The organism is Limosilactobacillus difficilis (assembly GCF_947387495.1).
GTDB lineage: Bacteria > Bacillota > Bacilli > Lactobacillales > Lactobacillaceae > Limosilactobacillus > Limosilactobacillus difficilis.
The window spans coordinates 1-41,928 of the sequence record NZ_CANDNU010000014.1 but is presented as its reverse complement, the minus strand read 5'-3'; the positions used below and the strand labels follow the sequence as shown (position 1 = coordinate 41,928).

Here is a 41,928-nt window from a genome sequence, read left to right as displayed (position 1 = left end):
CAGCTCCATCAACCAATAATCAATTGGTCAGTATTATTTATTTGAGTCCAGTGGCTAACTTATTCTTGAAATTTAGGATAATATTTTATTAGTGGTCAGACAGGAAGACAATTAAGAAAGATTGCGTTAGTAGTAACATTAGGCGGATTGCTTTTCGGGGTAGATACGGGAGTGATCAATGGTGCCATTCCATATATGGCCTCGCCATAACAAATAAATCTCACTCCTTCTGAAGAGGGGCTTGTGACATCGGGCATTACCCTGGGAGCTGCTCTTGGGGCGTTAATGGCTGGTAAATTAGCCGACCGTTATGGGCGGAAACGTTTACTGATTGCTTTATCGGTCATCTTTTTTAGTGGAACCCTTTTCTGCTTGTTAGCACCCAATGCCATTTTGATGATTATTTTTCGCTTCTTACTCGGCTTGGTAGTTGGTTGGGCTTCCGTCATTGTACCGGCCTACTTAGCAGAAATTGCGACCGCTTCAACACGGGGCAGGTTAGTCGCTCAGAATCAATTGATGATTACTGGTGGACAACTTCTGGCGTTTACCGTCAATGCTCTCTTGGGATCATTGTTTCCTCATGTCGGTAATATTTGGCGTTACATGATTGCTTTTGGGATGATCCCGTCTGTAATGCTATTTCTAGGAATGTGGCATGTTCCTGAGTCACCGCGTTGGCTAGCAATGAAGGGGCAACGCACGGCAGCGTTGAGGGTGTTAGCCCCACTCCGTTCAAGCCGGCGGGAAAGTCTTCAAGAAATTGACAGTGTTAAAACTGCATTGCGGCAAAACCAGGGCCAGCGGCAGGCAGATTGGGACGACCTGACTCAACCGTGGATCCGGCAGTGATGATTGGCTTTGGTTTAGGAATTGTTCAACAGTTTGTTGGTATCAATATTATGATGTACTATGGGACCAGTATTTTGATGAAGGTTGGCTTTGGCCACCAGGCGCCGCTAATTGCTAATATTGGTAACGGGTTGACATCTTTTATTACCACAATTGCCTGGATGAAAATGATGTACACGGTTGAGCGACGCAAAATGTTACTCGTCGGAATTATTGGAACCGGCAGTTCAATGTTTTTACTCACGTTAGCAATTACCTTTTTGAATCAGAACGTGATCTTACCATATGTCGTCATTCTGCTAACCATGAGTTTTCTAGCATTCTTTCAGTCATGTATTTCGCCGACAACTTGGGTTCTGATGTCCGAGATCTTTCCCCAAAGTCTGCGGGGATTGGGGATGGGCATTTCCACCTTTTGTCTCTGGCTGGCGAACTTCACGGTTGGCTTTGTCTTTCCAATCATGGTCAATCACTGGAGTGGAGTCGGGACATTTGCCTTCTTCATTACCTGTAATGTATTGTCCTGGGTCTTTGCTTTTGAGGTGGTTCCAGAAACGCAGGGGAATACGTTGGAACAGATCTAGGTGGAATTACGTCAGGGTACTAATCACCGCAACCATCATCACTACCCAATGAATAGTTACAACACTAATTGTCAGAATAATTAATCCATAATGATTGTTGAAAAGTGAATAGTATACAACAATGACCTCTAACGTTCTGGTAATGCTGAATGCTAGAGGCCACTGTTGTTTCTTAGATATTTAGAATATTAGTAATACTGATCCACCATTTCGTGAAGGGTGTCATCACTTAAGCCAGTGTTTAATTTTTGAATGAAGCAATAAGTCTCTTGCTCGTCATTTCCAGCAGCTTTGAGCTGTTCAATAGTGCTGTTGACCGTCTCAGTTATACCTTGCTTTTTTCCCAACTGTTGACGTTCCAGTAATTTGATTTCGTAATTCATGATCTGCGCCCTCCTTTGCGGGTTATCATTGATCTCTTTAATTTTCTGCTGTGCATAGTCAAAGTGCTTGCTACCGCTAATGGGTTCGCCGAATTAGCTGGCAACATTAGTGACCTGTCCTGGTCTTCGTACTCGTGAAAAACGTAACGCAGGCGGCTTTGCCCAGGATAATCAAAATTACACAGAAAGATGATGTAAGTTTCTTTTGAGTCATTGTAGGACTCGTTTTTTTCTAATGTGTAGTGCGCGTCAACCTTAGATAAGTAGTAACGCATTCTCCTACCAAGATTATCCTGGTCAGCGACCTGCATTTCGATGTTATAGATACGATTGTCTTTGTCGCGAACGAGGATATCCAGACGGACGTCCTTAGTCTGCCGATCTGTATTTGGCAGATTGTAAAATTTAAGTTGAACATTTAAGTGGACAGAAAAACCCATCAAGGTCTTTAATGGTGTTACCACACAATCCATTAGAAAGAAGGACCTTGATGAGCACCACTATTTTATCATTCCAGAACCGTGTTGTCATTGAAACGCTTCATAATGAAGGACGTTCCTTGCGATACATCGCTAACTACTTAGGTTTAGTAAGACCACCATCTTTAACGAACTTCACCGGCTAAATAGTGAGTACCAGGCTGAGCTAGCGCAAACTGACTTTGAACGCAAGGTCAGTCAACGGGGGCGGAAGTCTTTGCTCACTAAAAACCTTAAACACTTGGTCGAGGAAAAGATTCAAGTCCAGAAGTGGTCCCCTGAACAAGTTGCTCATGTGGTTGGGATTGCCTACAAGACGGTCTATAACTGGATTGATCAAGGATGGCTTGATGTACAGCTACCCGATTTGCCTGATCACGGAATTCGTCGTCATCGTGCTAAAGAAAATCGGGGTACGTTCAGTCACGGCCGCTCAATTGAGGAGCGTCCTCATAAAGTCGAAACTCGCCAGGAATTCGGCCACTTTGAAGCTGATACCGTACTTTCTGGCAAACGTAAAGGTCAAGCTGTGGCTACTTTTGTGGAGCGTAAGAGTCGCCTGACAATTGTTAAACGGCTCCATGGCCGCGACAGTCAGTCCATGACTCAAGCCGTACTTGAACTAGCTAGTCAACTTCAAGACAAGCTCAAGACGCTTACCGTGGATCATGGTAAAAAGTTCGCTAACTACCAGGCAATTGAGCAGCGAACTGGTACTCTGGTTTATTTTGCTCATGCTTATTCACCACATGAACGCGGCCGTAATGAGAACCGTAACCGAGTTTTACGACGCTTTATTCCCAAAGGCCAAGCCATTGAAGAACTAAGTGATCACTAATTAGTTTAAATTAATTGGTATTTGAATTCCCGGCCACTTAAATGTCTTAATTGGCATACACCAATCGAGATCTTCCTGCTTAATTTACGTCATTAAATTCGTTCAAGTTATTTCTTGCAATCTGCCCTATGTAAAAAGAGCAAAATTGGTCCAACAGGTAACCACTAAAGTCCTTTATGCATAAACGACTTGCAGAATGTCAAAAATTAGAGCCTATTGGAGCAGATTTGGAGCACTTATAATATACGCCTTACGGCTGTAAGGCTTAGATCATTCGTAACGTTCTCGTGCCGAAGGTGCTGAACCGTCATCGCAGTGGCAAATTCAGCGGTTTTAGCGGCGGAAAAAGCAGCTGGCGCGGTTTCAACCACTCCCTGGTAGTAACCGAGCATGAATGTCCGATTCATCAAAATCACCTCACTTGTTATCTCTATTATAGGACGGTCTCACGGATACTGACACGAAAAAAGCAGCGGTACTCGCCGCTGCCTTTATTTTAGAATTGTTTTTGACCGCCGAGATAAACCTGTTTGTCAGTTTGCTGAACTGCCTTGATGTTGACCAGGGGGTTATCGTCCAGGACCAAGAAATCAGCAATCTTGCCAATTTCAAGGGTGCCATAGTCTTTTTCAATGCCCATTAGACTAGCGGTGCCGATACCTGCGGCTTGCAAGGACTGGAAGTTAGTCAGTCCGTGTTTTGCCATCAATTCCAACTCCACCGGTGCTTCTTTAAACTGGTTGAACGGTGTTCCGGCATCGGTCCCCATGGCAATTTTGACACTGTGGCGCATCGCGTAACCGACGTTGGCGATGAAGTCATCTAGAATCTGGTCTTCCTTGTCCAACATGTATTGGGGTAATTTGCCCTGGCCGTATTTCGGGATTACGATGCCAGAGACGAGGGTCGGAACGAGATAGGTTCCGTGTTCTTTCATCAGTTCGACATCATCATGCGACAGGTAGTGACCGTGCTCAATCGAATCCACGCCGGCAAGCAGGGCGTTGTGGATGCCTTTGCTACCTTCAGCATGGGCTGCCACCGTCATGTGCTTAGCGTGGGCCTCTTCAACAGCCATCTTCATTTCTTCAACGCTGAGTTCTGTATCATCAATCTGGTCTGTCGCGGACATGACACCGCCAGTGGCCATCACTTTGATGTTTTTGGCCCCTTCTTTGAAGTTTTCCCGGACGGCATGACGCATTTGGTCGGGGGAGTCAACGAGGCGGCCCCAGATGGCTTCCCCGTGTTCGCCTTCGGTAAAATCAGCATGGCCGCCTGTCATACACATCGGCTGTCCCGACGGCATGATTCGTGAACCGACGAAGGGGTGACTTTGATGCAGCTTGGTTAATTTAATATCGACATTAAAGGCACAGCCACAATCACGAACGTAGGTAATTCCCGCCTTGAGACTCTCTTTGAGATTGGCCAGTGCTTGGAGGGTGACCTCGGTTTCACTGAGGTAGTAAAGCTTGTTGGTCAAGGCATTCATCATCATGTGGGTGTGAGCATTAATCATCCCTGGCATCACGTACTTGCCGGCTAGGTTAACGGTTTGCTCGGCCGCTGGCTGCTGACCAGTACCGAGGTCCATGATTTTGCCGTCCTCCTGATTGACAAGGAACCATGCCTGGTCAAGAAGCTTTTCGCTGTTGCCGGTAAAAAGATGACAATTATTGAAGAGAACTTCTGTCATTGAGCCGGACCTCCTTACTTGGCATTTTTAATCTGAATATCTTGGGCTTTGTTGTAGAGCTGGTTGAGCTTGCCGTTCTTCTGGTCCTTGCTGATCGTTGCGTTGACCTTCTTTAAGAGAGCTTTGTCACCCTTCCGAACAGCGACCCGGGTGCCGGCTTGCATCTTGTCCTGCTTGAAGGTGAAGTGCGGGTCCACGGCGTATTCATTCGGGTGTTCCTTGGCAAAGGCTTCGGCGGTGTCACTCGTCGCAATCAGACCGTCGAGAGAGCCGTTCTTGACTTCACTGGCCAGGGTTTGCAGAGACGTTTCGTTGACGACCTTGGCACCCTTGACTTTCTTGGCGATCTTGTCCTGATAGGATGACTGCTGGGCACCGATCTTTTGTCCCTTCAGACTAGCGATGGACTTGTACTTGTCCTTGTTGACTTTGGAAACCAGGAGAACTTGGTGGACTGTCCGGTATGACTTGGAGAAGTTGACGACCTTGGCCCGCTTAGGGGTATAAGACATCCCTGCCATGATCAGGTCGAACTTCTTGTTTTGTAGTTCAGAAATCAATGAAGGGAATGCAATATTGACGATTTTAACCTTTTTGACGCCCATTGATTTAGCAATTTCCTTGGCTAATATCATATCGTAACCGACGATTTTTTGTTTGCCATTTTTAACGATCGTGAACTCGTAAGGGGCGTAGTCAGCATAGGTGCCGACAACCAGCTCTTTTTTATTTTGAATATTTTTGACACTGTTGTCTTTCTTGGCTCCACAACCACCCAAGAAAAGGCTGAGTGAGGCAACGACTGCGGTAGCAGCGATGGCTGCTTTCTTAAATGACTTCCATTTCATAATTACTTCCTCCGTTCTCTCGTAACTATATGCATAAATTGTGAATAAAACAGCTGCAATTAGCATTTATATTCTTAATGGTGCATATCATACGCCGACTTTGGGGGATGGTCAAGATGATATATGCAAATATTTTGCATTTTATTTCTCTTGAACAAAATGATGAATTTAATTAACCTATGAATACAATATGCAAATGATAGGTTTATTTTGAATGATTTATAAATAATATTGCATTTCAAGCCAACACAGTGTATATTTATCACCATCAACAACAAAAACACGAATGAAATGAATGGAGGAATTATTCATGGCAAATGAAAAAATCGTATTAGCATATTCCGGTGGTCTCGATACCTCAGTTTCCATTCCTTGGCTGATTAACAAGGGTTACGACGTAATTGCTTGCTGCATTGACGTCGGTGAAGGCAAGGACATGGATGCAATCCAGAAGAAGGGGGCTGCGGTTGGCGCTTGGAAATCGGTTGTGATCGACGCCAAGCACGACTTTGCAATGAATTATGTGCTGCCGGCCTTAAAAGCGGACGCTGTTTATGAAGGCGATTACCCGTTGGTTTCAGCACTGTCCCGGCCGCTGATCGTGAAGATCCTGGTTGATGTTGCCAAAAAGTATGGCGCAACCGCAATCGCTCACGGCTGTACCGGCAAAGGTAACGATCAAGTGAGGTTTGAAGCCGGGATTCACGCCCTCGCTCCCGAAATGAAGATTGAGGACCCGATCAGAGACTGGCACTGGTCTCGGGAAGAAGAAATTAAGTATGCCAAAGACCACGGGATTCCGGTGCCGATCACGAAGGCCAGCCCCTACTCAATTGATGAAAACCTGTGGGGCCGGGCAAACGAATGTGGGATCCTGGAAGATCCGTGGGCGGGCGCTCCGGCCGATGCGTACGACCGGACCGTTGCCATCGAAGATGCGCCAGACAAGCCTGACGTTATCGAATTGACCTTCCAGCATGGTCAACCGACGGCCTTGAATGGTGAAGAATTGCCATTAGAAGAACTGATCATGAAACTCGACAAATTGGCCGGTAGTCACGGCATTGGCCGGATCGACCACATTGAAAATCGTTTGGTAGGGATCAAGTCCCGGGAAGTCTACGAATGTCCAGCAGCGACCGTTCTGCTGGCAGCTCATCAGGATCTTGAAAACCTTACCCAAGAAGAAGAAGTGGCCCATTTCAAACCGACCGTCAGCCTGAAGATGGCTTCGCTGATTTACAACGGGCTCTGGTACTCACCATTGATGAAGGCACTGCAGTCCTTTATGGACGAAAGCCAGCAAGATGTCAACGGGACCGTCAGAGTCAAGCTCTTCAAAGGCAATGTCATCTGTGAAAGGCGGAAGTCACCAAACTCCCTCTACGACAAGAACCTGGCTACCTACACCTCGGCCGACGAATTTGACCAGGAAGCCGCGAACGGGTTCATCACCCTCTTTGAACTGCCAGACAAGGTTTACGCTCAGGTACACCAGAAGCAAGCAAAGGAGCAAGAGAAGAATGCCGATTAAGAGAATGTGGGGTGGCCGTTTCCAAGCCACTGGTTCTGACCTCGCTAACAGTTTTGGCGCTTCGATTTTCTTTGACCAGGAGATGGCCCACGAGGATATTTTTGGCTCATTGGCCCACGTTAAGATGCTCAAGGCCACGAAGATCTTGCCAGCTGCGGATGCCGATAAGATCATCCAGGGACTTCATGAAATTGACGAGCAATTGAGCAAGGATGGGACGCTGCCTTTCAGCGTTGCCGACGAAGATATTCATATGAATATTGAGGACTTGCTGACCAAGAAAATCGGTCCGGTTGCCGGCAAGCTGCATACCGGACGGAGCCGGAATGATCAGGTTGCGACGGATCTCCACCTTTACGTCAAGGAACGTCTGCCCAAGGTTGTCGAAGCCCTGCACCAGCTGCAAGAGGCCCTCGTGGATAAAGCGGCGGAAAACGTCAAGACCGTGATGCCTGGTTACACCCACATGCAGCATGCGCAACCAATTTCTTACGGTCATTACCTGCTGGCTTATTTCCAAATGTTTCAGCGGGACGCTGAACGTTTCCAATTCAACATGAAGCACACCGATCTTTCTCCTCTCGGTGCGGCTGCTTTGGCAGGGACGACGTTTCCAATTGATCGAAAATTGAGCGCCCAGTATCTGGTGATGGCGGATGTTTACGACAATTCGCTTGATGCTGTTTCTGACCGGGACTTTGTGCTGGAATTTCTCAGCAATGCCAGCATTCTGATGATGCACCTTTCGCGGCTATGTGAGGAATTAGTTTACTGGTGCAGTCACGAATTTGGTTACATCGAGTTATCCGATGCTTATTCGACAGGCAGCTCGATCATGCCGCAAAAGAAAAATCCGGACTTTGCTGAATTGATCCGGGGCAAGACCGGGCGGGTCTACGGTCATCTGATGGGCTTGCTGACGACAATGAAGGGGATCCCCCTAGCCTACAATAAGGATATGCAAGAAGATAAGGAAGGGATCTTCGATGCTGTTAAGACGATCTTGCCGAGCCTAAAGATCATGGCAGGCATGATCGAAACCCTCCACGTCAACAAGGACAAAATGGATGCGGCAACCCACCATGACTTTTCCAACGCGACGGAGCTGGCAGATTACTTGGCAGGCAAGGGCATCCCGTTCCGGCAGGCTCACGAAATTGTCGGCGAACTGGTCCTGAAGGGAATCAAGAGTGGGCACGATTTAGCTGACATTTCGCTGGAAGAATTCCACAAGATCAGTCCGAAAATTGATAAAGACGTTTATCATTGTTTGAAGCCGGAGGTTGCGGTTGCCCGGCGAAACTCATACGGCGGGACCGGCTTTGAGCAGGTTGAAGAACAATTGGCAAAAGCCAAAAAAATTTTAATCGACAACCACTAGAATAATAAAACGGCAAGCTACTAGCGAAGGCGGCTTGTCGTTTTGTGCTGTTTGGCGGCGCTTTCTATGCTAAGATTGATGTGAACAATTTGCTATCACGAGTAATGGAGGTTTGATCAATGGAGAAAAAAATTACATAAGGATTATTTGGGGGATTTAATGATGGAACAAGAAAAGAAAGAGATGTACCTGAAAGCACTTCACAATGGTGTTTCGGTAGCCACCGGCTGCACGGAGCCCGTCGCGGTGGCCTTTGCGGTTGCCACCTGTGCTGACCAGTTAGACCATCAAGAACCGGCTTCAATTAACGTCAAGGTTTCGGCCAACATCATGAAAAATGCTATTGCTGTTGTCGTCCCGGGGACGGGAAAGGCTGGTCTGACGGTCGCCGAGGCTGTTGGCTACTTGTTCGGGGACGCATCCAAAGGGATGAAGGTCATCCCGGACTTGAATGATGAGCAAAATCAGCAAATTGATGACCTGCTTGCCTCAGAAAAGCTGCACGTGGCGCTGGCTCATGTCAAAGACAAGTTCTTCGTCGAAGCTACGGTGAAGACGGTGACGGGCCACAGTGCCCAGGTGAAGATTGCGGCGGACCATACCAACATCTACTTGATCAAAAAGGATGACAAGGTCGTCTTTGAAAAGAAACGGCCGGCGGTTGATTCTTTGGCTGATTGGGAGCGCTTCATGCAAAAGGGCCGGTTGCAGGAAATTTGGGATCTTTGCCTTACTCTGCCCTTAGAAGAACTGGCCTTTATTCAGCGGGCCCAAAAGGATAACATGGCCTTGGCCCAAGAGGGGTTGACCCATCACTATGGGATGCAGGTGGGCCGAGCACTTACCCATCCTTCGGAAATCGGTGTTGACGATTCTCTTTTGAATAAGATCATCGCGGCCACGGCGGCGGCATCTGATGCTCGAATGGGCGGAGCCCCTTTGCCGGCGGTAACGAATTCGGGTTCTGGCAACCAGGGGATCACCGCGACCGTCCCAGTTTGCGTACTCGCTCAGGAAAAGGGAGTAACGGATGAACAATTGATCAGGGCTTTGGCTCTGTCACATCTGACGGCGATCTATATCCATTCCTTCCTGCCGATCTTATCTGCATACTGCGCCACGCACTCTGCAGCAATGGGGGCGGCCACGGGGCTGTCTTACTTGTTGGGCGGTGACGTTAGCACTGCTGGTCGAGCAATCAAGAACATGATTGGTGACGCGTTAGGAATGATCTGCGATGGAGCTGGTTGTTCCTGCGCGATGAAGGTAGCGACGTCGGTACAAACGATGCTGAAGGCCGTTCGCCTGGCCACGCAGGGGATTACGATTCCGGGAACGAACGGGGTCGTTTGCGATTCTGTTGACAATACTATTCGCAACCTCGGCGAACTGACAATGGATGGTTTGACAGCTTCAGACCCGGTTATTTTGAAGATTATGATGGCCAAGGACCGGATCGAATGACGAATACGTCTAGCTAGGTTCCCGCTTGGCAGCAGATAAAATGAAAAACGCCTTATGATAGCTGGCAGTTGTGTCAGTGTCATAAAGCGTTTGTTTGTTATGATTGAATTTTATTTGGCGATTGCTTGGATCAAGTCATCACCGTGCTTAACATCCTGGTCAACAGCCACAGCGCTGACCTTAGCGTAGGCATTGGTGTTCGTCAGGATTTCCATAACGGTGGTGTCATAACCAGCGTCCTTGACCGCTGCCAGGTCGACAGTTCCCAGCAAGTCACCCTTGTTGACCTGTTGGCCCTTTTCAACCTTAGTCGTGAAGTGCTGGCCCTTTAATTCGACAGTGTCGATCCCGACGTGAATCAGGACTTCTGCTCCGTCATTAGATTTGATACCGTAAGCGTGCATCGACGGGTAGGTCACCGTGATGGTTCCGCTAACGGGGGCATAGATGGAGCCGTCACTTGGTTCGATGGCACCGCCTTCGCCCATCATCTTCTTGGAGAAGACATCGTCGTTAACCTTGCTGAGATCGACTGCGTGACCGGTTACGGGGGCGGCAATCGTTTCATTCTTCAGCTCAGCTTGCTGAGTGCTGGAAGGAGCAGCAGTGCTGTCTTCGCTAGTGGTTGCAGCAGTTGCTTGGTCGTTTGAATCAGCGCTGATTACTGCTTCTGCTTTGGCGTCAGCGGCTTCGGCCTTGAAGACGTCACGAGCTCGTGAACGGCCATAGATAATGGTCAGAAGAAAGGCGATCGCAACTGAGATTAATTCACACAGTACATATGCTGGAATTGACCGTGGGAAAATTGATAAGAAGCCGATGAAACCGGCAGAACCCATCGAAGGAATGATGATGTGCATGAAACCGGCAATGAAGGAAGCAATCCCTGAGCCAATCAGAGCACAGAAGAATGGGAAGCGGTACTTCAGGTTAACCCCGAAGAGGGCAGGTTCGGTAATCCCTAAGAAGGCAGAAACACAGGCAGAACTTGACAGCCCCTTCATTTTTTCGTTCTTGGTCAAGAACCAGATGGCAAGGGTGGCAGCACCCTGCGCCACGTTGGCCATTGAGGCAACCAGAAAGATGAAGTCACCGACACCGCGACCGTGGGCGTAAGCGGCAACCAGCTGGGTTTCGACGGCTGGGAAGCTTTGGTGTAGCCCGGTTGTGACGATGGCAGAGTAGCAAAGACCGAAGATCCCAAGACCGAAGGCACTAGTTGTGTTGTACAACCAGACGATCGCAGTGGTGATCCCGTCAGAAACGGCTTTGAAGACTGGACCGATGATGACGAAGGTCAAAAAACCAGTGATTAAGATTGATAGCAGGGGGGTAAAGGTAAAGTCAACCGCAGATGGCAGCCATTTATGAAAGTGCTTTTCCACAATTGACAATACCCAGACGGCAACTAAGACCGGGATAACCTGGTAGGTATATGAGGTCTGACTAACGTGCAGACCAAAGATGTTCCAGAACTTGGTGTAAGCCCCAATCGTCGTAACCTTGGCGAGACTCGTCGCCCCGATGATGTTGGCCGTCCCAGGAGCAACCATGATCATCCCAATGGCCGCGGACAGGAAGATGTTCGCACCGAAACGCTTCCCGGCTGAGATTGCGACCAGGATCGGCAGGAACCAGAACGGTGCCGCCGACATCAGCTGAATCATATTGCTGAGACCCGCGATGGCAGGGTACATCTGAATAACCGACTTGGAACCGAACAAACCGGGCTGAGTCAGGAAGTTGTTGAGGGCCATCAGCAAACCACCGGCAACCAACGCCGGAATAATTGGAACGAAAATATCTGATAATAGCTTGATGAAGGCCATTACTGGGTTGGTATGCTGATTGTTGTTGGCAACCTTCTTCAGATCGTCGGTTGACAATTCTTTCAACCCGGTGATCTTAATGAATTCGTCATAAACGTCATTAACGTCGCCGGGGCCGATGATAATTTGGTACTGTCCGTTGGTCTTGAACGTCCCTTTAACGTCGGGATCGTTGTCTAAACCTTGTTGGTCAATTTTAGTGTCGTCTTTTAACACCAGACGAAGACGGGTGGCACAGTGGGCAGCCGCAATGACATTATCACGGCCAACGTATTTGATCACCCGTTGAGCAACTGCTTTGTGATCCATGATAAATCCCTTTCCTTTACTAAGCTGAAAGCGCTTTACAATTTTGCACGCCATTATCGTACTATGACCTTTAGCATATGTCAATCGTTTACATATTTTTTCTTTTAAAAAATTTCAAGCCTATTAGAACAACACTTTTTTCTCTGTAAACGATTGACATGTTTCGGTGCAATGGGTAAAATTTTTAATGTAGAAAACGCTTTCTGAGATAAGGAGATGGAGAGGATGGAATGGACAAGAGCAACACGCTACCGGCCATATGCAAAATGGTCGGCTCGGCAGCTGTTAAGTTTGCAAGCGCAAGCGGCTAATTCACCTTACCAAATGCGTTATCACATTCGGCCTCAGTCAGGTTTGTTGAACGACCCGAATGGTTTTTCCTATTTTAATGGATGCTACCACGTCTTTTATCAGGCCTTTCCCTTTGGGCCTGTTCACGGGATGAAATCGTGGTTTCATTTGGAATCGCCTGATCTGGTCCACTGGGATAACCGTGGCCTTGCCATCGAGCCAGGACCAGATCCGGATAGTTACGACAATGCCGGCGCTTATTCTGGATCGGCGATGGCCATCGGAAACCAACTTTTTCTGATGTATACCGGTAACCATCGGACGGACGACTGGGTCCGGATTCCGTACCAGTGTGGCGCTTGGATGGATGCCGACGGGCGGGTGACTAAATGGGATCACTATCTCTTCAAAAATCCTGCCCAGTTTAGCGAACACTTCCGGGATCCCCAGATCCTGAAGCATGATGGTCTTTACTATTGCCTTCTCGGGGCCCAGAAAGCAGACGATAAAACCGGTCACCTCGATCTATGGAAATCCGCGGATCTCAAGGAATGGGAAGAAGTTGGCATCGTTGATTTCGGGGTGGCAAATGCGGGCTACATGATCGAGTGCCCTAACCTGGTCTTTGTAGATGGCAAGGCGGTCCTGGTTTTCTGCCCGCAAGGTCTCGACAAGCAGGTAGCCGCTTACGATAACATCTACCCGAATATGTACGTTGTCGGTGACGACTTTGACTTCGTACACGCCAAGCTGGTCAACCCTTCACCGATGAAGAACCTCGACGATGGTTTTGACGTTTACGCTAGTCAGTGTTTTAACGCCCCAGATGGTACAGCTTACGCGATCTCATGGGTGGGTCTACCTGATTCGACTTACCCGACGGACACCGAAAACTGGGCCAATTGTCTGAGCCAGGTGAAGGAATTGCACCTGGTCAACGGTCATTTATTGCAGCAGCCAGTGAAAGCGATGACGAGCTTGCGGCGGTCTGCCGGAGAAGCTCAGGTCGCTAACCAGACCACGATTGTGCCGGCTAGCAACAATCAGTACGAGCTGGCAGTGAAAATCGCAGCTAATCAGCAGGGAAGCTTGCAACTAGCCGCAGGTGAGGGGTATCATCTGGACCTCAACTTTGATACGGCGGCCGGGCAACTGACGATCGACCGGGGGCCTAGCGGGGCCAGTGTCAACGCTGACTATGGAACGACCCGGCAAACAATGCTACCGGCGGGGCATGAGCTTTTTCTGCGAGTCTTTGTTGACCACTCGCTTTGTGAAATCTTCGTCAACGACGGTGCCCACGTCTTCACGCTGCGTTTCTTTGCCCCAGACCAAGCGACGGCCATCCGGATGAGTACTGAAGGTCTTGACTACCAGGCCCACTACTGGCCATTGCAACAGATGTAGGTGATGATGATGGCAACGCTTGCTGATATCGCTAAACGCGCTGGGGTGTCTGTCGCCACGGCGTCACGAGTTATTAATAACCGGGGCTATCTGAGTGCCCAAACCAAGGCCAAAGTCTTAGCAGCGATGAAGGAACTCAATTATCAGCCCAACAACCTGGCCCGGTCACTGCACGGCAAACAGACTCATTTGGTCGGGGTGATCGTTCCAACGATTGCCAATCCCTTTTTTGCGGAATTGGTCAGCAAAATTGAGCGGGCACTGTTCGCAATTGGTGATAAGATGATCTTGTGCAATGCCAATTACAACTTGGAAAAGGAACGCAATTATTTGCGGATGCTGATCGCTAACCAGGTCGATGGCATTATTTCCGGCGGTCATAATTTGGGGATTGAAGAATACCAACAGTCCGGCTTGCCCATCGTTACCTTTGATCGGCACCTGGCTGATAACGTGCCGATCGTTTCCTGCAATAATTACCAGGGAATGCAACTGGCCACGCGTCGGTTAATTGCGGATGGTTGTACGGCAATTCACTTTCTGGGCAATCAGCACCAGAAAGGGAATCCGACGGATCAACGTCTGTCAGCCTATCAAGACACCGTTCGGCAGGCGGGGATGGAAAGTCGAGTCCATTCGGTTGCTTTCTCCGATTCCGCCAGTCTCAAAAAAGCAATGATCGAAGATATTTTGAAGAGTGAGCGAGCTGATGGCTTCGTTTGTACGGATGATTTGACGGCGATTTTATTGCTCAATGAGGCGCACACTCTGGGCATCCGGGTGCCGGAAGACTTGAAGGTTGTTGGCTTTGATGGGACGGAACTTGTTCGGACCTATCATCCTGAATTGACGACGGTTGTTCAACCAATTGATGACATCGCACAACTCCTAGTTCACTTACTGCAACAGCGGGTCCAAGACCCCAACTGCCAGTTCAGTAAGCTATACTATCAGTTGCCGGTTAGCTTAGTTCGCAGACAAACTGCATAGGAGGAAAATCAAATGAGTAAAGTTGGAAGTATTGAAGCCGGTGGGACCAAGTTTATCCTAGCTGTCCAGGACGTTGAAACTAAAAAGGAAGTTGCTCGCAAGCGCATTCCAACCACGACGGCAGATGAAACGCTGAGCCGTTGCGTGGCTTTCTTTAAGGACAACCCGATCGATGCTCTGGGAATTGCCACTTTTGGTCCGGTTGACGTCAATCCTAATTCTGACACCTACGGCCAAATTCTCGACACGCCAAAACCTGGCTGGTCCGGCGCTGATATGAAGGGGGTTCTAGAACGGGGCTTGGATGTTCCGGTCTTTGTTACCACCGATGTCAACGGCTCCTGCTATGGGGAATACGTGGCGCGTGGTCGGCATAATGACAAGACCTACCTTTACGTAACCGTCGGGACCGGCGTTGGCGGCGGCATCATCCAGGGAGGACATTTCATCGGCCTTTCTGCTCATCCGGAGATGGGCCACATGAAAATCGTGCGTTACCCTGGGGATGACTACAAGGGCTTCTGTCCTTTCCACGGCGGCGATTGTGTCGAAGGGATGGCTGCCGGTCCATCACTGGAAGGCCGGACAGGAATTCGTGGTGAGAACCTGGATCGCAACAACAAGGCCTTCACCTATGTGCAGTACTACATCGCCCAGATGCTCTTTGCCGTTTACATGACGGTTCGTCCTGACGTGATGGTCGTGGGTGGTTCCGTGCTGAATGAAGGCGATCTGGTTCACGTTCGCGAATTCTTCAAGCAATTTAACAACGGCTACGTTAAGACACCGGATCTCGACCAGTTGATTGTCCGGCCGGCAGTGGCTCACAATGGTTCTGCAACCCTCGGCGACTTCGAATTAGCTAAGGAATTGTTGAAGTAAACGCCAGGATCTGTAACTGTTAGTCAATAATTGTGAAGGAAATCATTTTTACCCGTTGTCATATTGCTTTTTATTCCTGGGACTGACTATAATGGTAAAGAATTCTAAAGGGAGTGCATATCATGGGTAAATTTGAAATTTTGGACCATCCGTTGATCCAGCATAAGTTGACCCAAATCCGTGACAAGCGGTTAGGGACGAAGGGTTTTCGTGAAATTGTGAAGGAACTTGCGACACTGATGGCGTACGAAGTTTCACGCGACATGCCAACGAAGGACATTGAGATTGAGACGCCAATGGGCAAGACGACCCAGAAGGTCCTGGCTGGCAAAAAGGTGGCGATTGTTCCGATACTGCGGGCTGGTCTCGGCATGGTTGACGGTTTCACCGACCTGATTCCGGCAGCTAAGATTGGTTTTATCGGCATGTACCGGGACGAAAAAACGTTGCAGCCGCACGAATACTTCGTCAAACTGCCGTATGACATCACCGAACGGGAACTTTTCATCGTCGATCCGATGCTCGCTACCGGTGGCTCGGCCGTCGATGCGGTTGGGGCCCTGGTCAAGCGGGGCTGTGACCCAAAGAACATGAAGTTTGCCTGCTTAGTTTCGGCACCAGAAGGGGTCAAAACTTTCCGTAAGGAATACCCAGACGTCAATCTCTACACTTGTGCCCTCGATGACCATCTGAATGAAGATGGCTACATTGTGCCAGGTCTGGGTGATGCTGGTGACCGGTTGTTCGGGACAAAGTAATTAGCTAACCAAGTAAAAAAGCCAAGCGGAATGATCTTCTGCTTGGCTTTTATGCTATTTTAGGTGATGAATAATCATGAAAAAAGAAAGTCAACGATGGTGGTTGCTGCTAATTGTCATGATGGTCAGCGGCGTTGTGCTGATGGTAATCTTCAGTCACAACCAGACTCTTTATCGACGGCCGATTGGGCAGGTGCTGGCGACTAAGCAGCTGAGTCGGCAAAAAACGAGCGATGAATTTCATAACGAAGACCGTCTCACAAGTCAATCCTTGAAAGTTCGGCTGATGAACGGGCGTTATCGAGGTCGCCAATTGACAATTGCCAACCACTACACCGATTCAGGAGCGATGGATCAGCACTACAAAGTTGGCGATCAGCTTTTTCTTAGCCAACTGCACCGGAATCGCCACGGCCGACTGAGTGCCAATATCAGCGACCTCAAGCGGGACGAGGTACTTGCTTTTCTGGTCTGGTTAACTATAGCCCTCTTGCTGTTGATGATGCGTTGGACGGGCCTGCGAGTGTTACTGAGTCTCATTGCCAACGCGCTTCTCTTCATCATTGCTATCGAGCTTGACCAGGCTTGGCAAGGTGGGCATGTCCTAGCAATCTTCAGCGGTCTAGCGATTCTCTTTACTATTATCAGTCTGCTCCTGATTCTTGGGCCGACCAAACGGATGCTGGCGACCAGCATTGCCACCTTAGCAGGAACTTTCTTGGCACTGGGAATCAGTTGGCTAGTCTTTAGCTGGACCCATGAACGCGGGATTCATTACGAATCGATGCTCTACGTCACCCAGGTCCAGCGACCGCTGTTTTTGGCCGAGACTTTGCTGGGGTCGTTGGGAGCGGTGATGGACGTTTCTAGTGATATTGTGGCGACTCTTTTCCAGTTTTCCCAGGTCAATCCCCAAGCTGATTTTAAGAAGCTCTTCTTGGCTGGACGTGAAGTGGGTAAGTCAGTAATGGGGCCACTCGTCAACGTGCTCTTCATGATTTTTATGGCGGTCACTTATACCAGTGCCCTCTTGCTGTTGCGCAACGGCAATTCCTGGGGCTACACTTTTTCGATGTCGATGTCTCTGGGGACCGCCCAAAGCCTGATCAGCGGGATCGGGATCGTATTGGCCATCCCGGTGGCCAGTGCCATGATGGCCTTATTATTGACAAGGGGGGATGCCGGTCATGTCAACGATTAGTCTGCTCGGCTTGATTCTGCTTATTTTGATGGTGCTGGTCGGTGGCCGGCAGGGCTGGACAGCCTTTTGGAGCCTGCTTTTGAACTTTTGTTTCCTCTTCTTGGCCTTGGTGTTGGTCGCAATTCATTTTCCACCCCTGGCCGTCACGATCTTTAGCGGGGTGGTGATCTTAGCCATCACCATTTTTATGGGCCGCAATGACTTAGCGGTGACGGTAAATGCTTATTACGCTTCGCTGCTGGTCTTTGCGATCCTGCTCTTGCTGATCATCCTGGTCGAACACTTCGCGCGGGTTCAGGGTTTTGGCTTGGAAGATACGGATGCTCTGGAGGGGATGTCCCTGCAGATCGGCTTGAGTTTCCAGAGCATTACCGTCGTTGTCACTTCCCTGAGTATTCTCGGCGCGATTGCGGAAGCGGCGATGTCGATTGCGGCGGGGATGGCCACCATGCTGGACGCCGATCCCCAAATTAGCCGTCAGGATTTGTTGACGAGCGGTTTGGTGATTGGCCGCCAGATCATGGGGACAGCGCTTAACACCTTGTTTTTTGGCTTTTTTGGCGGTTTTTTGGCGCTCTTTATTTGGTTTGCCGGCCTCCACTACTCTTTTGGGACGATCATTAACGACAAGATCTTCGTCAACGAGCTCTTAATTGTCTTGATCTCTTTTATCGGGGTGCTGCTGACCGTTCCGGTGACGGCGGTGATGATTGCCTGGCGCCATCAGATGAAAAAACATGTGAACGATTAATCAAATTTTAATGATGTGGCAAAGGCCGACCTGATCTGCTTGAAAACGTTTTTTACACAATGGTTAAGTCTTTGCGCGACCTATATTTTATGGTATATTATGTTTTGTAATTGGGCCAAACCGACTTTATTCGCTGGTTAACCGAAATTACAAACCAAGATTATGTTATAAAGAAAAGAGGTGGAATATGAATGGGCGGTAATGCTTATACTTTTAAGCTTTTCGGCCTGACGTTTAACTTTACCAACATGCTTTCCGGCCTGATCGTCTGTGTCATTGTTTTTGCGGTGATGTATGGTCTTTCACGTCACATCACAATGAAGCCGACTGGCGGGCAGAACGTGTTGGAATGGTTGATTGAATTCACAAACGGGATTGTGAGAGCCCAGTTTAACCAGGAAACTTCCGGATTTTTCTCGTTCTTTATTTTCATTCTGTTTGTGTTTATCTTCGTCGCTAACCAATTTGGCTTGATTTTCCAGATGGGTTGGAACGGGCACGAATTACTCAGAAGTCCGACGGCGGACCCGGTTGTAACCTTGACCTTCTCAATGACCACGATTTTACTTTCCCACTTTTTGGGAATCGCGCAACGGGGATTCAAGAATTACTTCAAGGGCTTCGTTTCACCGATGCCAGGAATGCTGCCGATTAATCTGATTGAAGAGTTTACTAACTTTATTACGTTAGGCCTCCGGATTTTCGGGAACATCTATTCTGGTGAATTACTTCTAAAGTTGATTGCTGGAATGGCATTTTCACACGGAATTGCGACGATGATCGTGAGTCTTCCACTGGAAATTGCCTGGCAAGGCTTCTCGGTCTTCATTGGTGCAATTCAAGCTTATGTCTTTGTAACATTAACAACGGTTTATATTTCTCAGAAGGTTGTTGGAGAATAATTAAACAACAATCACTGATTGATTATTAAGGAGGATATTACAATGGGTGCAATTGCTGCTGGTATTGCTGCCGGTCTCGCTGCTGTCGGTGCCGGTTATGGTAACGGACAAGTTATTGGTCACACGGTTGACGCTATGGCTCGTCAGCCAGAATTAATGGGTGATTTACGGACGACGATGTTCATTGGTGTTGGGCTGATCGAAGCTCTGCCAATTCTGTCAATCGTTGTCGGCTTCCTTGTTATGAACAAGTAATCTACATACTTTGATTTCAATTGCAAGGAGGTGTCAATAGATGTTTGTACTTGCTGAATCTAATCAATTGTACGTCGGCGATATGCTCTTCTACATCGTTTCCTTCATTATCTTGGCGGCTCTTGTTTGGCATTTTGCCTGGAAGCCAGTTACTCAAATGATGCAAAAGCGGGCTACTAAAGTGGCTAACGACATCGACACTGCTGCACAAAAGCGGGCAGATGCTGAAAAACTGGCTAAGCAACGGCAAGATGAACTAGCTGGTTCCAAACAAGAAGCAACTAAGATTGTTGCCGATGCTAAGAAGACTGGTGAAGACCAGCGTAACAAGATTGTCGAAGCTGCCCAAGCTGACGCTGCAAATGTGAAACAACAAGCTGCACAAGACGCTGAACAGGCGCGCAAAGATGCCCTGCAAGGCGCAAAGAACGACGTGGCAAACCTCTCTGTTGAGATTGCTTCCAAGCTTATCCACAAACAATTGTCTGCGGATGACCAACAGGCCTTAATTGATTCTTACATTGAAGGGTTGGTAAAACATGAGTCTTGATAAGATGGAAGTTGGCCGCCGTTATTCCCGCGCTCTTTTTGAGCTGGTCGAAGGCGACGCAGACCAACTAGAGCAAACTTATCAAGAATTGCAGGACTTACGCCAAGTCTTTACCGACAATCCTAATTTAGTTCGTGCCTTGACGGGTGTTGACTTATCCTATCAAGACAAAAAAGCCGTGGTTGAGGATTTGAAGCAGGGTGCTTCTAAGTACGTTGCCAACCTCGTCCAGATGACTTTTGACTATGGCCGTATTGGTGACATGGTCGCAATTATTGATGAGTTTGGACGCCGGTACGACACAAAGCAAAAGCGGGTGCGTGCTGACGTTGTCACTGCAGTAAAATTAGATGCAACGCGACGTGATCGGCTTGTCTCCGCTTTAAAGGATCGCTTCGGTGCGAACGAAGTGCTCCTGACTGAGACGGTTGACCCGACGATTTTAGGTGGGGTCATCATTAAAACGGCTAATCAAACCCTTGATGGTAGTCTCAGCTCCAAAATTGAACAAATTCGTCGTTTGCTTGTGAAATAAAATCTGAATTGAGAGGTGAAATCCGTTATGAGCATTAAAACTGAGGAAATCAGTTCACTCATCAAGAAACAGCTCGCTGGCTACGAAGACCAGATTAGCGTCGCTGAAACCGGGACGGTAACCTACGTCGGTGACGGTGTGGCCCGTGCTGATGGCTTGGAAAATGCCATGTCTGGTGAGTTGCTCGAATTTAGCAACGGCGTTTATGGGATGGCCCAAAACCTTGAAAGCAACGATGTTGGGATCGTTGTTCTGGGTGATTTCACCGGTATCCGTGAAGGCGATACAGTTAAGCGGACCGGTCGGATTATGGAAGTTCCCGTAGGCGACGCAATGCTCGGACGGGTGGTTGATTCACTGGGTCGTCCAATCGACGGTCTGGGCGAAATTAAGACTACTAAGACTCGTCCAATCGAAAAGAAAGCTCCTGGGGTTATGCAACGGAAGAGTGTTTCCGTTCCATTGCAGACCGGGATCAAAGTTATTGACGCACTGGTTCCAATTGGCCGGGGCCAACGTGAATTGATCATTGGTGACCGGAAGACTGGGAAGACGGCGATTGCCCTCGATACCATCATCAACCAGAAGGACACCGGTGTTATTTGTATTTATGTTGCCATCGGGCAAAAGGAATCAACGGTGCGTTCTGCTGTTGAAACGCTACGCAAGTATGGTGCCTTAGACTACACCATCGTTGTTTCGGCTAGTGCCTCGAACCCGGCACCAATGCTATGGATCGCTCCTTATGCTGGTGCTGCGATGGGTGAAGAGTTCATGTACAACGGCAAGGATGTTCTCATCGTTTACGATGACCTGTCCAAGCAAGCTGATGCTTACCGTGAACTGTCATTAATTCTTCGGCGGCCACCTGGTCGTGAAGCTTACCCTGGTGACATTTTCTACACCCACTCGCGGTTGCTGGAACGGGCGGCACGGCTGTCCGATGACATGGGTGGTGGCTCAATGACCGCTTTGCCGATCATCCAAACCCAGGCCGGCGATGTTTCTGCCTACATTCCAACCAACGTTATTTCCATCACCGACGGGCAAATCTTCCTGAACTCTGATTCATTCTATGCCGGTCAACGGCCAGCTATCGATGCCGGGACTTCAGTTTCTCGGGTCGGTGGTGACGCTCAAGTGAAGGCGATGAAGAAGGTTGCCGGGACTTTGCGGCTGGATATCGCTTCCTACAACGAATTGGCTTCTTTCGCTCAATTCGGTTCTGATCTGGATGCGGCTACCAAGGCACGTCTGGACCGTGGTGAACGGACGATGGAAGTTCTGAAGCAAGGTCTTCATTCACCTGAAACGGTTGAAGAACAAGTTGGCATTCTGTTCGCTTTGTCACACGGTTACCTGGATGACGTTCCGGTTGCGGACTTGCAACAGTTCGAAAGCGACCTGAAGAGTTTCATGCATGCTAACCACCAGGATATCTACGATGACATTAAGAAGACTGGTCAGCTGCCAAAAGATGACAGTCTGGACAAGGCCATCAAGGAATTCAAGCAGACTTTCCAGACGAGTGATCAGAAGAAAGCCGCTAAGGATGACCAGCAAAAAGCTGACACCAATAAGTAATTAGGATTAACCAGTCAAGAAAGGACGGTGAGATTGAGTGCCTGCTTCATTAGCAAACGTTAAACGGAAGATTGCTTCGACTCGCAGTACCCGGCAAATTACCCAGGCAATGCAGATGGTTTCGACTTCTAAGCTGAACCAGATTCAGCACCACACCAAGACGTACGAAGCATACGCTGCTAAGGTGAAAACCATCTTAGCTGGCTTGGTCAAATCTCAAGGAACCGCCGCTGGTGACTTATCCGTCGATGATAGTTCGGTTCAAGCCCAGTTGGGCAACCTCTTTCACAAGCGGGAAGTCACTAAAACTGGCATCCTAGTTGTAACGTCAGATCGGGGGTTGGTAGGTTCTTATAACAGTAACGTTATTAAAGCCACCCTCGACTTGATGCAGCAAAAGAATCTGACTGCTGACAACTCGGTTTTCCTGACAGTCGGGAAGACCGGGACCGAGTTTTTCAAGAAGCGCGGGATGAACGTGGTCTATGAATTTACGGGTGTCAGCGACGTGCCGAAGTATACTGAAGTGCGGGGAATCGTCAAGAACGCCACCCAGATGTTTTTCGATGGGGTGTATGACGAGCTCTATGTCTGCTATAGCCACTACGTCAACCGGATTTCGTCCAATGTACAGACCAATCGGATTCTGCCGATTACACGGGAATCCCTTGAGCTTGATGACGGTGATGACAAAGGCAATAGTAGCAAATTGGTCAGCGGTGAAATGGAAATTTTGCCCAACGCCGGCGCTTTATTAAAGGTGCTGGTACCCCAGTACTGCAATAGCCTGATCTATGGCGACATTTTGGATGCCAAGACATCAGAGCACGCTTCCAGTTCGAATGCGATGCGGTCTGCTACTGATAATGCGGATGACATCATTTCAACTTTGAACCTGCAGTATAACCGTGCACGTCAAGCGGCAATCACCACCGAAATTACTGAAATTGTCGGCGGGATGACTGCACAAGAATAACAAGAATGAGATAAAGAGGAGGAAACAGCATGAGTGCTGGTAAAGTATTACAAGTTATCGGCCCGGTTGTTGATGTTGAGTTCCCCCAGGATGAGAAACTGCCTGAAATTAACACTGCGCTGAAGATTAAGATGGCCGATGACAAGACCTTGACCGTCGAAGTTGCCCTTGAATTGGGTGATGGGGTTGTCCGGACGATCGCCATGGACGCCACCGAAGGTTTGCAGCGTGGCGAAGAGGTTGAAAACACCAACGCACCAATTAGCGTTCCAGTTGGCGACGATACTCTTGGTCGGGTGTTTAACGTTCTGGGTGAACCAGTTGACAACGGTCCTGAATTTGGCCCCGATGCCAAACGGATGCCGATTCACCGTGATGCACCAAAATACACTGATTTGAACAACTCAACTGAAATTCTGGAAACCGGGATTAAGGTTATCGACCTGCTCGAACCTTACGTTCGTGGTGGGAAGGTTGGTTTGTTCGGTGGTGCCGGTGTTGGGAAGACGGTTCTGATTCAGGAACTGATTCACAATATTGCCCAGGGCCACAACGGTATTTCCGTCTTCACCGGTGTTGGTGAACGGACCCGTGAAGGTAACGACATGTACTACGAAATGAAGGCTTCCGGGGTTCTGGACAAGACGGCCATGGTTTATGGTCAAATGAACGAACCACCTGGTGCCCGGATGCGGGTAGCCTTAACTGGGCTGACTATCGCGGAATACTTCCGTGATGTTAAGCACCAGGACGTGCTGCTGTTCATCGACAACATCTTCCGGTTTACCCAAGCCGGTTCAGAAGTTTCCGCCCTGCTGGGTCGGATCCCATCAGCCGTTGGGTATCAACCAACGCTGGCCACTGAAATGGGTCAGTTGCAGGAACGGATTACTTCCACCAAGGAAGGTTCAATTACTTCGATCCAAGCCGTTTATGTTCCTGCCGATGACTACACCGACCCGGCTCCAGCGACGACTTTCGCCCACTTGGACGCTACGACTAACCTGGAACGGCGGTTGACTCAGATTGGGATCTACCCGGCCGTGGATCCACTGGAATCTACTTCGACTGCCTTGACGCCTGAAATTGTCGGCAAGGAACACTACGAAGTGGCAACTGGTGTTCAACACGTGCTGCAACGTTACCGTGAACTGCAGGACATTATTTCCATTCTGGGGATGGATGAACTGTCAGACGAAGAAAAGACGATTGTGGCTCGTGCACGTCGGATCCAGAACTTCTTGTCACAAAGTTTCGCCGTTGCCGAACAATTTACCGGGACGCCTGGTAAGTACGTTCCAATGAAGGAAACGATTCGCGGCTTTAAGGAAATTCTGGAAGGAAAGTATGACGACCTGCCAGAAGAAGCCTTCCGTTTGGTTGGTGGAATCGATGACGTCGTTGAAAAGGCTAAACAGATTGAGGCCCAAACTGCCAAGACGGAAAACACTAGCGCCGCTAAGTAGGGGGTGTCAAAATGGCACAATCAAAATTTCATGTTACCATTACCACCCCGGATGGCAGTGTGTACGAAGCTGATGCGACGATGCTAATTTTCGACACGACTGACGGTCAGATGGGGATCATGGCTAACCATATCCCCGTCATCACCGCTCTAGGGATCAACGCAATGGTTGTTAAACATGCTGATACCAACAAGCCTGATGATACGATCGCCGTTAATGGTGGTCTGCTGGAATTTGACCACAACCTGGCGACAGTCGTGGCCGACAGTGCGGAACTACCTGAAAACATCGATATCCAGCGCGCTCAGAGTGCGAAGAAACATGCCGAGGAAAGTATTCGTCATGCTAAAGAGCACCATGATAAGGACGAGCTGGGACGGGCGGAAGCCTACTTGAAGCGGTCGATCAACCGTCTTCACGTTTCACAGCTCGTTAATAAATAAAGCTGGTTTGACCAGCTATCATTCCAAGGGATTGTGGTCCTTCCACAATCCCTTTTGTTATTCCTTAACGAAGCTTTAAATTTTATTGGAAAGGCCTTAGCAGTGGCCTAGCTATGATAAGATAAGTTCGTGTTACTATGGCAAGGAGGGTCTTGATGACAAACGCGACTGCAGTAATTAACCTGATCTTGGCAATCGGTTTTACTTACTTGGCCTTTCGGGCCATTATGGGCTTGCATCCTGAAACGATGTGGCACCGACCGCCGCAGACACTATCCCTGTTGATTGTGCTGGTGTCGATTGCGATTGGCTACGGATGTGCCCAATTTTTTAGTAGCTTTTTCGTGACACTGTACGATTTGCTACTATCAATTAAGTGATGAGGAGTAAGCGACATGGAGAAAATCATTGTGAAGGGTGGTTCACGACTTCGTGGCAAAGTTAAAGTCGAAGGCGCCAAAAATGCTGTTCTGCCAATTCAGGCAGCAGCCATCTTAGCTTCACGGGGCGTTGTGAAACTTAGCAACGTACCAATTCTGTCGGACGTTAAAATGATGAACAGTCTCTTGCAATTTGTGGGGGTTGACGTTAATTTTGACCGACAGGACCACCAGCTGACTTTGGATGCCAGCCGCCAGTTGTCGTCGGAGGCACCGTTTCAGTATGTTTCCAAGATGCGTGCTTCGATGGTGGTGATGGGGCCACTTTTGGCACGGACCGGCCATGCCCGCGTGGCGATGCCGGGTGGCTGTGCCATCGGTTCACGACCAATTGACATCCATCTGAAGGGGTTGCGAGCACTCGGCGCGACGATCGTGCAACATGACGGCTATGTCGAAGCCTTTGCCAAGCAGCTGCATGGTGCAAAGATCTACTTGGATTTTCCTAGCGTTGGCGCCACCCAAAACATCATGATGGCTGCTACTTTGGCCCAGGGAATTACGGCAATTGAAAACGCCGCGCGGGAACCGGAAATCGTCGACCTGGCCATTACCCTCAATAAAATGGGAGCCCGTGTCCATGGTGCCGGGACGGACACCATTCGTATTCAAGGGGTCAACTTTCTTCACGGCTGCGAACACCGGATCGTCCCAGACCGGATTGAAACGGGCACTTTTATGGTGGCGGCGGCAGTGACTAATGGCGATGTGCTGGTTGAAGACGCGATTGCTGAACACAACCAGTCGCTGATTGCCAAGTTGGAGGAAATGGGGGTAACGGTTATCACCGAAGATAATGGCATCCGGGTAATCGGCACCTCCGTCCTGATTCCCGCCAACATCAAAACGATGCCTTATCCCGGCTTCCCAACAGATATGCAGCCCCAGATGGCAGTCCTCCAGCTGTTGGCCAACGGGACCAGCATCCTTGATGAAACGGTGTTTGAAAACCGCTTTATATACCTTGGTGAGATGCGTCGGATGAACGCACATTACAACATCGAGGGCTCTGCCGCGGTACTCAACGGGCCGACAATGTTTAACGGTGCTGAGGTGGCAGCCACTGACTTGCGGGCGGGTGCCGCACTGGTGCTTGCCGGTTTAGCTGCTCAGGGGATCACGCAGGTGCGTAATTTGCAGTACCTGGATCGGGGATATTACCACTTTCATCAAAAGCTGGCCCAGTTGGGGGCAAAGATCAACCGGGTAAATCTTGATGACAGTACGACCCTTCAAATTGAGCAGCTCAGCAGAGAAGGATAATTTCCCGGGAAATGATTGGGCCTGACTGGACCTCCGTGCTTGTCGGGCTCCATTTTGTGTTACAATATAGCTTAGCTTTTAACGATCGGAAGGAGACCATGGCGAATGGCTACTGATATTGGAATTGACTTAGGGACAGCGAACGTCCTCATTTATGTACAAGGTAAAGGGATTGTATTAAACGAACCTTCAGTGGTGGCAATCGATACCAATACGAATAAGGTACTGGCAGTCGGTTCAGAGGCCTACCGGATGGTTGGACGGACGCCAAGTAACATCCGGGCAATTCGTCCTTTGAAGGACGGGGTCATTTCGGACTTTGACGTGACTCAAGAAATGCTGTCATACTTTATCGGTAAATTGAGCGTCAAAGGCTTTATGTCAAAACCAAACATCATGATTTGCGCGCCGACTAACATTACCGAAATTGAACGCAAAGCAATCATCCAGGCAGCTGAACAAGTAGGCGGCGGCAAGGTTTATCTGGAATACGAGCCGAAGGTTGCAGCGATTGGTGCCGGCTTGGATATCTTCAAGCCTCAAGGCAATATGGTTATTGACATGGGTGGTGGGACCAGCGACATTGCGGTCTTATCACTAGGTGATATCGTTGCCAGTCGGTCAGTTCGCCTTGCCGGTGATAAGATGAATGCTGACATTTCATCCTACATTAAGGACCACCATGGTTTAATCATTGGTGAACATACGGCCGAACAAATCAAGATCGAACTGGGAACCGCCTTGCCGGTTGATGATCCGAAGAAGATGGATGTTCGGGGCCGTGACGTGGCCACGGGGATGCCAAAGCAAATTGAGACGGACGAAAACGAAATTGAAGCTGCACTGCATGACACCCTGCAGGAAATCGTCAAGGCTTCTATTTCGGTCCTGGAAACTGTTCCGCCAGAGCTGGCCAGTGATATCATCGACCGTGGTATTATGCTGACGGGTGGGACTTCCCTCTTGCATGGGATTGATCAGCTTTTCAGTTCTCACTTGAAGGTGCCGGTTGTGGTTTCCGAAGACCCGCTGGATAATGTTGCCAAGGGTGCCGGTGAGATGCTGGAACGGATGCAGAAGAACCCTAGCAGCACCTCAACGGATCTTGATATTGACAGCAGTGAGGACGAAGGTAAGAAGAAGCACCATTGGTTCTTCAGCAAGTAATGCTCGTTAAGTTGGTGCAAGGCCTGGTCCGTTTTTACCAGCGTTTTATTTCTGCCCGGCGCTCCTACCGCGTCTGCCGCTACTATCCGACATGTTCTCAATATATGTTGGAAGCCACGCAGCGCTTCGGCGCTAAGGGAATTTTAATGGGACTTGCCCGTTTGCTGCGCTGTCAGCCTTTTGCAAAGGGCGGCTACGATCCGGTGCCGGACCACTTTAGCTTGAGACGCAACCACGAAGATGAAGGATGGACAGATGTCAAAGAAAGAAAAAAATATTGAAGTGAGTGTTAAGGACATTGAACGAGCCGGGGAACCGGTTCAACAGATTTTTATCAAGAACCGGCTGATCGGTGAAGTCGTCACCCATAATCAACGTTTTAAAGCAGTGTTGATCCCGAGTGAGCAACAGTTCAGTGTCAAATCACAAGAAGAAGGATTGGAAACCGTTCTGCAACAGTTCCACCTTCACCAGTATTAAAAAAGAACCGGGGCTCGCGTCGCTCGTTTCGCGAGGCCCGTTTTGACTAAAAGGAGTTTGAGAAAGAACTTATGCAAGAAACAAGGACAAAGGCGATTAACGAAAATGAATCCCGGATCGACTGGGGAATCATTTTCTGTGTACTGCTGCTGGCATTGATCGGTCTGGCTTCCATCTTTGTCGCGGCAACACATGATCGGCAACAGGTTTCCGTCGTACGGCAGGTCGGCACCCAGTTGGCCTGGTACGCGGTCGGCGTGGTGATGATCATTGTGATTATGCAATTTGATGCCGAACAGCTCTGGAAGGTGGCTCCGATAGTTTACTGGCTGGGGATTTTTCTGATGTTTGCGATCCTGGTCTTTTATTCGCGATCCTACTACGCAAGCACCGGTGCCAAGAGCTGGTTCGCAATTGGTCCCTTTACTTTTCAACCTTCTGAAATTATGAAGCCGGCCTATATCCTAATGATGGGACGGGTAATTACGGTTCACAACAATAACTACCCGGAACATACGGTTCGCAGCGATTGGCGCTTGATCGGGACGATGTTTCTGTGGCTGTTGCCAGTCTTGATTTCCCTGAAGTTCCAAAATGACTTCGGGACGGCCCTGGTCTTCTTCGCTATTTTCTGTGGAATGATCCTGGTTTCTGGGGTTTCCTGGAAGATTATCGGTCCGGCCGCCTTGGCTTTGCTGGTGGTAGGGGGACTGGTCCTCTTCATGGTCACGAGTACTTCCGGCCGGTCGATCCTTGAACACGTCGGCTTCCAGGCCTACCAATTTAACCGGGTCGATACCTGGATGCACCCCGAAGCGGATACCTCTAACCAAGGCTATCAGCTGTGGCAAAGTATCAAGGCTGTCGGTTCTGGTGGCGTTGTCGGGACCGGCTTTAACGATTCTCACGTCTACGTTCCTGTCCGGGAATCTGACATGATTTTTTCGGTGATCGGGGAGAACTTTGGCTTTATCGGTGGGGTTTTGCTGATCTTAATCTACTTCCTGCTGATTTACCTGATGATTCGTGTCACTTTTGATACGAAAAACGAATTTTATGCCTACATTTCGACTGGGGTCATCATGATGATTCTCTTCCACGTCTTTGAAAACATTGGGATGAACATTGGTTTGCTGCCGCTGACCGGGATTCCGCTTCCCTTTATCAGTGCCGGTGGTTCCAGTTTGATCGGAAACTTGATTGGGATCGGGATGGTCATGTCAATGCGTTACCATCACCACTCCTACATGTTTTCCAATAAGAAAGACTTCCACTAGGGGGTCGGTTGAGGATGACAGAGGCAAAACAAGTCTGGTGGGTTCACCGGGATGATCAAATCGTGACACTCGGCCTGCAAAAAGCCGCCTTAGCCAAATGGGGACAGCTCCGTTTCCTTGATCTGCCGCTGCTTGGTACCCATGTGATCATCGGTGACCGCTTTGTAACCGTCGAAGCGGAGAACAGTCTCACTTATGCCAGCAGTCCTGTGGCGGGGACGATCATTGCTATCAATTCTGCACTGAACGGCTGGGTGGATCCGGCAAGTGATGATTGTCAGTGGCTGGTGCGCATTCGCCGAGATACGCAAGATAAAAAATGATAAAGGGGGGAGGGATTTCATGGACAATCTTGCAATTGAGAAAAGTGCCTTACAATTAGGTCAATTGCATAACGACGTTACAGCGGGAAAGGCCTTTCATTCAATTGTGGATCGCCTAGGTGCGATTATCGACAACGAAGCCAGTTTGCCGCGAACAAAGGTCACACTCCCCCGGATTCCCACGTCGTTTCGCCACGAACTCCTGAACCTGGTCGGGGATGGTGGTCAGCAGGGTTTGGTGCCGGTGGACAATCGCTTTATCAAACACCTGCTCGATGCCTTGCAATCGACCAATCGTGAATTGCGAGAGCGAGCAGCGTTTACGGCGCTCAATGGCTTGTTGGGGCAGCGCTTGCTGACCGATGAGCAGCTGCAGATGGTGATCGATCATGTTACCGATAACCAGATCCTCTATGATCATATTTTGGAGCCGGCTAACCGCGCTGTCTTCGGCCGTTCGACGGCGTTGGCCGGGATGGCAATGCTTTTGTACGGTGACCGTCACGATTATTTGCGACTGACAAAGGATGAGGTTTACCAAATCATGAATAAGTCCTTGCTAGTGACGGCTTTGGAGCGAGACACCCGCGGCTTTGTGAAGAAAGCTGGCTGGGCGCATACTTTTGTGCAGATCGCTAACATCGACAATGAATTGATTCAACGCGACGACCTTTTGCGTGGTGACAAACTTTTTCTGATGGCTACTTTGCTGGAACGCTACCGGCGAGTTTACACGCCGTTGATTATGGGGGAGACGGAATCAATCGTCACTTTTACGGTTAACCTTCTGAATCTGCACCCCATTTACCAACGTTTCTTGCTCTACGAGTTGGAGCAGTGGCAGAATGCCTTAACTGCCCATCTCGATAGTGAAAGGGATTGGACACGGGTCTTTAACTACCGGCGTTTGATGCAGGCACTGGCAATGGATTCTTCCTTGCCAGAAAACGTTCGAAAATATTTGGCCAACTAGTTGTTTGTTGGCGCTTTCCATGATATATTTAAGTTTCTAATTGATCGGAAAAAATACAAACAGAATAGGTGGTATCACATTATGGCATCAAAGAAATTGCACGTTGCCCTGCTTTTTGGTGGCAATTCGTCTGAACACGATGTTTCCAAGCGTTCCGCACACAATGTTTATGATGCGATGGACAAAGACAAATACGATGTGTCCTTGTTTATGTTCAGCAAGGACGGGATCCTGTTGGGCAATGACGATTCTCTCCGGATCTTTAATGGTGAACCGGAAGATGAGGTCGTCAAAGAAGCCTACGCCAAAATGGATTTGGATTCGCCGCTTGCTCCGATCGCAGCCTTAAACCAGGCCAAGGAGATTGACTTCTTCTTGCCAATCATCCACGGTAACCTGGGTGAAGATGGGACGGTTCAGGGGTTGTTCCGCCTGCTCAAAAAACCTTATGCTGGTTGCGATATTGCAGCCAGTGCGATCGCTTTTGACAAGGATCTGACCAAGAAGATCCTAAACCAGGCGGGGATCCGAAACACAGCCTACCTGCTTTTGACTCCTGATAACCGGGACGCCTACAGTTGGGAAACGGTTAAGGACGAGCTTGGCGATCTGGTTTTCATCAAGCCTGCCAAGCAGGGTTCGTCGGTCGGGATTCACAAGGTCAATACTGCTGACGAGTACGAAGCTGCGCTGGACGACGCCTTCCGCTATGGTCGGAAGGTGCTGGCCGAAGCCGGGATTGACCACCCACAAGAAATCGAAATTTCGATGCTTGGCAACGATAAAGTACTGGCTTCGAAGACCGGGGCCGTTCGGGTGCCGAGTGGCGATGCCTTCTACGATTACAATAACAAGTTCGTCGACGCCAGCAAGGTTGTCTTTGATCTGCCGGCACGGATCAGTCAGTCTTTGTCTGAAGAGATCACCACGATGGCGATTGATGCTTACCGGGCGCTGGGGCTGACCGGTTTTTGCCGCTTTGACTTCCTGGTGGACAGCAACGGGGTGCCATACTTGAATGAACCCAACACGTTGCCGGGCTTTACGAACATCAGCCTTTTCCCACAGATGTGGGAGATTTCCGGAATTAAGTACGCTGACTTGATCGACCGGATTATTCAATTAGGGATCGACGAGTTTAAAAAGAATAGTCAGATTAGCTACAGTTTCCAAGCTCTCGGCAAGGAACGGGTTGGTAAAAAGAACTACGCAGATAATAAATAAGATTGCGGGGTTGGGGATCATGATTCCCAACCTCTTTTTTGGAGATAAGAAAAAATGGATTTAACGTTTTGGAGTGCAATTTGGTTGGGATTATTAGTGGAATTAATGACCCAGCCCCTGGTGAATTCGCGGGGTGGTCAGCTCGGTGTCGTGTTGTTGCTGATCGTGGTTTTGACAATGATTATTGCTCGCCGCAAGCAGGTGCACGCAAGTCAATGGTGGTGGCTGCTTTTAGGGTCAGTTGTGAGCTGGTTCTTGTTGCTGCCCTTTGGTGCCATGGGGCTGACAGCGCCGCTTGAGCAGTTTCTGACCTTATCTCCGGGAATTTTGCACTACCTTTATGTTGACCGTCGCCTGGTAGTAGTTCTGCTGGCCCTGGTTTACCTGCTAGTTGGCATTAGCTGGCTGCGCTGGGGGCGACCGTGGCTGTTGACCCATCTGAAAGCCACTGCATCATTTCGTCCGTTGCGTGCCTGGCAATTCATTTGCGCTGCTCTGGTTACGGCGGGCGGTTGGTTAGCTTTAACGATGCTAGAATGGCGCCTGCCAGACATCGTCAGCGGTTTTCTCTGGTTGCTACTGGGTTCACTGGCGTTGGCCTATTGGTGGGCGGTCATCTTGACGGCCTTGTGGCAGTTGCCGGCGGCCCCGCAGCAGCGGCACTGGGCGCTTTCTCTGGCTGTTTTAGCTTGCCTAGTGGCTGTTGTCATCGTCCGTCAGCAGGACCAAATTAGTTGCCCGAACCGGCCGTTGGTGATTGCCCACCGGGGTAACGACGGTAATAATGGGGTACCAAACACTTTGCAAAGTCTTCGTCGGACGGCTCGTCACCATCCTGAATTCGTGGAAACCGACATCCAGCGCACTAGGGATAAGCATTTTATTACCTTACATGATGCCTCACTGCGCAAGATGACGGGCCATTCTGGCATTGCGGCGCAGATGAATCTGGCGGCTTTGGCCCGGCAACGAGTCACTTACCACGGCTGGCACAGTCGGCTGACTCCTTTTAGCCAATATGCCGCCTTTGCCCGCCAAAAAAAGGTGCCATTAATTGTCGAAATCAAACCGCAGAAGTTAATCGCTCGATCAACGGTCCACCGATATCTTAAATTATATCCCGATAAGTATTCGCCACACTACTTAATTCATACTGTTGATCCCTTAATTGCTAAACAAGTTACCCGGCAAGCCCCAAACATCAAAGTGGGGATGATAACGCCATTTATAGTTTCCAAGCTACCAGAATGGTATCAGTTCTACTCTTTAGATTATCATACGATTAACCTACTGATTGTTAAAGAATTACACGACCATCATAAAAAAGTCTTTGCTTGGACTGTCGACAGTCCGGCCATTGCATATCGATTAAAACAAATGGGAATTGATGGTATTATTACTAACAATTATTCTGGAATATATGGTATCATTAAAAACAATGATTATTTCTTATTTATTCAGGTGAAGAGTCTCCTGCTTGGACTACTGTAATAAGTGATAAAACAACGAAAAGAAGGAATTGGAATGAAACTGAAGGGTGACGAACTTAAAAAGATTCGTAAAAAGCGTGGGCTTTCACAGACTGCATTAGCTGAAGGGATTTGTACGCAGGCAACCATCAGTTTAATGGAGAAGCAGAACCGGATTCCCAAAATGAACATTCTAACGGCGATCTGTGCTCGGCTGGATATTGACGTTGATCAAATCATCAAGAGTGACAACGTTTCACTGACTTCGATTTTTGACGAGGTTAGCATTCTGTTAGTTCACAACCAATACGAAGAAGCACAGGCTAAGTTAAACCGGGTCAAAGTCAAGCAATTGACGACGGACATTGACAAACAACGTTATTACTACCTGTTAGGGCGGATTCAAGTTGCCAATAACCAGGTCGACGAGGCAATCTTTAATTTTGAGTTAGTGCTGACCCAATTCTCCACGACCAGTGCCAATATTTACCTGGCAATGACGACGGTCGGGATGGCCTTGGCCTACGAAAAGCGGGATAATCAAAAGCGGGCCAGTCGTTTTGCCATGCGGGCCGTCAACCTGATTGACGATAAGCAGCTGATCGGCGGCAAGCAGCAGTGGGTGATCCTCTACCACGACATCACTTCACTTTATTTGCGTCTCGGCCAGTACCAAGCAGCCATCCAAACGGTTAACCGTGGCATTCGTGCTTGCCAGGCCGAAGCATCGATGTTCTTGCTGGACGCACTTTATCAGATGCGGGGCCAGGCCGAACTGGGCTTAGAGCAAACCGACCAGGGCAAAGAGGATTTGCAAATTGCTCATAGCCTGAGCATCATTTTACAAAATGATAACCGGACCGAAGAAATTAGCAAGCAATTAGAGAAGTTGAACTAAAGAAAAAGCCAAGCGCCTTCGATGCAGGCACTTGGCTTTTATTGTACGGTGATCTTTGCGATTAGTGATCACGCTTGCGACCACGCTTTACCGGAATTGGTTGGTTGTCTAAATCAGTCCGAACGACCAGCACATCGCAAATTGCGGTGCGGGTAACGAATTCGGTGACGGAACCGATCAGAATGCGTTCGACGGCATTGAGACCAGTAGCCCCAATCATAATCAGGTCAGCGTTCATCTTCTTTGGAATATCACGGGCGATAATTGTCTTTGGGGCACCATATTCAATGGTGTAGCTGACGTTTTTCAGGCCTTGTTTCTTAGCATAGTCAACGTATTGATCTAACGTCTTCTTGGCTGTATCTGTTACTTGTTCAACCATTGAGCTGTCAAAACTAGAGATGTTTTGGAAAGCCCGGGTATCGACAACGTGCAACAGCCGAAGTTCAGTGTCAACGCCATTACGTTTTGCAACAGCGACGGCCTTCTTAAAAGCTAATTCGGCTTCTTGTGAACCATCAACTGGTACAAGGATATGTTGGTATTGTTGAGCCATTCTCATAACCTCCTCTCCAATATTCTAACCTAATTTTACAACAGTTTAGGAAAGAAGGTAAAGCCCTTCCCAAGCACTAACGTGGAATTATGCAACCGATTTGCTGGTTTTGTGAGCTACCTAAACCGCTTACATTCGACTTATAATATTTAGTGTAATCTTTTGAAGGAGTGAGTGGCATGACAAAAGTTGATTTGAAATTTGTTGAAGGCTTGACGTTAGCGGAAAGGGCATCATTGGTTACCGGTCACGATTTTTGGTTTACTGCCGAAGTTCCCGGCAGTAAAAAGATGATGCTGACGGACGGCCCTTCTGGTTTGCGGAAACAAGCTGACGATGCGGACGCCTTGGGATTGAACGATAGTGTGGATGCGGTTTGTTTTCCTTGCTCTGCCTTGACGGCGGCATCTTTTGACGATGATGGTCTCTTAAAGCTGGGACAGCACCTGGGGATTGCCGCCAAGGCGGAACGCATTGGGGTGCTACTTGGTCCCGGTGTCAACATCAAACGCAGCCCGCTTGCCGGCCGTAATTTCGAGTACTTTTCTGAAGACCCCTTGCTTGCCGGCCGGATGGCGACTGCTTACGTCAAGGGGGTGCAGAGCGAGGACGTCGGGGTGTCGGTGAAGCACTTCGCCCTCAATAATCGGGAAAATCAACGCTTTACTTCGTCTTCTAATGTCGATGAACGGACCATGCGGGAGATTTATCTGGCACAGTTCGAGCGGGTCGTCAAACAGGCCCATCCGGCGACCATCATGTGTTCTTACAATAAAATCAATGGAACCTTGAACTCACAAAACCAGCGTCTTTTGACCCGGATCCTCCGCGATGAATGGGGCTTTACCGGCCTGGTTATGTCTGATTGGGGTGCTGTTGCTGACCATGTCGCGGCCCTCAAAGCCGGACTCGACCTAGAAATGCCCGGCAACGGTCAGGCATCGGTTGACGAAATTGTGCAGGCTGTAAATGAAGGACGGCTCGACGAGGCAATTCTGAACCGCAGCGCCCTCCGCGTCCTCAAAATGGTGGAACGCTGGGGCAGTGAAGGGGAAGTGAGCGATTATGACAAGGAGGAACAACACCGTTTCGCTCGTCAGCTTGCCGATGACGGGATTGTCCTGCTGAAGAATGATGATCAAGAACTACCACTGACGAACGATACGAAGCTGGCCGTGATTGGTGAACTTGCTGAACACCCTCGCTACCAAGGGGCCGGTTCATCGCATGTCAATGCCCATCACTTGGTGAGCCCGCTGGATGCCATGCCAGCTGGCGCCCGCTATGCCCAGGGCTATGAACTGACCAGTGATCAGGAAGACGAGCAGCTGACGGCTGCGGCGCTCGACCTTGCTAAGCAAAGCGATCAGGTGGTCTTCTTTGCAGGCTTTCCGGCGGCCATGGAATCAGAAGGCTTTGACAAGACCAGTATCGACTTGCCCGCCAACCAAACCGAGCTCTTGGCTAAGCTGCGGGCCGTCAACCCCCATCTCACTGTCGTCTTGCAAAATGGTTCCGTCGTAGCGATGCCGTGGGCTGATCAGGTGCCGGCAATCGTCGAAACCTACCTGGCCGGCGAAGCCGTTGGTGAGGCAACTTGGGACATTTTGTTGGGACGTGTTAACCCGTCGGGCAAGCTCAGCGAAAGTTTCCCGTTCAAGCTGTCAGATAATCCGACATACCCGACCTTTGACCAGGACAAAAATAACGAAAACTACCGTGAAGGCCTGTTGGTTGGCTATCGCTACTATGACTCCAAACATTTGCCAGTCCGTTTTCCGTTCGGCCACGGCCTGTCCTACACCAGCTTCCAGTACAGTGATCTGGCCGTTAAGCAGGCAGATGGTCAATTGACGGTCAGCTTTAAGCTCACCAACACTGGCCAAGTTGCGGGCAAGGAAGTCGCACAAATTTACGTCGGCAACCGGGTTAGCATGATCGAAAAGCCGGCTAAGGAATTACGTGATTTCGTCAAAGTCGAACTGGAGCCGGGACAAAGCAAGACGATCAGCCGGGTTCTGCCGCGGCGCGCCTTCGCCTGGTACAATCCGGAGCAAGAGGTTTGGCAGGCTGATAATGGTGAATATGAGATCTTTATTGGCAGTTCGGTAGCGGACATTCGCCTTCACCAGCGAATTGACTACCAGCTGGGGACGCCGGTGCAGGTTCGTCTGACTAGCGAAACCTACGTTGGCGACATGATGAAGCACCAGACCCCAACAATTAAGCGGGCTCTGCAGGAAACCGGCCTGGCTGATAAGCTGGCTACTATTCTCAACTCTGACAATGCTGCCATCTTTGCCAACATTCCATTGCGGTCGCTGGTGATGGCGGGCATCAGCCCAGAAGAAGTTCAGCAATTGATTCGGCTGGCTAATGCCTAGTGCAAAGAACAGTTAAAATGAATAAACCGTCAAGTGTCAATGCTTGGCGGTTTTTTTAGTCGTCTGGTTCATCTTCATCAGTGATTGCGGCGAGGTTTTTGAAATAGCCGACGTCAACGTCCAGCTGGTGGGGATGGGTGACTCGTTGCCGGTATTGGGTCGGGGTCGTATGGAGAATTTGCTTGAACAGGCGAAAAAGTGACGAGTGGTTGTCGTAGCCGACGTACTCGCTAATTTGGCCGATACTCATGTTGGTCTGTTCGATCATATTGCTGGCGATATTCAAGCGTCGCAACTGCAAGAGTTCCTTGAAGCTGTGCCCCTAATTATGCGACCTTGCTTATCGGTGCGATTGTGACGGGGCTAGCTTCGGGTCTGGATTTGCCGATCAGTTTGACGATGTTGTCCCACGACGCACCGGATGATGAAACTTCATCCAAGCTGGTGGCTTCTACCCAGATTTTCTGGCAGGTCGGGGTCTTCGCTTCTTACGGGGCTGCTTTCATCGTTTCCAAGATGGCCGGTGCTACCGGTGCCCGGATTGTCTTTGCCTGCTTGGCCGTTTTTGCCTTATTCATTTGGGCCTGGCGGACTTTCTCCCAGAAATTCAAGGCCTTTCACGAAGCAGGTGAACAACGGCGGCTGGCTCGGGAAAAGAGCGCTGACGGGCCGGCAAAGGTTTCCATTAAGAGCGTGCTCTTTGGCGAACACAAGAAGATGTACCTGCAGATGTTTATCTGCATCATCGTCTTCTACTGCTGCTGGAATATCTTAGCTAACACCTTTGGTCAATTCCAAACCTTTATGCTAGTGCAGGCCCACGCTAGTCAGACCTTTGCTACCGGGGCGGGTCTCGTCCTCAACTTTATCTCTCTGTTTGCAGCGATGGCTTTTGCCAAGGCGGCTGGTTCAACTTATCGGAACAAGTTCTTCGTTGTCGGGATGATCATTCAGTTCCTCGGGATGTTCTCACTGGTAGTTCTCAGACACGACCTCTGGCCAATTGTGATCGCCATTGGGGTCACCAGCATTGGTTCAAATATTGCCGGTGAAGCTATTTACAAGGTCTGGACCCAGGAAGCCTTTCCGGTCGAAGTACGGTCTTCTATTCAAGGCTTTATCGGCGGCTTCTCCCGTTTCCTCTGCGGAGTTTTTGCCTTCGTGACGCCGGCTCTGGTAGTGCAATCCGTGATTAAGAAGACGATGCTTGGCTTCTCGATCATGATTCTGGTGGCCTTTGCCTTTGGCTTTGCCATGACCCGTTTAGAGAAGAAATATCACATCGGCCAGTAAGGGGATGAATACAGATGGCTTTCAAATTTCAAATTAATAACGATCTCAAATTCAATCACCGGCTCGATCTGCTGAAGAAGGCTGATGAAAACCGGCCGGAAATTCATCGCCAGACGATTACTGGTCAAGCACTGGTGAAGTTGACTGACGACGTGACCAAGCTCGAAGGAATCGGGCTCGAGCAAGAGGGAACGATGGCTGATCTGGCTAGCCGTAAACTCAGTCGGGATGGCAAAGTGATCATCGACTTCGGTCGGCACGTCGTCGGGCGCTTCAAAATTCATATCGAACATACCGGTTCGCCGATGGATGCGCCGCTTGCCGTCAAATTCCGCTTTGCCGAAATGCCTAATGAGTTGGCCCACCAGGCGAGCGAATATGATGGCTGGTTGAGTAAAGCCTGGATTCAAGAAGAAACCCTGCACCTTGATTCGTTACCGGTAGACCTCGAACTGCCACGACGTTACAGTTTCCGCTACGTGGAAATCGACGTGATCGATTCGTCGCCAAAGTGGCAGGCCGTCTTCTCTAATCCAACGGCGGTGGCCCAGAGTGCGGTGACAACGCCAACCGTGGCTGCCCCGAAGCTGGACGATCCGGTTTTGCAACGGATCTATCAGGTGGGGCTCAACACCCTCCACGATTGCATGCAAGATGTTTTCGAAGACGGACCAAAACGGGATCGGCGGCTGTGGCTCGGTGACCTGCGGCTGCAAGCCCTCGCTAATTACGCGACCTATGACAATCGGGCCTTGGTCAAACGCTGCCTTTACCTTTTTGGCGCGATGACGACCACGGATGGGCGGATCAGCGCGAACGTCTTCACCAACCAGGATTACATCCCGGACGACACCTTTATGTACGACTACAGTCTTTTCTTCATCTCGACACTCGATGATTTAGAAAAGCAGGGGGAGGATCGGGAAATTCTGGAGGATCTGTACCCAATTGCCAAAAAGCAGTGGGCTTATACCCAGCGCTACATTGCTGCCGACGGACGGGTGAAAGCTGATGAAGATTATCCGGTCTTTGTCGACTGGTCCAACGAATTTGACAAGACGGCTTGTGGTCAGGCGATCACGATTTACGCTCTCCGGCAGCTGATTGACCTGGCAAAGCGAATGGGCGATGCCGAAGTGACTAAGTACCAGGAACAGTTGGCCAAACTGGAAGACTACGCGAAAGGATTGTTTGATGCGAAACGGGGATTCTTCGTCTCCGGTCCAGACCGCGAAGTCAACATCGCTTCCCAGGTCTGGATGGTACTCGCCCACGTCCTGGACGACGATGCCAACCAGGCCCTGATGAAGAAGACGGTTGAACAACTCTTCCCAGTCCGGGGGATTGCAACGCCGTACATGTATCACCACGTCACCGAAGCGCTCTTTGAAGCGGGCTTGCACGATGAAGCGATCAAGCTGATGAAAACTTACTGGGGCAAGATGTGTCAGCTGGGTGCCGATACATACTGGGAGGCTTTTGAACCGGAAAAGCCAGCCTTCTCCCCGTACGGGAGCCCGATTGTTAACTCGTATTGTCACGCCTGGAGCTGCACGCCAGTTTATCTGTTGAAGAAGTACGGCCAGCATTAAGGAGGAGTTCAAAATGTCAGCAGCACTCAGCAAGGGGCGGGAATGGCTCGTCATTATTGCCCTCTTATCATTGAACATCGTTGAACAGTCGGCCAGCGTAGTTAACGCGACCATTCCGGGGATGGCGAAGAGTTTTCCTCAAGAATCACTGGTGCACATCGAACTGGTCACGACGATTGTCTCAGTATTCGTCACAATCTTTGTTCTAGTCAGTGGCGCGGTCGTCAAACAGATCGGCCAGAAGAAGACGGCCATTCTGGGTCTGGCGATTGCGTCTGTGGCTTCCATTATCCCAGCCGTGGCGAACCAGTTCGCGGTGGTTCTCATTTCCCGGGCAATTCTCGGGATCGGGATTGGCCTGGCTAACCCGCTGGCAATTAGTATGATCGGAGTCTTCTTCTATGGCGACAAGCGGGCCCGGTTGATGGGCTGGCGGTCGGCCATCGCCGGGATCGGGACGGCAATTATGACCTATGTTGCCGGCAAGCTGCTGGTTTTCGGCTGGCATGCGGCTTACTGGGCCTACCTGCTATTTATTCCGACGCTGATCTTATTCATCTTCTTTGTGCCCGACCCGGAGAAAACCGGGGCACTAGCCCGGCAGGAGGCAGAACAGGCAAAAGAGCGGGCCGCTGCTGCGAAGGCGGGCCACGCCATGAAGACGGATTCGGTCGGTCTGATCATCGTTTACACGCTTCTGATCTTCTTACTGTTGATTTTCACGATGGTCTTTGCTGTCAAATTGCCAACTTTCTTTGTTCAATCGCACATCGGAACGGCTACCCAGGCAGCGACGACCTGGTCGATCGTCAACATTGCAACGGTGATCGGGGGCTTCCTGTTTGGCCCGGCCTATAAACTGATGCGGCAATACGTCCTGCCAATCAGCATTGTTCTCGGCGGCATCTGCATTTTTCTGATCGGCAAAAGCAATTCCGTGCTGACCATTCAGGTCATTGCCGCTGTCTCCGGAATTGCCAGTTCCCTGTCGATCCCGTACATCTTCACGCGGGTCAGCGAAAGCACCACGCCTGCGCGGGCACCGTTCTTTACCTCGGTAGTCCTGGTCGGCTCCAACCTGGGCTCTTTTCTCTCACCATATGGTGGGAAGCTGCTCGGCGCGACGGCCCAACAAGCGGTTGTGAATGCCGGAATCAGTGAAATCATCCTGGCACTGATCCTTCTTGTGGCGATCATCATCATGAAGCACACTGGTAGCAAGGCCCAAATCTAATTTATCGCAATCAAAAAACAACACCTCACAAAGTTCGAATACAACGGTGATGACGCCGGCGAACACTGTGAGGTGCTTTTTTTTAAGAGGACGAATTGTCAAACTAAGTGCAACGGTTCTTCAAAAAATATCTCAAACGGTGTTTGATAGTTTAATATTTTTCT

39 protein-coding genes and 3 pseudogenes are annotated in these 41,928 nt (G+C 49.5%); 34 read left to right on the top strand and 8 right to left on the bottom strand.

Annotation, left to right across the window (positions count from 1 at the left end):
* Positions 1 to 195 precede the first annotated feature (195 nt).
* Positions 196 to 1,436 (top strand): annotated as a pseudogene (locus tag QOR82_RS09505) (sugar porter family MFS transporter).
* A 188-nt stretch (positions 1,437 to 1,624) separates the two neighbouring features.
* On the opposite strand, the gene QOR82_RS04350 reads toward QOR82_RS09505, so the two are convergent.
* Both QOR82_RS04350 and QOR82_RS04345 read right to left on the bottom strand, forming a co-directional pair.
* Positions 1,625 to 1,819: a hypothetical protein gene (locus tag QOR82_RS04350; RefSeq protein WP_283583547.1), complete on the bottom strand. Its 195-nt coding sequence runs from the start codon at positions 1,817 to 1,819 to the stop codon at positions 1,625 to 1,627.
* Positions 1,816 to 2,292: an Rpn family recombination-promoting nuclease/putative transposase gene (locus QOR82_RS04345; protein WP_283583546.1), complete on the bottom strand. Its 477-nt coding sequence runs from the start codon at positions 2,290 to 2,292 to the stop codon at positions 1,816 to 1,818. The genes QOR82_RS04350 and QOR82_RS04345 overlap by 4 nt, the downstream gene beginning before the upstream one ends.
* 17 nt (positions 2,293 to 2,309) lie before the next feature.
* Between QOR82_RS04345 and QOR82_RS04340 the strand changes: the two are divergent.
* Positions 2,310 to 3,232, top strand: a pseudogene (locus QOR82_RS04340) (IS30 family transposase).
* Positions 3,233 to 3,372: 140 nt separating this feature from the next.
* Here the strand turns inward: QOR82_RS04340 and QOR82_RS04335 are convergent.
* From QOR82_RS04335 to QOR82_RS04325, 3 genes are all read right to left on the bottom strand, one after another.
* On the bottom strand, positions 3,373 to 3,543 hold the full coding sequence (locus QOR82_RS04335; protein ID WP_283583545.1) for a hypothetical protein: 171 nt from the start codon (positions 3,541 to 3,543) through the stop codon (positions 3,373 to 3,375).
* 89 nt (positions 3,544 to 3,632) lie between these two features.
* Positions 3,633 to 4,835 (bottom strand): metal-dependent hydrolase family protein, encoded by a 1,203-nt coding sequence (locus QOR82_RS04330; RefSeq protein WP_283583544.1) that lies wholly within the window; start codon positions 4,833 to 4,835, stop codon positions 3,633 to 3,635.
* 14 nt (positions 4,836 to 4,849) lie between these two features.
* Positions 4,850 to 5,683 carry a transporter substrate-binding domain-containing protein gene (locus tag QOR82_RS04325; RefSeq protein ID WP_283583543.1) on the bottom strand — a complete coding sequence of 278 codons (834 nt, stop codon included), beginning with the start codon at positions 5,681 to 5,683 and terminating at the stop codon, positions 4,850 to 4,852.
* Between the two features lie 310 nt (positions 5,684 to 5,993).
* On the opposite strand from QOR82_RS04325, the gene QOR82_RS04320 reads away from it, so the two are divergent.
* The 3 genes from QOR82_RS04320 to QOR82_RS04310 all read left to right on the top strand — a co-directional run bounded on the left by QOR82_RS04320 (position 5,994) and on the right by QOR82_RS04310 (position 10,062).
* Positions 5,994 to 7,217 (top strand): argininosuccinate synthase, encoded by a 1,224-nt coding sequence (locus QOR82_RS04320; protein WP_283583542.1) that lies wholly within the window; start codon positions 5,994 to 5,996, stop codon positions 7,215 to 7,217.
* The gene (argH, locus tag QOR82_RS04315; RefSeq protein ID WP_283583541.1) at positions 7,207 to 8,598 is read left to right on the top strand and encodes an argininosuccinate lyase; all 1,392 of its coding nucleotides are present in this window, start codon (positions 7,207 to 7,209) and stop codon (positions 8,596 to 8,598) included. The genes QOR82_RS04320 and argH overlap by 11 nt, the downstream gene beginning before the upstream one ends.
* Before the next feature lie 159 nt (positions 8,599 to 8,757).
* Positions 8,758 to 10,062: an L-cysteine desulfidase family protein gene (locus tag QOR82_RS04310; protein ID WP_283583540.1), complete on the top strand. Its 1,305-nt coding sequence runs from the start codon at positions 8,758 to 8,760 to the stop codon at positions 10,060 to 10,062.
* Between the two features lie 110 nt (positions 10,063 to 10,172).
* Here QOR82_RS04310 and QOR82_RS04305 read toward each other — a convergent pair whose 3' ends face one another.
* On the bottom strand, positions 10,173 to 12,200 hold the full coding sequence (locus QOR82_RS04305) for a sucrose-specific PTS transporter subunit IIBC (RefSeq protein WP_283583539.1): 2,028 nt from the start codon (positions 12,198 to 12,200) through the stop codon (positions 10,173 to 10,175).
* A gap of 225 nt (positions 12,201 to 12,425) precedes the next feature.
* Here QOR82_RS04305 and QOR82_RS04300 point away from each other — a divergent pair, with 225 nt between their 5' ends.
* The 25 genes from QOR82_RS04300 (at position 12,426) to QOR82_RS04180 (ending at position 34,705) form a co-directional block, all read left to right on the top strand.
* Positions 12,426 to 13,898, top strand: a complete 1,473-nt coding sequence (locus QOR82_RS04300) for a sucrose-6-phosphate hydrolase (RefSeq protein ID WP_283583538.1) — start codon at positions 12,426 to 12,428, stop codon at positions 13,896 to 13,898.
* Positions 13,899 to 13,904: 6 nt separating this feature from the next.
* Positions 13,905 to 14,888: a LacI family DNA-binding transcriptional regulator gene (locus tag QOR82_RS04295; protein ID WP_283583549.1), complete on the top strand. Its 984-nt coding sequence runs from the start codon at positions 13,905 to 13,907 to the stop codon at positions 14,886 to 14,888.
* Between the two features lie 12 nt (positions 14,889 to 14,900).
* Positions 14,901 to 15,770: an ROK family protein gene (locus QOR82_RS04290; protein WP_283583537.1), complete on the top strand. Its 870-nt coding sequence runs from the start codon at positions 14,901 to 14,903 to the stop codon at positions 15,768 to 15,770.
* A gap of 122 nt (positions 15,771 to 15,892) precedes the next feature.
* A complete protein-coding gene (gene upp, locus QOR82_RS04285) occupies positions 15,893 to 16,528 on the top strand; it encodes a uracil phosphoribosyltransferase (RefSeq protein WP_283583536.1) in 636 nt (211 codons plus the stop codon).
* A 76-nt stretch (positions 16,529 to 16,604) separates the two neighbouring features.
* The gene (locus QOR82_RS04280; RefSeq protein ID WP_283583535.1) at positions 16,605 to 17,729 is read left to right on the top strand and encodes a YibE/F family protein; all 1,125 of its coding nucleotides are present in this window, start codon (positions 16,605 to 16,607) and stop codon (positions 17,727 to 17,729) included.
* Positions 17,716 to 18,480, top strand: coding sequence for a YibE/F family protein (locus QOR82_RS04275; RefSeq protein ID WP_283583534.1), 765 nt, complete (start codon positions 17,716 to 17,718; stop codon positions 18,478 to 18,480). The genes QOR82_RS04280 and QOR82_RS04275 overlap by 14 nt, the downstream gene beginning before the upstream one ends.
* A 191-nt stretch (positions 18,481 to 18,671) precedes the next feature.
* Positions 18,672 to 19,382: a F0F1 ATP synthase subunit A gene (gene atpB, locus QOR82_RS04270; RefSeq protein WP_283583533.1), complete on the top strand. Its 711-nt coding sequence runs from the start codon at positions 18,672 to 18,674 to the stop codon at positions 19,380 to 19,382.
* Positions 19,383 to 19,424: 42 nt separating this feature from the next.
* A complete protein-coding gene (gene atpE, locus QOR82_RS04265) occupies positions 19,425 to 19,637 on the top strand; it encodes a F0F1 ATP synthase subunit C (RefSeq protein ID WP_283583532.1) in 213 nt (70 codons plus the stop codon).
* 40 nt (positions 19,638 to 19,677) lie between these two features.
* Positions 19,678 to 20,187, top strand: coding sequence for a F0F1 ATP synthase subunit B (gene atpF / locus QOR82_RS04260; RefSeq protein ID WP_283583531.1), 510 nt, complete (start codon positions 19,678 to 19,680; stop codon positions 20,185 to 20,187).
* Positions 20,177 to 20,722, top strand: a complete 546-nt coding sequence (gene atpH, locus QOR82_RS04255) for an ATP synthase F1 subunit delta (protein WP_283583530.1) — start codon at positions 20,177 to 20,179, stop codon at positions 20,720 to 20,722. The genes atpF and atpH overlap by 11 nt, the downstream gene beginning before the upstream one ends.
* A gap of 27 nt (positions 20,723 to 20,749) precedes the next feature.
* Complete coding sequence (gene atpA, locus QOR82_RS04250; protein ID WP_283583529.1) at positions 20,750 to 22,306, top strand: F0F1 ATP synthase subunit alpha; 1,557 nt, start codon at positions 20,750 to 20,752, stop codon at positions 22,304 to 22,306.
* 37 nt (positions 22,307 to 22,343) lie between these two features.
* Positions 22,344 to 23,282 (top strand): F0F1 ATP synthase subunit gamma, encoded by a 939-nt coding sequence (locus QOR82_RS04245; RefSeq protein WP_283583528.1) that lies wholly within the window; start codon positions 22,344 to 22,346, stop codon positions 23,280 to 23,282.
* A gap of 29 nt (positions 23,283 to 23,311) precedes the next feature.
* A complete protein-coding gene (atpD, locus tag QOR82_RS04240) occupies positions 23,312 to 24,748 on the top strand; it encodes a F0F1 ATP synthase subunit beta (RefSeq protein ID WP_283583527.1) in 1,437 nt (478 codons plus the stop codon).
* A gap of 11 nt (positions 24,749 to 24,759) precedes the next feature.
* Complete coding sequence (locus tag QOR82_RS04235) at positions 24,760 to 25,191, top strand: F0F1 ATP synthase subunit epsilon (protein WP_283583526.1); 432 nt, start codon at positions 24,760 to 24,762, stop codon at positions 25,189 to 25,191.
* A 155-nt stretch (positions 25,192 to 25,346) separates the two neighbouring features.
* A complete protein-coding gene (locus tag QOR82_RS04230; RefSeq protein WP_283583525.1) occupies positions 25,347 to 25,571 on the top strand; it encodes a DUF1146 domain-containing protein in 225 nt (74 codons plus the stop codon).
* 15 nt (positions 25,572 to 25,586) lie between these two features.
* Entirely contained in the window at positions 25,587 to 26,894 is a 1,308-nt protein-coding gene (gene murA / locus QOR82_RS04225) for a UDP-N-acetylglucosamine 1-carboxyvinyltransferase (protein WP_283583524.1), read from the top strand.
* A gap of 105 nt (positions 26,895 to 26,999) precedes the next feature.
* Positions 27,000 to 28,061, top strand: coding sequence for a rod shape-determining protein (gene mreB / locus QOR82_RS04220; protein WP_283583523.1), 1,062 nt, complete (start codon positions 27,000 to 27,002; stop codon positions 28,059 to 28,061).
* On the top strand, positions 28,061 to 28,342 hold the full coding sequence (gene yidD, locus QOR82_RS04215) for a membrane protein insertion efficiency factor YidD (RefSeq protein ID WP_283583548.1): 282 nt from the start codon (positions 28,061 to 28,063) through the stop codon (positions 28,340 to 28,342). Before mreB ends, yidD begins: the two co-directional genes overlap by 1 nt.
* Positions 28,317 to 28,541 (top strand): DUF2969 domain-containing protein, encoded by a 225-nt coding sequence (locus QOR82_RS04210; protein WP_283583522.1) that lies wholly within the window; start codon positions 28,317 to 28,319, stop codon positions 28,539 to 28,541. Before yidD ends, QOR82_RS04210 begins: the two co-directional genes overlap by 26 nt.
* Before the next feature lie 71 nt (positions 28,542 to 28,612).
* On the top strand, positions 28,613 to 29,818 hold the full coding sequence (locus QOR82_RS04205) for an FtsW/RodA/SpoVE family cell cycle protein (RefSeq protein ID WP_283583521.1): 1,206 nt from the start codon (positions 28,613 to 28,615) through the stop codon (positions 29,816 to 29,818).
* Positions 29,819 to 29,832: 14 nt separating this feature from the next.
* Complete coding sequence (locus tag QOR82_RS04200; protein ID WP_283583520.1) at positions 29,833 to 30,141, top strand: hypothetical protein; 309 nt, start codon at positions 29,833 to 29,835, stop codon at positions 30,139 to 30,141.
* A 19-nt stretch (positions 30,142 to 30,160) separates the two neighbouring features.
* Entirely contained in the window at positions 30,161 to 31,114 is a 954-nt protein-coding gene (locus QOR82_RS04195; protein ID WP_283583519.1) for a DUF2785 domain-containing protein, read from the top strand.
* Positions 31,115 to 31,195: 81 nt separating this feature from the next.
* Positions 31,196 to 32,338, top strand: coding sequence for a D-alanine--D-alanine ligase family protein (locus QOR82_RS04190; protein WP_283583518.1), 1,143 nt, complete (start codon positions 31,196 to 31,198; stop codon positions 32,336 to 32,338).
* A 54-nt stretch (positions 32,339 to 32,392) separates the two neighbouring features.
* On the top strand, positions 32,393 to 33,829 hold the full coding sequence (locus tag QOR82_RS04185) for a glycerophosphodiester phosphodiesterase family protein (RefSeq protein WP_283583517.1): 1,437 nt from the start codon (positions 32,393 to 32,395) through the stop codon (positions 33,827 to 33,829).
* A 33-nt stretch (positions 33,830 to 33,862) separates the two neighbouring features.
* On the top strand, positions 33,863 to 34,705 hold the full coding sequence (locus tag QOR82_RS04180) for a helix-turn-helix domain-containing protein (RefSeq protein WP_283583516.1): 843 nt from the start codon (positions 33,863 to 33,865) through the stop codon (positions 34,703 to 34,705).
* A gap of 61 nt (positions 34,706 to 34,766) precedes the next feature.
* Here QOR82_RS04180 and QOR82_RS04175 read toward each other — a convergent pair whose 3' ends face one another.
* Positions 34,767 to 35,261: a universal stress protein gene (locus QOR82_RS04175; protein WP_283583515.1), complete on the bottom strand. Its 495-nt coding sequence runs from the start codon at positions 35,259 to 35,261 to the stop codon at positions 34,767 to 34,769.
* Between the two features lie 179 nt (positions 35,262 to 35,440).
* On the opposite strand from QOR82_RS04175, the gene QOR82_RS04170 reads away from it, so the two are divergent.
* Positions 35,441 to 37,645, top strand: coding sequence for a glycoside hydrolase family 3 C-terminal domain-containing protein (locus QOR82_RS04170; protein ID WP_283583514.1), 2,205 nt, complete (start codon positions 35,441 to 35,443; stop codon positions 37,643 to 37,645).
* Positions 37,646 to 37,700: 55 nt separating this feature from the next.
* Here QOR82_RS04170 and QOR82_RS04165 read toward each other — a convergent pair whose 3' ends face one another.
* On the bottom strand, positions 37,701 to 37,940 hold the full coding sequence (locus QOR82_RS04165) for a helix-turn-helix domain-containing protein (protein ID WP_326521482.1): 240 nt from the start codon (positions 37,938 to 37,940) through the stop codon (positions 37,701 to 37,703).
* Positions 37,941 to 37,969: 29 nt separating this feature from the next.
* On the opposite strand from QOR82_RS04165, the pseudogene QOR82_RS04160 reads away from it, so the two are divergent.
* From QOR82_RS04160 to QOR82_RS04150, 3 genes and pseudogenes are all read left to right on the top strand, one after another.
* Positions 37,970 to 38,938, top strand: a pseudogene (locus QOR82_RS04160) (MFS transporter); the annotation flags it as partial.
* 14 nt (positions 38,939 to 38,952) lie between these two features.
* The gene (locus QOR82_RS04155) at positions 38,953 to 40,530 is read left to right on the top strand and encodes an alpha-L-rhamnosidase-related protein (RefSeq protein ID WP_283583513.1); all 1,578 of its coding nucleotides are present in this window, start codon (positions 38,953 to 38,955) and stop codon (positions 40,528 to 40,530) included.
* Positions 40,531 to 40,543: 13 nt separating this feature from the next.
* Complete coding sequence (locus QOR82_RS04150; RefSeq protein ID WP_283583512.1) at positions 40,544 to 41,764, top strand: MFS transporter; 1,221 nt, start codon at positions 40,544 to 40,546, stop codon at positions 41,762 to 41,764.
* The last annotated feature ends 164 nt before the right edge of the window (positions 41,765 to 41,928 follow it).

Bases quoted from the DNA above. Each gene is read 5' to 3' on its own strand.
- QOR82_RS04350 (WP_283583547.1), bottom strand. From the start codon at position 1,819: ATGAATTACGAAATCAAATTACTGGAACGTCAACAGTTGGGAAAAAAG.
- QOR82_RS04345 (WP_283583546.1), bottom strand. From the start codon at position 2,292: ATGGATTGTGTGGTAACACCATTAAAGACCTTGATGGGTTTTTCTGTC.
- QOR82_RS04335 (WP_283583545.1), bottom strand. From the start codon at position 3,543: ATGAATCGGACATTCATGCTCGGTTACTACCAGGGAGTGGTTGAAACC.
- QOR82_RS04330 (WP_283583544.1), bottom strand. From the start codon at position 4,835: ATGACAGAAGTTCTCTTCAATAATTGTCATCTTTTTACCGGCAACAGC.
- QOR82_RS04325 (WP_283583543.1), bottom strand. From the start codon at position 5,683: ATGAAATGGAAGTCATTTAAGAAAGCAGCCATCGCTGCTACCGCAGTC.
- QOR82_RS04320 (WP_283583542.1), top strand. From the start codon at position 5,994: ATGGCAAATGAAAAAATCGTATTAGCATATTCCGGTGGTCTCGATACC.
- argH (WP_283583541.1), top strand. From the start codon at position 7,207: ATGCCGATTAAGAGAATGTGGGGTGGCCGTTTCCAAGCCACTGGTTCT.
- QOR82_RS04310 (WP_283583540.1), top strand. From the start codon at position 8,758: ATGATGGAACAAGAAAAGAAAGAGATGTACCTGAAAGCACTTCACAAT.
- QOR82_RS04305 (WP_283583539.1), bottom strand. From the start codon at position 12,200: ATGGATCACAAAGCAGTTGCTCAACGGGTGATCAAATACGTTGGCCGT.
- QOR82_RS04300 (WP_283583538.1), top strand. From the start codon at position 12,426: ATGGAATGGACAAGAGCAACACGCTACCGGCCATATGCAAAATGGTCG.
- QOR82_RS04295 (WP_283583549.1), top strand. From the start codon at position 13,905: ATGATGGCAACGCTTGCTGATATCGCTAAACGCGCTGGGGTGTCTGTC.
- QOR82_RS04290 (WP_283583537.1), top strand. From the start codon at position 14,901: ATGAGTAAAGTTGGAAGTATTGAAGCCGGTGGGACCAAGTTTATCCTA.
- upp (WP_283583536.1), top strand. From the start codon at position 15,893: ATGGGTAAATTTGAAATTTTGGACCATCCGTTGATCCAGCATAAGTTG.
- QOR82_RS04280 (WP_283583535.1), top strand. From the start codon at position 16,605: ATGAAAAAAGAAAGTCAACGATGGTGGTTGCTGCTAATTGTCATGATG.
- QOR82_RS04275 (WP_283583534.1), top strand. From the start codon at position 17,716: ATGTCAACGATTAGTCTGCTCGGCTTGATTCTGCTTATTTTGATGGTG.
- atpB (WP_283583533.1), top strand. From the start codon at position 18,672: ATGGGCGGTAATGCTTATACTTTTAAGCTTTTCGGCCTGACGTTTAAC.
- atpE (WP_283583532.1), top strand. From the start codon at position 19,425: ATGGGTGCAATTGCTGCTGGTATTGCTGCCGGTCTCGCTGCTGTCGGT.
- atpF (WP_283583531.1), top strand. From the start codon at position 19,678: ATGTTTGTACTTGCTGAATCTAATCAATTGTACGTCGGCGATATGCTC.
- atpH (WP_283583530.1), top strand. From the start codon at position 20,177: ATGAGTCTTGATAAGATGGAAGTTGGCCGCCGTTATTCCCGCGCTCTT.
- atpA (WP_283583529.1), top strand. From the start codon at position 20,750: ATGAGCATTAAAACTGAGGAAATCAGTTCACTCATCAAGAAACAGCTC.
- atpD (WP_283583527.1), top strand. From the start codon at position 23,312: ATGAGTGCTGGTAAAGTATTACAAGTTATCGGCCCGGTTGTTGATGTT.
- QOR82_RS04235 (WP_283583526.1), top strand. From the start codon at position 24,760: ATGGCACAATCAAAATTTCATGTTACCATTACCACCCCGGATGGCAGT.
- QOR82_RS04230 (WP_283583525.1), top strand. From the start codon at position 25,347: ATGACAAACGCGACTGCAGTAATTAACCTGATCTTGGCAATCGGTTTT.
- murA (WP_283583524.1), top strand. From the start codon at position 25,587: ATGGAGAAAATCATTGTGAAGGGTGGTTCACGACTTCGTGGCAAAGTT.
- mreB (WP_283583523.1), top strand. From the start codon at position 27,000: ATGGCTACTGATATTGGAATTGACTTAGGGACAGCGAACGTCCTCATT.
- yidD (WP_283583548.1), top strand. From the start codon at position 28,061: ATGCTCGTTAAGTTGGTGCAAGGCCTGGTCCGTTTTTACCAGCGTTTT.
- QOR82_RS04210 (WP_283583522.1), top strand. From the start codon at position 28,317: ATGTCAAAGAAAGAAAAAAATATTGAAGTGAGTGTTAAGGACATTGAA.
- QOR82_RS04205 (WP_283583521.1), top strand. From the start codon at position 28,613: ATGCAAGAAACAAGGACAAAGGCGATTAACGAAAATGAATCCCGGATC.
- QOR82_RS04200 (WP_283583520.1), top strand. From the start codon at position 29,833: ATGACAGAGGCAAAACAAGTCTGGTGGGTTCACCGGGATGATCAAATC.
- QOR82_RS04195 (WP_283583519.1), top strand. From the start codon at position 30,161: ATGGACAATCTTGCAATTGAGAAAAGTGCCTTACAATTAGGTCAATTG.
- QOR82_RS04190 (WP_283583518.1), top strand. From the start codon at position 31,196: ATGGCATCAAAGAAATTGCACGTTGCCCTGCTTTTTGGTGGCAATTCG.
- QOR82_RS04185 (WP_283583517.1), top strand. From the start codon at position 32,393: ATGGATTTAACGTTTTGGAGTGCAATTTGGTTGGGATTATTAGTGGAA.
- QOR82_RS04180 (WP_283583516.1), top strand. From the start codon at position 33,863: ATGAAACTGAAGGGTGACGAACTTAAAAAGATTCGTAAAAAGCGTGGG.
- QOR82_RS04175 (WP_283583515.1), bottom strand. From the start codon at position 35,261: ATGGCTCAACAATACCAACATATCCTTGTACCAGTTGATGGTTCACAA.
- QOR82_RS04170 (WP_283583514.1), top strand. From the start codon at position 35,441: ATGACAAAAGTTGATTTGAAATTTGTTGAAGGCTTGACGTTAGCGGAA.
- QOR82_RS04155 (WP_283583513.1), top strand. From the start codon at position 38,953: ATGGCTTTCAAATTTCAAATTAATAACGATCTCAAATTCAATCACCGG.
- QOR82_RS04150 (WP_283583512.1), top strand. From the start codon at position 40,544: ATGTCAGCAGCACTCAGCAAGGGGCGGGAATGGCTCGTCATTATTGCC.